We start from the raw sequence: 50,781 nt of genomic DNA, 5'->3' as shown, positions 1-50,781 counted from the left end.
GGGGGGGGGGGGGGGGGGGGGGGGGGGGGGGGGGGCCGGGGCCGGCCGGGGGCGGCGGGGGGGGGGCCCGGGCGGGGGGGGGCCCCCCCCCCCCCCCCCCCCCCCCCCCGCGGCGGTGCTCACGCGACGATCTCCTGCTGACCGGTGCGACCGGCCCGCTGGGTCGCGATCACCTCGCGGACCAGCGCGGTCAGCCGCTTGGTCGCCACCTGCTCGACGGGCCGGCCGAACCGGGCGCCGATCTCCTCGCCGGTGACGCCCAGCGTCTCCAGGCTGGCGAGCACGCCCCGGCGCGCGGCGTTGAGCCGGCGCTCCCGCGGGTCGTCCGGGGTCGGCGAGGCCTCCAGCAGCGGGTTGGTCGCCGGCGGGGCCTCCTGCCCGGCGTCCGGGCGGGCGGCCGCCGCGGCGGCGCGCGCGGCCTCGACCACCGCGGCGGGCGTCTCCGCACCGGCCGGGGCCTTGCGGCGTCCGGCGGGGTGGGCCTTCATCGACGCCTCGAGGAACTCCTCGTGCCGGGCCTGGATCAGCTCGCCGACGGTGTAGGAGCCGCCGGGGGTCGGCACGTCGACCTGGAGCAGCCCGGCGCGGTTGGCCTCGGCCCAGACCTCGCGCAGGTCGTCGTCGTCCGCGGCGTCGCCGATGCGCGCGACCAGGTCGGCGAGGTCCGGCTCGCCCCGCCCGCCGGCACGAGCGCCCGCGCGGCCGGCCGGGGCCTCCTCGGTCCGCTCGTGGTCGAGCAGCCCGCCGCCGTGGAAGGAGACGAGGTCACGCACGTGCGCGGTGCCCGGGTCGCACTTGAGCGCGTCGAAGACCAGCCACTCCAGCAGCCGGCCGGTCGCGGCCGGGTCGGTGACCTCCTTGGCCGGGTCGGTGTTGGGCTTGATCCCGATGTGCACGCTGCGCGCGCCGACCAGCAGGGGCCGCCGGCCGCGGCGCAGCCGCATCCAGACGCTCGCCGCGTACGGGAACTCCCGGTGGGTCTGCACCGACCAGGTCTTCTGCCCCTCGATCGGACGGCCGTTGGCGTCGACCTCGGTGACCTCCTTGCCCCGGGCGGTCACGACGACGATGCCGGGGAAGGTGAGCAGCTCGGTCTGCAGCTTGCGCCAGCGGGAGCCGGCGTCGTTCCACAGGTTCTGGCTGATGGTGACCTCGGCGTTGGGGTCGCGCTTGAGCAGCTCGCGGTTGCGGGCCGACTTCGCCGCGCGGTCACTGGCCCAGTCCTTCAGGCCGTCCCAGATCGCCGAGCCGGTGTCGATGCCGAGGACCACCGGCGGCTCACCGGCGTCGGCGGCCCGACGGGCCTCGGCCTTGACCGCCTGGACGGCGGCCAGCACCGCGGCATAGGAGCCGTCGTGCTGGATGATCTCGTAGTTCGCGCCGGGGATGGCGCCGTACTCGTCGCCGGCGCCCTCGTTGAGGTCGATCCAGTAGAGCGCGCCGATCTTGTCGCTGGTGCTGAACTGGGCCAGCGCCCAGCTCTTGCCCGCCTTCTCCTCGCCCTCGAGGAGGATGCACGGCCACGGGACGCGACCGGTGGGCTGACGGGTCTTGAGGCCGGGAAGGGCCATGGTGAGCTCCTTGTGACACGGGGAAGATGTCGACCCGAACGCTAGAAACGGGTGCTGACACATCTCCCCGGCGATCGCGCAAGCACATCGCGACGTCAACGACGAAATCCCAGGTCAGGCGCTCGACCGGCGTGTCGCTCGTTCGCTGTCGGCGTAAACAGGGGCCCCGCCGCCCTCCGACGGGGCAAGGTCCCGGGAGCGGCCGGGTTCGGGAGCGGCCCGGCCCCGGAGCGGCCGGGCCCCGGCACCGCTCGAGGGCCCGAGGAGCCGCCGCCCGCGGCTCCCGGGCCCGGCCTCGATCGCCGGAGCGCCCGGCACGAACCCCCTGCTCAGGCCCAGGAACTGTCAGACCCGCTCCGTAGGTTCTCCCCATGACGCGGATCAGCGGCCGGCAGTCGGTGGGGACGCTGCTGCTCGACTGGTCGGTCGCGCAGCCGCTGCCCGACCGCCGGCTCCCCGTGGCCCTGCTGAGCCGCGAGCAGAAGGCCGCCGAGCTGCAACGCGTGCAGGCGCAGAAGGCGACGATCGCCGCGTACGAGGCCGAACTGGTCCTCGGCCTGGCCGACGACACCCCCGACACCCTCGACCCGCCGCCGGGCCACCCCGGCGCACGCAGGGGCTCGTGGGCCCCCGACGCCGAGCTGCCCGGGGTGTCGGAGTTCTTCACCGCCGAGCTGGCGGTCGTGCTCAACTGCGGCCGCGGGACCGCCTCCCACATCGCGCAGCGGGCCTGGGCCTACCGGGAGAGCCTGCCGGGCACCTGGGCGGCGCTGGCCGACGGCGCGCTGGACGAGGCGCGGGCCAAGGTCCTCGCCGACGTCCTGGGCCACGCCGGCCCGGCCGTCGCCCGGCAGGTCGAGGCCCGGTTGCTGCCCGAGGCCGGGCAGCTGTCGACCGGGCGGCTGCGCCGTCGGGCCCTGGCTCTGCTGCTCGAGCTCGACGCCGCCGCTGTCGACGCCCGCCGGGAGGACGCGCGACGGCAGGCCGACGTCCGCACGTACCCCTCCCACCTCGAGGGCATGGGCACGCTGACGGTTGACCTGCCCGCGGACGAGGTCGCCGAGGCCTACGACCTGATCAACCAGCTGGCGGAGATGGCCGAGGCCGACGGCGACCCCCGACCGATCAGGCAGATCCGGGCGGAGGTCTTCTCCCTGCTCCTCCGCCGCCCGGCCGACTCCGGACTGCCCATCGTCACCGCGTCGGTGACGATCACCGCGGCCCTGGCTGCCCTGGAAGGCACCATCACGACGCCGGGCGAGGTCAACGGGCTGCCGGTCACCGCCGCTCACGTCCGCGCGCTGTTGGCCCGCATCGGCGCCCTCGGTCTGCGCGCACCCGAGGGCGGGTCGCTGACCTTCGCGGTGACGGACGCCGACGGGCGCCTGCTGGCCACCACCAGCCCGGAGCAGCTCGGCGCGCTGGCCCGGCGCGGCTGCCGTACCCACCCCGACGAGGACTGCGGTTGCGCGGTGCTGGACCGGCCGGCAGCCACCGACGCCTACGCACCCACCGCCGCTCAGGACGCGTTCGTCCACACCCGCGACCGCGGCTGCCGGTTCCCGAACTGCGGCGGTCGGGCGGGCTGGGCCGACCTCGACCACGTCATCCCGCACGCGGTGGGCGGGGCGACCGACTGCGCCAACCTCTGCTGCCTGTGCCGGAGCCACCACCGGCTCGAGACGCTGTCCCCGGGGTTGGCGGTTCGTCATGGACGACGGCACCCTCCACGTGACCACCCCGTCGGGGATCACCCGCACCACCCGGCCTGCGGCTCCCCGCCCCCGAGCCACCGGCGCCCGCCGCGCCGGGGTCACCGGCGACGACCGAGACCCTCCCGCCGGACGACGACCCACCGGACGACGATCCGCCGCCCTTCTGACCGCAGGTGACTCAACGCGGTGGCTCGTCGCCCTGGCGGCGAGCCACCACGGGGCCCGGCTCGGCCGCACGCCGCCGAGCCGGGCCGCGTGCCGCCGAGCGAGAACGCGTGCCGGCAGCGACACCTCGCGATGAGACCTGCAGCGACCCATCGGGACCGAGCCGGCGGTGGTGACGTCCATCGCCGCTCGCCTGGCGACCACCGTCGCGGCCCGACCCGGCCGGAACCCGCCGATGAGTTCCGACGGCTGGGCCGGTCCAGCAGGACGTACGCCATCGAGCCACAGAGTGGAGACCCAGCGTGACCAGTCCCGCACACGCCGGCCGCATGCTGTTCGTGAACATGCCCGTCGCGGACCTCGAGCGGAGCAAGGCGTTCTTCGCGGAGCTCGGGTTCAGCTACAACCCGATGCTCACCGACGAGACCGCCGCGTGCATGCTGGTCGGGGAGCACGCCTTCGTCATGCTGCTCAGTCGGGAGAAGTTCGCGGAGTTCGCCAAGCTGCCGATCGCCGATCCCACCACTCACACGTCGGCGCTGTACAGCTTCAGCGTGTCATCCCGCGACGAGGTCGATGCGGTCAGCGCCGCTGCGCTCACGGCGGGCGGCTCCGAGGCGGATGGCGCCGAGGACTTCGGCTTCATGTACTCACGCAGCTTCTTCGACCTCGACGGCCACGGCTGGCAGGTCATGTGGATGGACCCGGCGGCGGCGGCGGAGCGGGGCCCCGAGGCATCCGCGGCCTCGATGCAGGACGCCGACGCCCCGGCCTGACCCCTCACCACGTCCCGCACGTGCGCCGCCCCTGTCGCTGACCTGGGTGGACGCGGTTGCCTCTGCGGGAGACGACCCCGGAGAGTGCCTGCCGTGGTGACTCGGATCGGCTACGCCGCCTGCGCGCTGTCGGTGGTGGTCGGCTTCGTCGTCATGCTCGGCCTGGGAGTGCCCACGTTCGAGGAGGGGCGTGTGGCCCTCGGGCTCATCGTCATCTCGTGCTCCGGCGTCGCGATCGGGCTCGGGGTTGCCGGCCTGGTCCTGCTCTCGCGCAGCAGCGGCCGATCCGGGTGAGGCAGCAGCCACCCCGCGCTCAGCCTGACCATCCAGGACTGTCCCTGAGTGGGCCGCTACGACACAGGACCGGTGCCGGCCCAGGACACGGCGGATGGGACACGGTCCGGCGAGTCCGGGCGACGCGTGGCACTGGTCGTGCAGGGTGACGTCCATGTCCCAGGACGCAGACGAGCAGCTGCGCATCCGTTCGTAGGGATGAACGAGCCCCGGCGTCCGGCTCCCGACCGCCCGCGAACCCCGCGGGCGTTGCTCATTGCCTCGCTCACCGTCGTGCTCACCCTCGCCACCCTCGGCAGCTTCGGCGCGAGCTTCGGTGTCATGACCCAGTGCACGGACACCTACAGCTGCACCGTCACCAGTTGCCGCCCCTGCCAGACAGCCGGCACCTGGCTGGACGTCGGCTGGATCGCTCAAGGTGTCCTGCTGGTCGTCGGCGTGGTCTCGACCGTCCTCAGCGCACGCCGTGTCCGGGCGCGAGCGGTCCGGCTGGGCGCGCTGCTCCTCGGCGCTGGGAGCCTCGTGCTGTTCGCCGCCACGACCTCGCTGGCCGCCCGGAGCTTCTGAGCGAACCGCGCAGCACCGCGGCACCGAGCCGGCGACTGTCCCCCGGTGGGCCGCCACGGGCACCTGGCCGCCTCGCGTCGAGGGCGGGTCAGCTCGGTGCAGCGACCGAGACGGTGCGTCGTCCGCCGCGGAGGCGGGAGGCCAGGGCGGTGTGCCGGCGGCCGGAGCCGGTGGCCCGCACCGCCTGACCGAGCGCCCGGGTCGAGCCGACGAGCACGACGAGCTGCTTGGCCCGGGTGACGGCGGTGTAGAGCAGGTTGCGCTGCAGCATCATCCAGGCGCTGGTGGTCAGCGGGATGACCACGCACGGGTACTCGCTGCCCTGCGAGCGGTGGACGGTGACGGCGTAGGCGTGCACCAGCTCGTCCAGCTCGCCGAAGTCGTAGTCGATCGCCTCGTCCTCGTCCGTGAGGACCGTGAGGGTCTGCTGGACGGCGTCGATGGCGGTCACGACGCCCTGGGTGCCGTTGAAGACCCCGTTGACGCCCTTGTCGTAGTCGTTGCGGATCTGGGTGACCTTGTCCCCGACGCGGAACACCCGCCCGCCGAAGCGCTTCTCCGCCCGGTCGGCGCGGGCCGGGGTGAGCGCCTCCTGCAGCAGCTCGTTGAGCGCCGCGGCACCGGCCGGCCCGCGGTGCACCGGGGTGAGCACCTGGACGTCGCGCCGGGGGTCGAGGCCGAAGCGGGCGGGGATCCGCCGGGTCACGACCTCCACGGTGAGCCGGGCGGCCTCCTCGGCGTCGTCGGTGCTGAACAGGAAGAAGTCGTCGAGGCCGCGGACCTGGGGCGGGCTGCCGGCGTTGATCCGGTGGGCGTTGGTCACCACCCCCGACCGGGTCGCCTGACGGAACACCTGGGTCAGGCGCACGTGCGGGATCGGGGTGCCGTCGGCGAGCAGGTCGCGCAGCACCTCACCGGCGCCGACGGAGGGCAGCTGGTCGACGTCGCCGACCAGCAGCAGGTGTGCGCCCGGCGGAACGGCCCGCACCAGCTTGTTGGCCAGCAGCAGGTCCAGCATCGAGGACTCGTCGACGACGACCAGGTCGGCCTGCAGCGGCCGGTCGCGGTCGAAGGCGGCGTCCCCGCCCGGGCGCAGCTCCAGCAGCCGGTGCACGGTCACCGCCTCGACCCCGGTCAGCTCGGTCAGCCGCTTCGCCGCCCGGCCGGTCGGCGCCGCCAGCACGACCCTCGCGCCCTTGGCCGCCGCGAGGGTCACGATCGAGCGCACCGTGAAGCTCTTCCCGCAGCCGGGACCACCGGTGAGGACGGCGACCTTCTCGGTCAGCGCCAGGCGCACCGCCTCCTGCTGCCCGGGCGCCAGGTCCGCGCCGGTGCGCCGGTGCAGCCAGGCCAGCGCCGCGTCCCAGTCGACCCCGGCGAAGGCCGGCATCCGGTCGTCGTCCGCGGCGGCCAGCCGCTTGAGTCCCCCGGCGAGGGAGACCTCCGCGCGGTGGAAGGGGACCAGGTAGTACGCCACCGTCGGGGGCTCGCCGTCCCCAGCGGGGAACTCCTCGCGGATCACCCCCTCCTCCGCGACCAGCAGGGCCAGACCGTGGCCCACCAGGCCGGCCGGCACCTGCAGGATCTCGACCGCCCGGGCGACCAGGTCGGCCTCGGGCAGGAAGCAGTGCCCCTGCCCCGTGGCCTCGGAGAGCAGGAACTGCAGCCCCGCCTCGACCCGCTCCAGGCTGTCGTGCGGGATGCCCACGGCGGCGGCGATCGTGTCGGCGGTCCGGAACCCGATGCCCCAGACCTCGGCGGCCAGGCGGTAGGGCTGGGTGCGGACCACGCCGATCGAGGCGTCGCCGTACTGCCGGTAGATGCGCACGGCCAGCGAGGTGGACACCCCGACGCCCTGCAGGAAGACCATCACCTCCTTGATGGCCCGCTGCTCCTCCCAGGCCTCGGTGATCAGCCTCGTCCGCTTGGGCCCGAGGCTGGGCACCTCGGCCAACCGCCCCGGTTCCTCCTCGATCACCCGCAGGGCGTTGGTCCCGAAGTGGTCCACGATCCGCTCGGCCAGCCGCGGGCCGATCCCCTTGACCAGCCCGGAGCCCAGGTACCGGCGGATGCCCTGCACCGTGGCCGGCAGCACCGTGCTGTAGTCCTCGACCTGGAACTGCCGGCCGTACTGGGCGTGCGACCCCCACCGGCCCCGCAGGCGCAGCGTCTCCCCCGGCTGCGCGCCCAGCAGCGACCCCACGACGGTGACCAGGTCGCCACCGCGCCCGGTGTCGACCCGGGCCACGGTGTAGCCGGTCTGGGCGTTGGCGAACGTGATCCGCTCCAGCGTCGCCTCCAGGACCGCCCCGGTCCGCGCCTCCCCCACCGGCCATCCCCTCGCTGACACACCCGCTCCGGCGACCGATGGTCCCACCGCCCGGGGACACTCCGCGGTCACCTCCTCCCTGTGGGAGCCCCGCGGCCGGCCGGGAGTGCGCGTCGGAACAGCGATCCTCGACGCCCACCGGGCGACGGGCCCGGAATCGTCAGTGGGTCCTCGTAGCCTCCGGACGCGCTCACCCGAGCGATGCACCGACACGACACGGAGGACCGGATCATGGCCGGCGACACTGTTCTCACCATCATCGGCAACCTGACCAGCGACCCCGAGCTGCGCTGGACGCCCTCGGGAGCGGCGGTCGCCGACTTCACGATCGCCTCCACCCCGCGCACGCTGGACCGCCAGACGCAGGAGTGGAAGGACGGCGAGGCGCTCTTCCTCCGCTGCAGCTGCTGGCGGCAGATGGCCGAGCACGTGGCCGAATCGCTCACCCGAGGCTCGCGGGTCATGGCCCAGGGACGCCTCAAGCAGCGGTCCTTCGAGACCAAGGAGGGCGAGAAGCGCACCGTCGTCGAACTGGAGGTCGACGAGATCGGCCCGTCGCTGCGCTACGCGACGGCGACGGTCGCCAAGGTCGCCCGGTCCGCGGGCGGTCCCGACGGCGGCAACGGCCCCGGTGACGGTCGCGCCGGGAACGGGCGCGGCGGCTCGCCCGACCCCTGGGCGGCGCCGGTCGGCGGCCCCAGCGAGGAGCCGCCGTTCTGAGCTCCAGCAGCGTGCGGCACCCCGTCCCGTGCGGGGCGGGGTGCCGCCGGCACGCCCACCGCCCAGCGCGCGGGCAGCACCGCGCCCGCGCCCCCGCCCGCCCGATCGTCCGGCCGGTCCTAACCTCGGTCCAGTGAGTGTGGAGCGAACCGCTGCGTCCTCGGGTGTCGGCTTTCGGTCCGAGCGTGGTCCGGTCCTCGTCGGGGTCATGTTGTCCACGGCCCTGGTGGCGATCGACGCGACCATCATCGCCACCGCGGTCCCGTCGATCGTGGCGAGCCTCGGCGGATTCGCCGAGTTCCCGTGGCTGTTCTCCGTCTACCTGCTGACGCAGGCGGTGACCGTCCCGGTCTACGGCAAGCTGGCCGACGTCTTCGGGCGCAAGCCGGTGATGCTCGTCGGCATCGGGCTGTTCCTGGTCGGCTCCGTCCTCTGCGGCGTCGCGTCGAGCATGGGCGCACTCATCGCCTTCCGCGCCGTGCAGGGCCTGGGCGCCGGCGCGGTACAGCCGATGTCGATGACGATCGTCGGGGACCTCTACTCGCTGCAGGAACGCGCGAAGGTGCAGGGCTACATCGCCAGCGTCTGGGCGCTGTCCTCGGTGGTGGGCCCGACGCTGGGCGGGCTCTTCTCCCAGTACGTCAGCTGGCGCTGGATCTTCCTGGTCAACATCCCGCTCTGCCTGGTCGCCGCGGCGGCGATCGCCCTCCGGTTCCACGAGCGGGTCGATCGGCAGCGTCCGCGGATCGACTACGCCGGCGCGGCGACGCTCACCATCGGCCTGACGCTGCTGATCCTCGGCCTGCTCGAGGGCGGCCAGGCCTGGGCCTGGCGGTCCCCGCAGAGCATCGCCGTCCTCGGTGGCGGCGTCTTCCTGCTGGGCGCGTTCGTCCTGGTCGAGCGCCGCGCAGCCGACCCCGTCGTCCCGTTGCAGCTCCTCCGCAACCGCCTGCTCGTCGCGACCAACCTCGTCGCGGCCTGCGTCGGCGCCGTCCTGCTCGGGCTGACCTCGTACGTCCCGACGTTCGTGCAGGACGTGCTGGGAGCCGGCCCGCTGGTGGCCGGGTTCGCGCTGGCCGCGCTCACCTTCGGCTGGCCGATCTCCGCGTCGCTGTCCGGGCGGGTCTACCTCCGGATCGGCATCCGGTCCACAGCCCTCATCGGCTCCGCCGTCGTCGTGCTCGGCTCCGCGCTGCTGCTCTCGCTCGACGAGTCCTCGAGTGTGCTCCAGGTCGGCGCCACCTCGTTCGTGCTGGGCCTGGGCATGGGCTTCACCGCGGCGCCGACCCTCATCGCCGCGCAATCGGCGGTCCGGTGGGAGCAGCGGGGCGTGGTCACCGGCGCCAACATGTTCTTCCGCTCCGCAGGCAGCGCAGTCGGCGTCGCCGTCTTCGGCGCCGTCGTCAACGCGACCCTCGGCGGGTCGGGGGTGGACGGCAGCGGGGTCGCGCCGGGGGCGCTGACCACCGCGGTGCACTCGGTCTTCCTGGGGACGACGATGCTGGCCGTCGCGATGCTGGCCGCCGTGGTCCTCATGCCGCGCGACCGGAGCCGGGGGCAGACGTCGGTGCAGGAGGCTCGCGAGGTCACGGCCGGCTGACCGGGTCCCGGCGCGACCCCCGTCAGCTCAGCCGGCGGGCAGCGGGAGCCGTAGGACGATCTCCCCGTCGTCGACCTCGCCGGCGGGCCGGAAGCCGAACCGCTCGTAGGAGGGCCCCGGTACTCCCTTCCCGGGCTCGTAGCTGGTCAGCAGCTCGGTGCCACCATCGGCCCGCACCAGGTCGACGACCTGCGTCAGCACCGACCGGCCGATCCCGCGCCCCTGGTGCCGCTTGTCGATGAGCAGGCCCCACAGACAGTGGCGACGTCGTCGGCTACGGGCAGCGGCACGAGGTCGGCGAGCCGGACACTGGTGTGCTGCGCGTAGCGGTGCGGCTCGTCCGGCGGATCGGCGATCAGACGCTCGACCGTGACGGTCTCGTCGCCGGCGACCCAGAGGACGGCGCCGTCGCTGCGGACGGCCGAGGGGTTGCTGTGGGTGCCGGCCGTCCGCGCCGACTCCGCGAACCGCAGGGGGGACCCGCCGTTCCACGATCCTGCCGTCCACGCTGGCACGGGGACCGCCGGCGGGACGGTCGTCCACCAGCGCCTCGCCGTCGTCTGCGCGCGCCTCGCCGTCGAGCAGGCGGCGAACGCTCACCCGGCGTCCCGACATGCCGGGCGGGGTCGTTCGGCCCTGACACCGGCCGGGGCGACGGGACCAGGGTGGCTCCCGTCCGTGAAGCGCCGACCGTGCCCCGGGAGCCGGCGCCCGCCGCTCATCGGCCCTCCGGTCCGCGCCGTCTCCGCCGAACGCCCAGAGGGGCAGGCCCCCGGCCATGACCGCAGTCGCACGCGAGACCAGCAACGCCATCCGGCCGTTCCGGGTGGACGTGCCCGACGAGGCCCTCACCGACCTGCGCAGGCGCATCGCCGCGACGGTGTGGCCCGAGCGGGAGACCGTGCCCGACTCGTCCCAGGGGGTGCCGCTCGCCACGATGCAGCAGCTCGCCCGGTACTGGGCCACCGACTACGACTGGCGACCGTGTCAGGAGAGGCTCAACGCCCTGCCGCAGTTCACCACCGAGATCGACGGGCTCGACATCCACTTCCTGCACGTCCGGTCCCGCCACGAGGACGCGCTGCCACTCGTCGTCAACCACGGCTGGCCGGGCTCGGTCATCGAGCAGCTCAAGATCATCGACCCGCTCGTGAACCCCACGGCGCACGGCGGGAGCGCCTCGGACGCCTTCGACGTGGTGATCCCGTCGATGCCGGGTTACGGCTTCTCGGGCAAGCCGACGAGTACGGGCTGGGGTCCTGAGCGCATGGCCCGCGCCTGGGCGGAGCTGGTGCAGCGCCTGGGCTACACCCGTTACGTCGCCCAGGGCGGCGACTGGGGCGCGTTCGTCGTCGACCAGATGGGGCTCCAGGCACCGCCGGGACTGCTCGGGATCCACACCAACATGCCCGCCACCGTGCCCGCCGACGTCAACGCCGCCGCCCTGGCAGGCGACCCGCCGCCTCCCGGTCTCTCGGCCGAGGAGCGACGCGCCTACCAGCAGCTGATCCGGACCTTCGGGCAGGTCGAGTACGCCCGGTACATGGCCGCACGCCCGCAGACCCTGTACGGCATCGCGGACTCCCCGGTGGGGCTCGCGGCCTGGCTGCTCGACCACAACGACGCCGACGGCCAGCCGGCCGCGGCGATCGCCGCCGCGCTCGACCGGACGGCGAGCGCCACGGGAGAACTGACCCGCGACGAGGTCCTCGACAACGTCACCCTGTACTGGCTGACCGGGACCGGGGTCTCGGCGTCCCGCCTGTACTGGGAGTACCGGGGCGGCTTCTTCGACGCCAAGGGCGTCACCCTCCCGGTCGCGGTCAGCGTCTTCCCCGGCGAGCAGTACCAGGCTCCGCGCAGCTGGACCGAACGGGCCTATCCCGGACTGATCCACTACAACCAGCTCGACCGCGGCGGGCACTTCGCGGCCTGGGAACAGCCCCAGCTCTTCGCCGAGGAGGTCCGCGCGGGCTTCCGGTCGCTGCGTGGCCCCCGGGTCCCCGAACCGCGCCGCTGACCCGGCTCCCGCACCCGAGGGGGACGACATGGCCATCGCTGGACTGCTGCGCACGGAGCGCCGGATGCCGTCGCTGGACGGCGCGACCGGATGGCTCAACTCGGCGCCGCTGACGACCGACGGGCTGCGCGGGCGCGTGGTCGTCGTCGACTTCTGCACCTACACCTGCATCAACTGGATCCGCACCCTCCCCCACATCCGCGCCTGGGCCGAGAGGTACCGCGACCACGGGCTGGTGCTCCTCGGCGTCCACACACCGGAGTTCTCCTTCGAGCGGGACGTCGGCAACGTCCGCCGGGCGGTGGAGGCCATGGGCATCACCCACCCCGTCGCGCTCGACAGCGAGTACGCCGTCTGGGAGGCGTTCGGCAACCACTACTGGCCGGCGCTGTACTTCGTCGACGCGACCGGGCGCATCCGCCACCACCGCTTCGGCGAAGGCGACTTCGTGCAGTCGGAGATGGTCATCCAGCGGCTGCTGGCCGAGACCGGCGCCGACCTCGCCGGCACGCCGTTCGGCTCGGTCGTCGGCGAGGGGGTCGAGGCCGAGGCGGACTGGGACCACCTGCAGTCCGGCGAGACCTACCTCGGCTGGGCGCGCACCACCGACTTCGCCTCACCCGCCGGGCTGGCGCCCGACGCCCCGCGCGCGTACACGGTCCCCGACCGGTTGCGGCTCAACTCGTGGGCGCTGTCGGGCACCTGGACCGTGGGCGGCGAGGCCAGCGTGCTGCAGGAGGCCGGCGGGCGGATCGCCCACCGCTTCTCCGCCCGGGACCTGAACCTCGTCCTGGGACCGCCGGCGCGGGGCGCGTCCGTGCCCTTCCGGGTGCTCCTCGACGGGCGGCCGCCGGGGCCTGCCGGCGGCGAGGACGTGGACGACGAGGGCACGGGGGTGCTCGCCGAGCAGCGGCTGTACCAGCTGGTCCGGCAACCGCAGCCGATCGTCGACCGGCAGTTCGAGATCGAGTTCCTCGCGCCGGGCGCGGAGGCCTACGTCCTCACCTTCGGCTGAGAGCCCGACCAGGACCCACGACCCCGACGGCGCCGGGAGGCGGGCTCGATGGCGACCGACCAGCAGACTGCCCCGGACACCGGCCGCCCCCGGCGCGGGCTCCTGGACCGGCTCCGCGGCCGGCCCGAACCCGACCGGCCGCAGCCGTGGCGGGTGGAGGGGGCCCCGGGCGGGAGCGGCGACCGGCCTCCGCAACGGCCGGGCGCCGGCCGGTTCTGGTGGTGGGTGACCGCGGCGCTGGTCGTCAACTGGGTCGTGATGTCGCTGCTGGTCAGCCCGGAGCCGCGGACCGACGTCTCCTACACGTTCTTCGTGGCGCAGGTGGACGCGGACAACGTGCGGGCGATCACCGCGACCGGCAACGCGATCCAGGGGGACCTGCGCGAGGCGGTGTCCTACACCTCGGGTGGGGAGACCGCGACCGACGTCCGGACCGTCGAGACCCAGCGGCCCACGTTCGCCGAGGACGACCTGTTCGCGACGCTGCAGAGCAAGGGCGTGGAGGTCAACGCCGACCCACCGGACGCCCCTCCCCCGCTCATCCAGCAGGTCCTGCTGGGGTTCGGACCCACCCTGCTGCTGGTCGGGCTGCTGCTGTGGTTCGCCCGGCGCAGCGCCTCGGGCCTGTCCGGCCTCGGCGGGTTCGGCCGGTCCCGCGCCACCCGCTACCAGGCCGACGCCGGGCCGCGGACGACGTTCGCCGACGTGGCCGGCATCGACGAGGTCGAGCACGAGGTGCGGGAGATCGTCGACTTCCTCCGCGACCCGCAGCGCTACACCCGCCTCGGGGCGCGGATCCCGCGGGGCGTGCTGCTCTCCGGACCGCCCGGGACGGGTAAGACGCTGCTCGCCCGGGCCGTGGCCGGCGAGGCCGGGGTGCCGTTCTTCTCGATCTCCGCCTCCGAGTTCATCGAAGCGATCGTCGGCGTCGGGGCCAGCCGGGTGCGGGACCTGTTCGACCAGGCCAAGCAGGTGGCGCCGTCGATCATCTTCATCGACGAGCTCGACGCGATCGGGCGGGCGCGCGGCGGCGCCTTCTCCGCCGGTGGGGTCGACGAGCGGGAGCAGACCCTGAACCAGGTCCTCACCGAGATGGACGGGTTCCAGGGCAACGAGGGTGTCGTCGTCCTCGCCGCCACCAACCGCCCGGAGATCCTGGACCCGGCCCTGCTCCGGCCGGGACGCTTCGACCGCCGGGTGAGCGTGAACGCGCCGGACCTGGCCGGGCGGCTGGCGATCCTGCGGGTGCACAGCCGCAGCGTCCCGCTGGCGCCGGAGGTCGACCTCGCCGCCGTGGCCGCCGCGACACCCGGGATGGTGGGCGCGGACCTGGCCAACCTGGTCAACGAGGCGGCGCTGGCGGCGGCCGCGCACGGCCACGAGCGGGTCACCGGCACCGACTTCGGCGAGGCCCTGGAGAAGGTCCTGCTGGGCACCGTGCGCGGCATCATGCTCTCGCCGGAGGAGAAGCTGAGCACCGCCTACCACGAGTCGGGCCACGCCCTGCTCGGCATGCTGACCCCGGGCGCCGACCCGGTGCGCCGGGTGACGATCATCCCGCGCGGCCAGGCGCTCGGCGTGACCGTCCAGACCCCGCAGGACGACCGGTACGGCTACACGGAGCGGTACCTGCGCGGCCGCATCGTCGGGGCGCTGGGGGGCCGCGCCGCCGAGGACGTCGTCTACGGCGAGGTCACGACCGGAGCCGAGAGCGACCTGGACCAGGCGACCCGGCTCGCCCGCCAGATGGTCGGCCGCTGGGGCATGTCCCCGGCCGTCGGTCCCGTCTCGGTCCTGCCGCGCCCCGACCAGGGCTCGCCGTTCGAGGGGGACGGCGTCGCACCGGCCACCCGTGAGCTGGTCGACACCGAGGTCCGCCGGCTCATCGAGGACTGCTACACCGAGGCGGTCGGCACCCTGCGCGACAACCGGGACCAGCTCGACCGGCTCGCGCACGCCTTGCTCGAGCGGGAGACCCTCGACGAGGACGAGGCGTACGCGGCCGCCGGGATCCCCCGACAGGCCGCGCCGGACGCCGTCGCTCGCGGGGAGACCGCCGGGACGAGCCGGGCGCCGGGGCTGCCACCGGAGGCGGCGGTGCACGACGGGTGACCCGGCCGGCCCCCGAGCCGACACCCCGCCCGGTCACCGCGGCTCCGGCTCCTGAGCGCCGCGCGCCGTGCCGAGGTGGTGCGTCGCGGCCGCGCTCAGGGCGGCGACGTCGACGGCGACCGTGACGATGGTCGCTCCCTCGGCGGCGAAGCCGGCGGCCTCCTCCCCGCTGTAGGCGTGCACGCCGACGGGCACGCCTGCGGCGACGGCCCGCGCGACGATGGAGGACAGCACGCCGCGCAGCTCCTCCCGACGCTCCGGGCCGGTCAGCCCCAGCGAGAGGGACAGGTCGCCCGGTCCGACGTACACGCCGTCCAGCCCGTCGACGCTGAGGAGGGCGTCGAGGTCCTCGAGCGCGGTCGCCGCCTCCACCATGACGACCACCAGCGGCCGGTCGGCCCCTCCGGAGAGCCGTCCGATCGACCGCCCCCCGGCCGGTGCGTAGCGGCTGGCGGCGACGACCTCGCGGGCGTGGTCGGCGTCGCGCACGTTGGGCACGATGACGCCGCGGGTGCCCAGGTCGAGCGGGCGCCCGACGTCGGCGAAGGCCGGGCTGCGGGTCCGGACGAGCGGCACCGAGCCCGCCGCGGTGATCGCCGCCGCGACGCCGGGCAGCTCGGCCTCGGCCGTGGCGCCGTGCTGCAGGTCGACGACGACGTAGTCGGCTCCGGTCCGCGCCAGCACCTCGCCGGTCACCGCGCCGGGCAGCAGGCTCCACAAGCCGTGGCAGGCCCGCCCTCGGGACCACCGCTCCCGCAGGTCGGCCTCGCTGGACGCCATCCCGGGCCCACCCCTCACCGTCGTCCGCCTCGCCGCGCAGATCCTGCTCCACGGCTGGACCGCGCGCGACCGAGGCGACCGTCCGCGTCAGCGCGGTCCGGGGCGTCCGGCGGGTCGGGCGCGGACCAGTGCGCACGCCCGGACCGCGGTCACCGCCAGGCCCCCGACCGCGGCGACGGTCAGCAGGACCGCGACCGCGGGCGCGCTGAGCGCCAGCTGCCAGTGGGTGAACGTCCGCCCGAGACCGGCGCGCACCAGCGCCGGGAGGCAGGCCAGCAGCACCGCTGGGAGGACTGCCGGGACCAGGCGGACGGCGGTGACCCATCGGCGCCGGCCGCGTCGACGGGCCGCCCAGGACGGTCCCCGCACCAGGCCCCGTCCCACCGCGACGGCCGTGGCGAGGACGGCGGCGGCCAGCAGACCGGCGGTCCACAGCGTGCTGCGGATGCCCGGTGCCGGCCGGTCGGTGAGCAGCGCCGCCATGCCGTCGGCGACGTGGGCGGTGTCGGCGAGCGCGCTGTTGCCGTTGTAGAGCAGCGCGAACCCCAGGTCGGTGCCCGGCAGCAGCACCTGCTGGGCCGAGGAGGTGGACAGCACGCCGGTGTGCTCCAGCCGCTCCGGACCGGTGCCCGACCGCACCCGCTGCCAGCCCATGGCGTAGCCGCCGGGGACGCCGTCGGGCGGGGTGTGGCTCTCCGCCAGCAGCTCCGGTGAGAGCAGGGCTCCGCCGTCCGTGGTGCGCCCGGTCGTCTGGAACCGCAGCCAGCGCGCCGTGTCCGCCGCCGTCGTCACCACGCCGCTGGACCCGGCGAGGAGACCGTCGAGCTCGTCGCGGGCCACGGGGCAGCCGAAGAGCAGCACCGACCCGCGGGCGAGACGGGGCAGGTGCGCGCCGTCTGCGGTGGTCGTCAGCGACACGGTGTCGGTCATGCCGAGGGGCGCGAAGACCTGCTGGTCGAGGTACCGCGCGAGCGGGATCCCGCTGACCACCTCCACCAGCCGGCCGAGCACCTGGTAGTTCAGGTCGGAGTACCGGAACCGGGTGCCGGGCTCGCCGACCAGCCGTGCGGTGCGCAGCAGGGCGACGCGGGTGCGCAGGTCGGTCGCTCCGTCGTCGACGATCCCGGGGTAGCCGGCGTCGGTGAGCCCGCTGGTCTGGTTGAGCAGGTGGCGGACGGTCACGCGGTCGGCTCCCGCCGCCTCCCGCGGGGCGAACTCGGGGAGGGCGGCGCGGACCGGCGCGTCGAGGTCGAGGCGGCCCTCCTGCACCAGCCGGAGCACGGCCACCGCGGTGAACGACTTGCTCAGCGACGCGACCCGGAAGCGGGTGCGCGGCGTGACCGTGCCGCCGCGCCCGTCGTCCCCGAGGCCGGCGAGGAACGTGCTGCGGTCGCCGTCGACCACCGCCGCGGCCACGCCGGGCAGCCGCGTCCTGGCCAGCGCGGCCTCCAGGAGGCCGGTCAGCCGCGCCGCATGGGGGCCGGGCGCCTGTGCGGCGGCGGGTCCGGCTCCGGTCGTCGCGACGAGCCAGGCGAGCAGCGTGCAGGCGAGCAGCCGGAGGAGCCGGGCGTGCACGGGCGCAGGCGGGGTGGTCAGGCGGCCGTGACCTCCAGCGGCAGCCGGTTGACGGCCACCATCGTCCAGGGGTTGCGCTGCTCGACCGGCTCGTCGGCGGCCACCTCCACGTCGCGGTAGCGCTGCAGCATCAGCCGCAGGGCGACCCGTGCCTCCAGCCGCGCCAGCGGCGCGCCGAGGCAGAAGTGGATGCCGTGCCCGAAGGACAGGTGCGGGTTGGGCGAGCGGTGGACGTCGAACCGGTGCGGCTCGGCGAAGACGCGCTCGTCCCGGTTGGCCGCGGTCAGCCAGGGCAGCACCACCTGCCCGGCCGGGATGCGCACGCCGGCCACCGTGGTGTCGACCGTGGAGATCCGGGCCAGGCGAGGGAAGGGGGTGCGGGTCCGGAGCACCTCCTCGATCGCGGCCGGGAGCAGCGCCGGGTCGGCCCGCACCTCGGCGGCGGCGTCCGGGTTCTCCTGGAAGCAGAGCACGCTGTTGCCCAGCGTGGCGGTGGTGGTGATGTGCCCGGCTATGAGCAGCAGCCCGACGAAGCCGATGATCTCCTCGTCGGCCAGCCGCTCACCGTCGACCTCGGCCTGGACCAGCTGGCTCGTCAGGTCCTCGCCCGGGGACGCCCGCCGGGACCGGATGTGGTCCAGGAAGTAGGCGTTCATCTCGCGCATGGTCGGCGCGACGGCCTCCACGGCCCGCTCGCCGGCCTCGCGCAGTGACTCGTCGGGGTCGATCTCCTGGCTGAACAGCGCGTCGGCCCACGTGCGGAACAGCGCCCGGTCGGCGGTCGGGACGCCGAGCAGTTCGGCGATCACGATCACCGGCAGCGGGTAGGCCAGGGCGTCGACCAGGTCGAACCGCTCGGGGACCTGGTCCAGCAGCTGGGTGGTCAGCTCGGCGATGCGCGGCTCCAGGTCGGCCACGACCCGCGGCGTGAACGCCTGGCTGACCAGGGTGCGCAGCTTGCGGTGCTGCGGCGGGTCCATCCGCACGATGTTCCCGCGCGAGAACAGCGCGAAGTCGTCCTGGTCGGGCTGCAGCGCGGTCAGGTCGGAGGAGAACACGGCCGGGGCGGACAGGACCGCGACGGCCTCGGGATGACCCAGCACCTGCCAGCACTGCTGCCGGTCGTCGAAGTGGACCTGGCCCTGCGCGCGGCCGGCCTCGAGCCACGCGAGCAGGTCCTCGAACGCCGGTCGGGTGGTCGTCATGGCTGCTCCCTCCCCCTCGGAGGCGGTGCCCGCGCCGTCGTCGAGCCGGCGGACGGAGAGCCGGTCCGGCTGCGCGGGAGCCCCTGCAGGAGACGACGATCGTCGCCCGACCTCTCTCCGACAACCGACTTCCGGCCCGGCTCCACCGCCCCTGGAGGAGTCCGCCTCCTGGTGCGTGGCCGGCGCTCGGTTCCACGGCGCGGTCGTCCCGGCCGGCTCGGACGCCCCGGTGCCGACGCCGACGTCCACGACGTCCGCCATGCCCGCCATGCCCGCCATGCCCGCCATGCCCGCCAGCGGACGGTGGACGGCGGTGGCGATCCGCGGGTCGGCCCGGCGCGTGGCCGCGTGGCCGCGGACGATGCGGGCGTAGCGGCGCACGGCCCCACATGGCTCCCGGAGGTCCGGAGGCTCGCGCACGCCGGCGGACGGGTGCCCGTCGGACCCGGAGCCGTGCGCGCACCGACCGCGATCGGGCGCTGACGCCACGAGCACGGCGCGCGCCGACCGCTCCAGACCGGCGGGGCTCGGCCGGGGCGGTGGACGGTGGCCTTGATCCCCGCCCGAGCTCGTGGTCCACAGTGACGCCCACGGGCCGCGGGCTCGCCGACGACCCGCGCCGCCCCTCCCTTGGACCCGCTCGCCTCCCCCGGGGGGCCACCGTGACCCGGACCCACCGAGCTCGAGCCCATGGGACCACCCCGACGCGCCGGACCCCCGAGGAAGAGGACCCATGACCGAGCCGACCCCCGCCCCCGTCGTCGCGGCAGCCGACGACCCGGGCACCGTCCTGGTCGTCGGGGCGGGGCCCGTGGGCCTGACGGCGGCGTGCGAGCTGGTCCGCCAGGGCGCCCGCGTCCGGCTCGTCGACGCCCTGCCCGAGCCGACCGACCAGTCGCGGGCGGTCGTCATCCACGCGCGCACGCAGGAGCACCTGGCGGCGATGGGCGTGCTGGACCGGGTCGCCGCCGAGGGGGTCGCGATCACGGCGATCGAGCTCGCCACCGGGCGGGAGGCCACGCCCCGGGTGCACCTCACCACCGAGGACCTGGACTCCCGGTACCGGCGCGTGCTGGACCTGGCCCAGCCGCGGACGGAGTCGATCCTCACCGCGCGGGCGGCCGAACTGGGCGTCGCCGTCGAACGCGGGATCTCCCTCGCGGACCTGGTCCAGGACGACGACGGGGTGACCGTCACGCTCACCTCCCCGACCGGGACCACGCGGCACCGGTACGGCTGGGTCGTGGGCACCGACGGGGGCCACAGCCGGGTCCGGGCGGCCGTCGGCACCCGGCTCGAAGGCGTGTTCCGGGGACAGCACTTCCTCTTCGCCGACGTGGCCGTGGCCACCGGGATGTCCACGGACACCATCCGCATGTCCGCCCACCCGGACGGACTCGCCGCCGAGTTCCCGATGCCCGGCGGACGCGGCCGGTTCATGTTCCAGGTGGGCGCCCCCGAGGCGGGCGCCGTGCCGACCCTGGGGCAGGCCCGGCAACTGGTCGACGAGCGGCTGGGCGCGCGGTGGCAGATCAGCGACCCGAGGTGGCTCGTCCACTTCGAGGTGCACCACGGTCAGGTCCCGCAGTACCGCCACGGCCGGGTGTTCCTCGCCGGGGACGCCGCGCACGTCCACAGTCCCGCGGGCGGGCAGGGCATGAACACCGGCATCCAGGACGCGGTGAACCTGGCCTGGAAGCTGGCGCTGGCGAGCACCGGCCGGGCCGGGCCCGCCCTGCTCGACAGCTACCACGCCGAGCGGCACCCGGTCGGCGCCGCGGTGGTCCGGACGACGACCCGGATGACCGACGCGATGGCCACGGCGGGAGCCGCGGCCCACCTGCGCGACCTCGCACTCCTCGTGCTGGGGCACGTCCGGGCGCTGGAGGACGAGGTCGCCTCAGGCCTGGCCGAGACGGCCGTCGCCTACCGCAGGAGTCCCGTCGTCAGCGGCTCGGGGGACGGCCTGCGGCACGCCTCCCCCGGGGACCACGCGCCGGACGTCCCCGGGCTCTCCACGGTCTCCGGTGGTCGGGCCTGGATCGGCGACCTGCTCCGCCGGCCCGGGCACCTGCTCCTCAGCACCGACGACGACCCCGGGGTGCTCGAGCGGCTGCGCGCCGCGCTGGGCTCCCTCGGCACGGTGGTGCCCGTGGTCGCGGACGCTGCCGGGGCCCCCGCGGACGCGCTGGTGGACCCGGCGGGGGCGGTGGCCCGGCGCTACGGCATCGGGGACCGCGGGATGGCCCTCATCCGGCCCGACGGCTACCTCGGCCACCTGTCCCGCCGGGCCGACGACGAGGCCCTGAGCGCCCACCTGACCGCGCTCCTGCAGCGGGAGCGGGCGGGGCAGCGGTGACCGGCCCGGCGTGGGTCCTGGACGAGGACGAGGCGCTGGAGCTGCTCGCCTACCTCGTCACGGCCGCGCGGACCCAGGCCGACGAGGCCGCCGAGTACGGCCCGATGCGCCTGCTGACCGCCGCCCGCCGGCTCGCCGAGCGGGTCGCGCCCCGGTCGTCCGACGCGACGGCCGCCTTCCTGGAGGGGCCGTTGTCCCGGGTGCCGGAGCTGGCGGTGCCGCGCGAGGGCCGCGAGGAGTACCTCGCGCGCCTCGACCAGTTGTGCCGGGAGCTCGCGGCGCACCTCACCGCGCGGTTCGCCGACGGGGAGCGCGGGTGACCGGGCCGCACCCGGGCGACGCCGACGCCGTGCTCGCCGCCATCCGGAGCCGCCGCGTGGTGCGCGCGATGACCGACGACCCCGTGCCGAGGGCGACCCTCGAGGCGATCCTCGACGCCGGCCGGTGGGCACCGACCGCCGGCAACCGGCACCTCCAGCGGTTCGTCGTGACCGACGACCGCCCGACCCTGCGGGTCCTGCGGATGGTGTCGCCGGGCATGCTCCCGCGCCCGACCGCGGCGATCGCGATCTGCACCGACCGCCGGCTCGCCGCCGAGTACGGCTTCCCCCCGGACGCCGCCGGCCCGCACAGCGACGTGGGCGCGGCGGCGGCGACCCTGATGCTCGCCGCCTCCGCGCTCGGCATCGGCGCCGGCCCCGTGACCTCGTTCAGCCGCGCGGCGGTCGGGGTGGTGCTGCGGTTGCCCGAGGGCTGGGTCGCCGAGATGCTCCTGTGCCTGGGCCTGCCCGCAGCCGGCGGACCGGCACCGATGGCCGGGCGGCGCCGCCTGACCTGGCGCGACCTGACCACCTGGGTCCCTCCCGAGCAGGCGCTCCCGCCGGGGACACCCGCGTGACGTCCACCCCGGGGCGGCCGTCGCGCGTCCCGCTGCGTCAGGTGGACGGCGCCTCCTCGGCGTCGTCGTCGGGCAGCTCCTGGGGCACGCCCTCGGACGGCTTCCGGTGCCGCTCGGGGTCCAGGTCCTGCGCCAGCCGCTGCTCCACCTCGGGGGGCTGTTCCGCATCCGTCATGCCACGACTGTCCCCCTCCTCCCGGTCCCCGGCACCGCGGCACCGCTCCGCTCGGCACGCCCGCGGACGGCGTACCGTCCTGGCACGGAGCCGCTCAGGTTCCCGATGAGGGAGCACCCATGGCCGACAAGTCCCCTCGACACTCGATGTCGAAGAAGTCCGGCAAGTCGATCAAGGAGAAGCGCGTCGAGCGCAAGGCCAAGGCCGACGCCACGTCGCAGATGGAACGGCTGACACGGGACGGCAAGCGCTGAGCCCGCCGGCTCCCCGACCGTGAGACCCGGCCCGTGAGCACCGAGCCGCAGTCCCCCGACGCCCGCACCGCGAGCGGACGCGCTCCCGGCCAGCTCCCGGAGGGGAGCGCCGAGGAGCGCGCCGACATCGCCGAGGACCGGCGTCGGCAGCGGGAACTCGACGACGCCGAACTGGGCGGGGAGGCCTGAACGTCGCGCCCCCGGTGCCGCCGTCGGGTGACACCACCAGCCGGCGGCACAGGCGCCCCGGCGCGCGGGTCCTGCGCGGCCGCGGGAGTGACCGCGGGGGTAGCGTCGACACGGCTGGAGGAGGCCCCATCGCCACACACCGCGGACGCTGCGCTGACACCCATCTCGGCTGCCCCTGCCGGGGCGACGAGACCATCCACGAGGAGCGCGCCCGCGAACTCGGCGAGGCTCGCACGCGATCGCACGAGTCCGTCGCGTGCCCCGAGTGCGGGTCCGCCACGACGCCGCTGGCCCTCCTGGCGTGGGGGAACTGCCGGGCGTGCCGCACGGCCCAGTCCCGGCTGACCGACCCCCTGCGCTGGTGACCGGCGTCCCGGCCTGAGACCTGCCTCTCGTTCCGGGTGCAGGCCCCCGCACCGGCGAACAGCCCCGTACAGTCGGCGTCGGTCGCTGTCGTGCCTCTGCCTCGTTCCCGAACGTCCGCAGTCGTCTCTGCCTGACGTTCCTCTCGGTCCTGCCGGTCGGTGCGGCGACCCGGGACCGGTGTGTGCCGGTCCTGACACCCCCAGCACGGAGAAGAGAACGACATGGCTCAGGGCACTGTGAAGTGGTTCAACGCGGAGAAGGGCTTCGGCTTCATCGAGCAGGACGGCGGCGGCGCCGACGTCTTCTGCCACTTCTCGGCGATCACCGGGACCGGGTACCGGTCGCTGGACGAGGCGCAGCGCGTCGAGTTCGACATCACCCAGGGCCAGAAGGGCCCGCAGGCGGAGAACGTCCGCGCGATCTGAGCACCGGGAGCGGGGCCACGGCGTCGTCCGCCGTGGCCCCGTTCCTCCGCTGATCGCCTCGTCAGCCGGCCGGGCCCGACTCCGGCAGCGCCCCGTGCAGCTGCCGGCGCGAGCTGGTGTCGAACTCGGCGAACACCTCGCGCGGGTGCCACGACCAGCTCCCGCCGCGCGCGACCAGCCGGTCCGGTGCCGCGCACTCGCGGTCCCGACCGCGGAGCACGGGGCCCGCGCACGCCCGACGGGGCTCCGGTGCGTCGCTCCGGTGGTTGTCCGGGGGATCGCGCCGCTCCTACGATCGCCCGTGCCTCCTCCCCCGGCGGCCCGGGCACCACCGGGGTCCGGAGGACCGAGGACCCGTCAGGTGACGGGGTCCCGACCGGCGCGACGGCGCCGGGGACCGGGCGACACCCGGCCGGGTCCGCACCACCGCCGCACCCGCGCCGGCACGGGAGGTCGACCATGAGGATCGTCGTCATCGGCGGTACCGGGCGCATCGGCTCCTCCGTCGTCGCGAAGCTCGCCGCGCAGGGCCACGAGGCGGTCCCCGCCGCACCCTCCACCGGCGTCGACACGATCACCGGCGAGGGGCTGGCCGACGTGCTCGCCGGCGCCGCGGTGCTCGTCGACGTCTCGAACTCGCCCTCCTTCGAGGACGCCGCCGTCCTGGAGTTCTTCGAGACCTCGACCCGCAACCTCCTCGAGGCCGCGGCCGCGGCCGGCGTCGGTCACCACGTCGCGCTCTCGGTCGTGGGCACCGACCGCCCGAACGACATCGGCTACTTCCGGGCCAAGCGCGCCCAGGAGAAGCTGGTCCAGGGATCGCCGATCCCCTGGTCGATCGTCCACGCGACGCAGTTCTTCGAGTTCCTCGTCCCCATCGCGCAGGCCGCCACCGACGGCGACACGGTGCGCCTGCCACCCGCGCTCGTCCAGCCCATCGCGGCCGACGACGTCGCCACGGCGGTCGCCCGGACCGCGCTGGGCACACCACTCCACGGCGTCGTCGAGGTCGCCGGGCCCGAGGTCTTCCGGCTCGACGAGTTCGTCCGGCACGGCCTGCGCGCCCGGTCCGATCCCCGCACCGTCGTCACCGATCCCTCCGGCCGCTACTACGGCGCCGAGATCGAGGAGCGCACCCTCCTGCCCGGGGAGGGCGCCGTCCTGTTCGACACCCGCTTCGAGGACTGGCTCCGCACCGCGTCCCAGCGGTAGGTCGCGGAGCACCGGACCGGTCCCCGAGACCCCGGAGGGCGATGACCCGTGGACGACCCATCCGACGTCCCCGCGCCACGGACCCGGCACAGCCCGGCGCGAGCGGCCGGCGCGGACCCCGCGGCCCCCGCCGGGGCGAGCACCGCGCGCTCCCCGGGCCTGCCGGTCGTGGGCGAGCTCATGCGGCCGCCGACGACGATCGAGCCGGCGGCGCACCTGGCCGCGGTGGCCTACCTGCTCGCGCACGCGCACGAGTCGGCGCTCGTCGTGACGGCCGACGGCACCTCCGAGCCCCTCGCGGTCGTCACCGACGCCGAGATCACCCGGGCGGTCGCCGACGGTCGGGACCTCGAGACCACGCGCGTCAGCCAGCTGCTCCCCCGGCGGCCCTCGACCGTCAGCACCGGTGTGGACGCCGCCGAGGCCGCCCGGTTGATGCTGTCCACCGGGGTCCGGCACCTGCCGGTCGTCGACGGCCGGCGGCTGGTCGGGACGGTCGACCTCGCCGACGTCTGCCGGGCGCTCCTGGCGTCCGGGCTGGTCCCCGTCGCACCGGAGGCCCCCTGACCACGGCGCGACCGGGCCCGTGGCCTCACTGGTCCCCGGGCCCGGCCGCGTCCGCCGAGGGGTCAGCGCGCCGAGGTGGCCCGTCGGCCGGCGGTGCGTGAGGACTCCAGCACCGTCCTCGCGACCACGGCCGCGCACACCGCCGCGGTGGTCGCCACCACCGCGGTGACGCCGAGGGAGTCGGCCGCCAACGGGAGCAGCAGGACGACCACGGCGGCACCGAGGACCAGGCCCGGCCGGATGACCGGCCGGGCCACGAGCGGCACGTGCACCGCCCACAGCAGGACCAGGAACACGGCCACCGGGACGGTCACCGCGTAGCCGACGCCGACCGCGGATACGTCGAGGTGGTGGCCGGTCTGCTCGACCGCGACCTCGAGCCCGGCGCCGACGGCGGCGAGGGCCGCGAAGATGCCGTAGTGGCCGTAGCCCCACAGGAACGACCGGTCCCGGTGGGCGGCCAGGCCGGGCCCGGCCGGCTGCAGGAAGTACAGCCACCACAGCGCGAAGAGCAGCACCAGCGAGGCGACCCCGACGGTCAGCAGTGACCAGTGCAGGCCCCGCGCCGCGAAGGCCGCCTGCACCCCCGTGGAGGCGGCCAGCACGCTCTCGCCGAGCACGATGATCACGAACAACCCGTACCGCTCGGCGATGTGGTGCGGGTGCCAGCTGGTGCGCCGCGTCCGCTCCGCCCACCGCGGGACGGCCAGCTCCAGGACGACGAGGACGAGGAACACCGGCACCAGGGAGCCCTCCGGGAGCACGCCGGCCTCGGCCAGGACCAGGCGCACCTGCCAGCCGAGCTGCACGAGCGAGGTGCCCGCCGCGTAGCGCAGTGCCGTGCTGCGGCCCTCGGGGTGCTCGGCGGCGGCGCGCAGCCACTGCCCGACCAGGCCGACGCGCATCACCAGGTAGCCGACGGTGACCGCACGGTAGTCCGCCTCCTCGAAGGCCACCGGGACGCCGGCCGCGAGCACCAGCACCCCGGCCATCTGCAGCATGGTCAGCAACCGGTAGGGGACGTCGTCGGTGTCGTAGGACGAGGCGAACCAGGTGGAGTTCATCCACGCCCACCAGATGGCGAAGAACACCTGCAGGAAGGGCGCGACGTCCTCGAGCGCGTGGCCCGCGGCGATCCCGTGCGCCAGCTGCGCGGTGATGCTGGCGATGGCCACGACGAAGGTGAGGTCGAACAGGAGCTCCAGCGGGCTGGCGACCCGGTGCGGCTCGTCGCTCGCCCGCTCCCTCATCGGGACGCGGATCCGGCTCCTCGGGGCTCCGTCCTCACCCGTCACCCGGCCAGCCTAGGGACTGGGGGTGGCGGCGCTCCGGGACCAGTTCGCGTCGTCGTGCCACCGCGGCCGGCCGCCGCGCCTGCCGAGCGCGGCGCCGGGCCCGTTCGGTCAGCGTCTGCGCGCGGCGAGCACCCGTGCCTCGGCGTCCGGCCCCGGACCGACCGATGGCAGGCGCAGCACGAACACCAGCCCGAGCACCCACCACGCGGCCAGGATCACCCACTCGTACGGCCACACCAGCGCCGCCGGCATGCCGGGGAGGAAGAGGACCCCCAGGCCGACGGCGAGCACGGCGGCCAGCACACCGGTCGCCTGGCCACCGGGCGCGCGGAAGGGGCGGCTCATGTCGGGTTCACGACGCCGGAGGACGACGAAGCTCACCGCCACCATGATGTAGGCGACGGTGATGCTCAGCCCACCGGCGTCGACCATCCACACCAGCGTCTGCCGTCCGAAGAGCGGCGCGACGACGGAGAGCCCCCCGATGAAGAGCAGGGCGTTGCCGGGCGTGCGGTACCGGGGGTGGAGCCGCCCGAACCAGGCGGGCACCATCCCCGACTGCGCCAACGCGTAGAGCAGCCGGCTGGCCCCGATGAGGAAGCCGTTCCACGAGGTCAGGATCCCGGCGATGCCACCGATCACCAGGATGTCGCCCATCAGGTCGCTGTCCCACAGCGCCGCCATGCCGTCGGCGGCCGCCAGCTCCGAGGCGGCGAGCTCGCCGACCGGCAGCGACGACCCGACCGTCAGCATGATCAGGACGTACCAGCCGACGGCCATCCCCACCGAGAGCAGCAGCAGCTGACCGATCCGCCGGTGGGACAGGTCGATCTCCTCCGCCGACTGCGGGATGACGTCGAAGCCCACGAAGAGGAACGGCGTCGCCACCAGCACCGTGATCAGGCCGGCCGCGCCACCGGTGAACAGCGGCTGCATGTTCTCGGTGTCCCCGCCGACGAGGCTGCCCACGAGCAGCGCGAGCCCGACCGCGAGGAGGAAGAGGACCGCCACGGTCTGGAACACCGCGGCCGGCCGGACGCCGACGTAGTTGAGCGCGGTCATCACCACGGCCGCGACCACCCCGACCGCCGCCCAGCTGGCGTACACGTCGTAACCGGCGACCGTCCACAGCCGTCCGACCAGCATGTCCGGGAAGAGGTAGAGCATGGTCTGCGGCAGGGCGACCGCCTCGAACGCGACCACGGAGACGTACCCGAGGACCAGCGCCCACGAGGTGACGAACGCCGGCCGGCTGCCCATGGCCCGGAGGGCGTAGTTGTGCTCCCCACCGACGTGCGGCATCGCGGACACCAGTTCGGCGTAGGTCAACCCGACCAGGGCGACCACCACCCCACCGATGACGAAGGCGAGCGCGGCCCCGAAGGTGCCGGCACCCTCCAGGAAGCCGCCGGTGAGGACGATCCAGCCGAAGCCGATCATGGCCCCGAAGGCGACCGCCAGCACGTCCCACCGCCCGAGGGTCCGGACGAACCCGCCGTGCTCGCGCTCAGACATCGCAGCTCCTTCACCGGCCCGGAGGCAGAGGGAGTACCTGTCCGTCGACGGGATCCTCCCGTCCCCGCGCCGTCCCGGCACGGCGAGCCGAGGAGCACGCCGCCGCTGGGCGGAGCGGGCGCGGCCGGCTCGTCCCGCAGGGGTCAGTCGGTGCGGCTCCCGTCCGGGTCGGTCTCGCCGGCGGGCGAGGACGCGGAGTCCCCCGGCGCGCCGGACTCCGCGGTGTCACGGTCTGCGGAGCCGGGGTCCTGCGAGCCGGGGTCCTGCGAGCCGGGGTCTGCCGAGCCGGGGTCCGCCGAGCCGGGGTCCGGGGCGCCGGGCCCGGAGGTGGGCGGGGTCTCCGTGCCCGCGGAGTCGCTGGGTGCGCCGGTTCCGGTGGCGTCGGGCTCGGTGGCGTCGGGCTCGGTGGCGTCGGGCTCGGTGGCGTCGGGCTCGGTGGCGTCGGGCTCGGTGGCGTCGGGCTCGGTGGTCCCTGCCTCCGGTGCGCCCGTCCCGGGGGAGGTCGTCCCCTGGGCGCCGTCCTCCGCAGGTGCGGGGTCCGTCGTGTCGCTGGGCGCGGGAGGGCTCTCCGTGCCCGGCACGGCGGTCCCCGGAGCCGTGCCCGGCGCGGGCACGGTGTCGGTGCCGGCACCGGTCGGCGTCCCCGCGGTCGGGTCGGCACCGGGCGGGGACTCCGGCGCGGTGCGCACCGGGGCCTCCTCGGGAGCGGGCGCCGCGTCGTCCGCCCGGGACGGGGGCCCCGCCTCCGCGGGCCCGGGCGTCCCACCGGTCCCGGCGGGCTCCTCCACCGTGACCTCGGCGGGCGGCGGGGCCGGGGCGACCGCGACGTGGACCTGCACCCGGTCACCGGCGTGGAGCGGCGTGCCGACCGGGTCGACCCGCGTCACGGTGCCCGGGGGCGAGTCGGCGGTGACCTGGTCCAGCCGCTCCACCAGGAGGCCGAGCGCGCTCAGCTCGGCGACGACCTCGTCGACCGGACGCCCCCGGTGCTGATCCGCGTCCAGCACGACGCCGACGTCCGCGGATGCGGATGTGGATGCGGACGGCGAGGGGACCGCACCGGTGGCCCCTCCCCCGTCGGACGGGTCGCGCAGCGCCGCGAGGACGCCGACGACGAGGAGCACGAGCAGCGGGACGAGCGCCAGCGCCAGCACCAGCACCAGTGCCCGGCGACGCCGGGGCCGCGGTGGAGGGCTCTTCGGCGTCCCGGACCCGTGGGGCACCGGCGGGAGGGCAGGCCCGACGGGACGGGTGCGGGCTGCGGTGTCCTGCACCTGACGCCGGATCGTCCCCTCGACCGCACTCAGGAAGGCGCTCCCGTCGGCCAGGCGCGCCTCGGGGTCCTTGGCCAGCGCCGAGTCGATGAGCTCGCGCACCCCGGCGGGCAGGTCGGCGGGCAGCGGCTCCGGTTGTTCCTGGACCTGCTTGAGGGCGAGGGTCACCGGGTTGTCGCCCTCGAACGCGGCGTGCCCGGTGAGTGACTCGTAGCCGACCAGACCCAGGGCGTACACGTCGCTGGCCGGGCCGGCCTGCTGTCCCTGGGCCTGCTCGGGCGACATGTACTGCGGCGTGCCGATCACCTGACCGGTCCGGGTGAGCGGCACGCTGCCCGCCGACCAGGCGATCCCGAAGTCGGTCAGCTTCACGGCACCGTCGTCGCGGACCAGGATGTTCGCCGGCTTCACGTCGCGGTGGACGACGCCGGCGCGGTGCGCCTCGGCCAGCCCGGCCGCGGCCTGCTCGAGGACCGACAGCGCGGTCTGCGTGCTGAGCCGTCCCTCGGCGGCGAGACGCTCGGACAGCGGCGCGCCCTCCACGAGCTCCATGACCAGGTACGCGACGTTCTCCCCGGCCTCCGTCGTCGTCTCCCCGTAGTCCAGGACGGCGGCGATGTTCGGGTGACGCAGGGCCGCCGCGTGCCTGGCCTCGGCGCGGAACCGGGCGGCGAAGGTCGGGTTGTCGGCGTACTGGCTGCGCAGGACCTTGACCGCTACGGGACGGTCGACGTGGTGGTCGTGGCCGCGCCAGACCTCGCCCATCCCACCGGTGGCGATCAGCTGCTCGAGCTCGTAGCGGTCGCCCAGGATCTGCCGGCCCCTCTCGACCGTGGTCACGCCTGCTCCGTCCGTTCCGGTGTGCGAGGTCGCTGCCCGCCCCCTGTGGAGTTCCCCGCATCCGTGGCGCTACACGGCTCCGGGCGCACGCGGCGGGTCCCGGTCGCGACCGTCCCGCCGCGGCCGGGCCGTCGGAGGAGGCTGCACGGCCTCCCGGCAGCGGCACGGCAGCCCTGCGATCGACGGGTGACCGGCGCGGGCGCCGGGTACCTGCTGCACGCCCACCGACGGAACACGGTCCGGAGGTCCGCGGTGCACATGACGCCCCGGGAGCAGGAGCGCCTGTCGATCTTCACCGCCGCCGAGCTCGCCCGGCGGCGGCTGGCGCGCGGCGCCCGCCTGGGAGCGACCGAGGCGATCGCCCTGGTCTGCGACGAGGTCCTGGAGATGGCCTGGGACGGCCTGCCGCTCGGGGAGGTCGTCCGGCGCGCGGGGGACGTCGTGGCCGCCGACCAGGTGCTGCCCGGCGTGGCGACCACCGTGCCCAGCCTGCAGGTCGAGGCGCTCTTCCCGCACGGCACCTCCCTGGTGCACGTGCCCGAGCCGTTCGGCCCGCCGGACCCGGTGGGCCCGGGCGCCGTCCTGTCCCAGGACGGCGAGATCGAGCTCGCTCCGGGCCGCGACCGTCAGGCGGTGGAGGTGACCAACCGCGGCCGGCGGCCGGTGTGGATCTCCTCGCACTTCCCGCTCGAGGAGCTCAACCCGGCGCTGGAGCTCGACCGCGAGGCGGTCCGGGGCTTCCGGCTGGACCTCCCGGCCGGGGTCAGCCTGCAGCTCGCACCGGGCGCCACCCGCGTCGTCCCCGTCGTGGCCCGGGGCGGCCGGCGGTGAGCAGCCTCTCCCGCGACCGCTACGCCGCCCTGTACGGCCCCACGACCGGGGACCTGCTGCGCCTGGCCGACACCGACCTGTGGGTGCGCATCGAGGGGGACGACACCGAGCCCGGCGAGGAACTGCTCGGCGGCTGCGGCAAGACCGCCCGCCACGGGCTGCTCGTCACCGACCGTGCCCCCGGGGACAGCGCCCTGGACATGGTCGTGCTGGGCGTCGTGGTGATCGACCCCCTGCTCGGGGTGCGCAAGACGAGCATCGGCATCAAGGACGGCCGCATCGTGGGCACCGGCCGGGCCGGCAACCCGGACGCGACCGACGGCGTCGAACTGGTCGTCGACTCCCACACGGCGATGATCACCGGTGAGGGCCTGGTCGCCACGCCGGGCATCGTCGACTCGCACGTGCACCTGTCCAGCCCCGAGGTCGTCCCCGCGGCCCTGGCCGCCGGCGTCACCTCGCTGGTGGGCATGGGCATCGGCGGCGTCTGGGACATGGGCGCCAACCCGGCGGCCAACCTGCACACCCTCATCACGGGCTGGCGTGACGTGCCGGTGAACGTGGCCTTCCTCGCCCGGGGCTCGACGTCCTCCACCGACCTGCTCGAGCGGGCCGTGCTGGCCGGGTCGGGCGGGTTCAAGATCCACGAGGACTGGGGAGCGACCCCGCGGATCGTCGACACGTGCCTGGGCGTGGCCGAGGAGGCCGACCTCCCCGTGGCCCTGCACACCGACACCCTCAACGAGTCCGGCGCCCTGGCCGACACGCTGTCGGCCACCCGGGGCCGCACCGTGCACGCCTACCACGTCGAGGGCGGCGGCGGGCACCCCGACCTGTTGCAGGTGGTGACCGAGCCGCACGTCCTGACCTCCTCGACCACGCCGACGCTGCCGCTGACCGGGGCGACCGTCGAGGAGCTGCTGCCGATGACCCTGACCGTCCACCGCGGTCACGCCGGGGTCGACAGCGACGTCGCGATCGCCGGCAGCCGCGTCCGCGAGCACGGCATCGCCGCGGAGAACGCGCTGCACGACCTGGGCGCCATCAGCATCGTCAACTCCGACTCGATGGGCATGGGCCGCATCGCCGAGACCGCCCGGCGCACCTGGCAGGTGGCCCACGTGCAGGCGCACCTGGCCGGGGAGGCCGGGCCCGACCACCCGGCCAACGCGCGGGTGCTGCGGTACCTGGCGAAGATCACGCTGAACCCGGCCATCGCGCACGGCATGGCCCACGAGGTGGGGTCGCTGCGGCCCGGCGCGCTCGCCGACATCGCGCTGTGGCACCCGGCCCGGTTCGGCACCGCGCCCGAGCTCGTCCTCAAGTCCGGCTTCGTCGCGTGGGGCACCTCCGGGTCGGGCTCGGGCTCCACCCGGCTGACCCAGCCCCGCGTGCTGCGGCCCTACTTCGGCGGGCTGGGCGCTGCGCCGCGCCGGCTGTCGCGGGTCTTCGTCTCCGAGCAGTGCCTCGACGACCCCCGCGCCCGCGGGGCGCTGCCCCCGGGTGTGCGCTACGCCGCCGTCCGGGCGAGCCGCGGGCTGACCAGCGCGGACATGGTCCACAACACCGCCACCCCCGCGGTCGCCGTGCCGACCGGACCGGACCCCGTCCTCGTCGACGGCCGCCCGGTGCCCGTGCACCACGCCACCGACCTGCCGCTCACCCGCCTGCACTCCCTGGCCTGAACGGAGCCACCGTGCTCGACCTGCTGCTGCGCGACGTGCACGTGGTCACCGTCGACGACGCGCGCCCCACGGCGTCGGCCATCGGCGTGCTCGGCGGCCGCATCGTGGGGCTCGACGAGGAGGTCGAGTCGCTGCCCGCGCGGGCCGTCGTGGACGGCGAGGGCGCCGTGGTGGTCCCCGGGTTCGGCGACGCGCACAACCACATGGCCTGGTTCGGCCAGTCCCTGGGCGAGGTGGACCTCTCCGCGGCCGGCACCCTCGCCGCGCTCGAGGAGGCCGTGGCGCGGGACGCCGCCGCCCTGCCCCGCGACACCTGGGTGGTGGGCTCCGGCTACGACGACACGGTCATCGGCGCCCACCCCGACCGTCAGCTGCTGGACCGGGCCGGCGAGGGGCGGCCGGTGTGGCTCAAGCACCGCTCCGGCCACATGAGCGTCGTCAGCAGCGAGGTGCTGCGGCGCTGCGGCGTCCTGGACGGCGACGCCGACGCGCCGGCCGGAGGGGTCGTCGTCCGGGACGGCGCGGGGTCGCCCACCGGGCTCCTCCAGGAGCGGGCCCAGGAGCTGGTCGACGCCCTCGTCAAGCCCTATCCGGTGGACGACGTCGCGGCGGCGCTCGGCCGGGCGAGCGCGGTCTACGCCGCGGAGGGCCTGACCCACGTGGTCGAGGCCGGCATCGGCCTGGGCCTGCTGGGCCGCACCCCGGTCGAGGCCGCGGCCTACACCGTCGCCCGGGAGCGGGCGCTGCTGCGCACCCGCGTGGAGCTGATGGTCGCCAGTGACACGCTGCACCCGCTGAGGGCGCACCCCGACGACGACATCGGCGTGGGGCTCGACCTCGGGTTGCGCACCGGCTTCGGGGACGACCGGCTGCGCCTGGGCCCCATGAAGATCTGGCTCGACGGGTCTCTGATCGGCCGCACCGCCGCGCTCTCCTCACCCTTCTGCGACCACGGGACCGCGGTGTACCAGGACGACCCCGACCGGATGCGCCGCCTGGTGGTCGACGCGCACCGCGCCGGGTGGCGCGTGGCCGCCCACGCCATCGGGGACGACGCCGTCGACCTGGCGCTGGACGCCTTCGCCGAGGCCCGGCGGTCCTCGCCGCGCGACGACGTCCGACACCGCATCGAGCACGCCGGTGTCGTCCGCCCCGACCAGCTGGCCCGCTTCGCCGACCTGGGCGTGGTGCCCGTCCCGCAGCCGCGCTTCCTGTACGCGGTCGGCGACACCATGGCCGCCGCGGTCGGCCCGGAGCGGGCGGACTGGCTCTACCGGCACCGCTCCTTCCTCGAGGCGGGGCTGCGGGTGCCCGGCAGCTCCGACCGGCCGGTCGCCCCTGGTGCGCCGCTGCTCGGCATGCAGTCGATGGTCGAGCGGCTGTCCTCCGGCGGGGCCGTGATCGGCGCCGACGAACGCGTCGGCGCCGCCCAGGCGCTGCGGGCCTACACGATCGACGAGGCGTGGGCCAGCCACGACGAGCGCAGCCGCGGCAGCGTCAGCCCCGGCAAGCTCGCCGACCTGGTGGTCTTGACCGACGACCCGCAGCGCGTCGACCCCGACCGGATCGGCGCCATCGGCGTCCTGGCCACGCTGCTCGGGGGGACGCCGGTGCACGACACCGGTGTGTTCGCCGGCCAGGACCTGCCTGCCACACCCGACCAGCACACCCGAGGAGCGCACCCATGAGCGACTCGACCGCCGTCCCGGCCGGAGCCGGGGCGGGTCCCCGCACCGCGACACCGCACGCGACCGTGAGCAGCCGGGACGCCGGTCGCGTGGCCTTCGCCGCCTTCGTCGGCACCGCCCTGGAGTGGTACGACTACTTCCTCTTCGGCACCGCCGCCGCCCTGGTGTTCAACCGGCTGTACTTCAGCACGCTCGACCCCACGGCGGCGACGCTGGCCGCCTTCGCCACCTTCGGCGTCGGCTTCGTCGCCCGGCCGGTGGGCGCGGTCGTCTTCGGCGCGGTCGGGGACCGCATCGGCCGCCGCCCCGCCCTGCTGATCACGGTGGTCCTGATCGGTGCGGCGACCGGGCTGATCGGCCTGCTGCCGGACTTCGCCGCCATCGGCGTCGCCGCACCGGCCCTGCTGGTGCTCCTGCGCCTCGCGCAGGGCGTCGCCGTCGGTGGCGAGTGGGGCGGCGCGGTCACCCTGGCCGTCGAGCACGCCCCGCCGGACAAGCGCAGCCGGTACGCCGCCCTCCCCCAGCTGGGCTCCCCGGTGGGCACGCTGATGTCCTCGGGCGCCTTCGCCCTGGTCCTGCTGCTGCCCGACGCGACCTTCGACTCCTGGGGGTGGCGGCTGCCGTTCCTCGCCGCGTTCCCGCTGCTGGTCGTCGCCTTCTACATCCGCCGCCGCGTAGAGGAGTCGCCGATCTTCGACGAGCTGCTCAGGCACGAGGCCGACCGGCCCAAGATCCCGGCGGGTGAGGTCTTCCGGCACGCCTGGGTGCGGCTGGTCGTCGCCATCGCCGCGGCGTTCCTCGGCGTCGGCGGGTTCTACGTGCTGACCACGTTCGCGATCAGCTACGGCGTCGACTCCCTGGGCCTGTCCCGCGGCCTCATGGTCAACGCCACGCTCGTGGCCGCCGTCGTCGAGATGGTCGTCATCGTCGTGATCGGCCGGCTCGCCGACCGGCTGGGCCCGGGCCGGATGACGTTCTGGGGCGGCGTGGCCAGCGCCGTCCTGGCCTACCCGGTCTTCGCCCTGCTGACGACCCGCTCGCCGGCCGCCGTCGTCCTCGCCATCTCGGCCGGGATCGCCGCCCTCTCGATCGCCTACGCCGTCACCGGCGCGCTGCTCACCGAGCTCTTCCCCGCCCGGTACCGCTACAGCGGGGTCGCGCTGGCGTACAACATCGCCGGCGCCCTCAGCGGGTTCCTGCCCTTCGTGGCCACCGCCATGACCGGCGCCATCGGGGACGACCCGTGGGTGCCCGCGGTCCTGCTGATCGGGGTCTCGCTGGTCACCGTCGTGGGCGGGTTCGTCGGTGAGCGGATGCGCGTGCGCGACGAGGTCGTCGTCACCTGAGCGCCACTCGGTGCGGCACCATCCCCGGCAGCGGAGGGAGGCGACGTGTCCGGATCCAACGGGGTGGTGCTCGGACTGCCGTTCCGCGGCACGTGGCTGGCGCGGAACAGCCCCGCGCGGCGCGTGCCGAGCCACGGCACGCACCGGTTCGCCACGACGTACGCGATCGACTTCATCGCCGTGCGCGGACGGCGGACGGCGGCGACGCGGGACTGGCGCACCGTGCTGGCCACCGAGCCCGCGGACCGGTTCGTCGCCTTCGGGCAGCCGGTCCTCGCCCCCGCGGCCGGCCGGGTGGTGTCGGTCCACGACGGCGAGGCCGACCACGAGGCGCGGCGGTCGCAGCCGGCCCTGCTGCGCTACGCCCTGACCCAGGCGGCGCGGGCCCGCGGGGGTGCCGGCGCGCTCGCCGGCAACCACGTGGTCCTCGAGCTGGCCGACGGCGGCGGCTACGTCGTCCTCGCCCACCTGCGCGCCGGGTCGATCCAGGTGCGGGAGGGTGAGCCGGTGCCCGCCGGCCGGACGGTCGCCGCGTGCGGGAACTCGGGCAACTCGACGCAGCCGCACGTGCACGTCCAGGTCATGGACGCCGCGGACGCGTCCACCGCCCGCGGTCTGCCGATGTCCTTCCGCGACTACCGGGTCTGGCCACGCTCCGGCGGGCCCCCGGTGGTGGTGGACCGGGGCGTCCCGGGCGAGTCGGAGGTCGTCGAGCCGGTGTGACCGGCGTCCGCGGGCGCGCGGGGCCCGGGTGCGGGCCGGCCGGTCGCCGTGCCGGCCCGCACCAGCTCGGCCGCCTCCCGCTCGACCGCACCGGCGAGCCCGTCCAGGTCCCCCACGACCGCGGGGTCGGCGACCAGCCCGAAGCACAGCCGGTCGGCGGCGGAGAGCACCGCCACCCGGAGGGCGTGGTGCTGCGCGACCTCGGCGAGGGCGTGGACGGTCTCGACGCGGGCGCCCAGCACCGACACCTCCCGGTCGGGTCCACGGACGTCGGACACGTTGAGGGCGAAGGCCCGCCCGCTCCGCAGCAGCCGCTGCGACCAGTCGGCCAGGCGGGGTGAGAACCGGGCCGTCCGGGACATCAGCTCGTCGAGCTCCTGCGCGTCGGAGTGCGCCTTGCGCAGGGCGGTCTCCGCCCGGACGGCGGCCAGTCGGGCTGCCAGGTCCGGTTCGTCGATCGGGAGGTCCACCCGGAAGTACGAGTCGCGGTTGCCGACCGAGTCGCCCTCGGCGTGCAGGGTGACCGGCACCTTGACCCGCAGGTCGTGCAGCGGCCCGTGCCGGTGCTCCAGCCAGCGCCGCAGCGCGCCCGCCACGACGGCGAGCACCGCGTCGTTCACGGTCGCGTCGGCCAGCAGCCGGGCGGCGTCGTGCAGCGTGGACAGCGGGGCGTCGGCGAAGGCGACCTCGCGGTCGGGTCCCACCCGCGCGTCGAACGGCGAGCGGCGCAGCCCCGGGAGGACCTCGCCGGTCAGGACGGCGGCGCGGTGGTGGCGCGGCGGGTCGGCGCCGGGCGACCGCGGCGGCACGGCGCCGGGCGCGGGCCGGCCGGCCGCGGGCACCGGCGGCGGGTCCCAGAGCACGGCGGAGGCCAGGCGCATCGCCGTCGTCCCGTCGGCCAGGGCGTGGTGCACCCGCCACACCAGGGCCGCGCCACCCCCGGCGAGCGGGCCGACCAGGTCCATCCGCCACAGCGGCCGGCGGCGGTCCAGGTGCTGCGCGAACAGCCGCGCGACCTCGCCGCGCAGCCCGGCCGGGTCGAGCGGGCCGGCCGCGACGACGGCGCCGACGTGCGCCGTGACGTCGACCGCCTCGTCCGGAGCCCACACCGGCTCCTCGGCGGTCCCCGCCAGGCGCCAGGTCAGCCGCGGCGCGTCCGGGAGCCTCCGGGCCACCGCGTCGCGCAGTTCCTCCAGGGTCGGCGCCCCCGCCGGCAGGCGGACCACCGTGCACGTGTGCCCGACCAGCGACGGGCTCTCGAGGGCCAGGATGACTCGGTCCTCGGCGGTCAGCGGGACCTCCACGGGCGCAGCCTGCCGGTCCGGGGGCGCCTGCGACAACCCGGTGCCCGGAGCAGGGCCACCAGCCGGGTCCCGACGTCGGGCGGCCCGCTCCGCCCGCACCGCCATCCTGTCGGTGGCGACGGCGAGGATCGGGGCATGGCTGCCTTCTTCCTCCCGCGGGCGACCGACGACGAGCAGGCGGAGCGGCTCTACGCCGCCCTGGCCGAGTTCGCCGGGTGCGAGCCGGCCCCCGCCAGCCGGCGCGTGCACTCCATCGCCTTCTCCTCCCCCGACGGAGCCGAGTGGGTCGCCGAGGTCGGGGAGGAGCTGAGCGGACGGCGGACGACGCGGCAGCTCCGCCGCGGCGAGCTCGTCGAGCGCACCGAGCACCTGTCGTCGTCCTCGCGGGTGCTCGCCGTGTACCCGGGCACGCCGTTCGTCGTCGTCACCGACGCCGCGCCGATCACCGGTGCGCCGTCGGAGTGGGCCAACCCGTTCTCCGCCACGCCGGAGGAGGTGACCTGGTTCGACCCGGCCTGAGGCCGGCGCCCGCGCCCGGACGCCCGGCCGGCCGGTGGCCGGTGTTGGATCGGCCGCGTGGACGGGACGACGGGGCTGTACGTGCACCGGGAGGGCAGCGGTCCCGCGCTGGTGCTGCTGCCGGGTCTGGGGAGCACGCTGGCGGAGTTCGGAGCGGTCGTGCCGCGGTTGGCGCAGCGCTACGACGTGCTGGCCCTCGACCTGCCCGGGCAGGGTCGGTCCCCCGCCCTGCCCCGGTCGGTCCGGCCCCGCGTCCCGGCACTGGCCGACGCCGTGGAGCGCGAGCTCGACCGGCAGGGGGTCGGCGCGCCGCACGTGCTGGGCGTGTCGCTCGGCGGTCGCCTCGGTCTCGAGCTGGCCCGGCGGCAGCGGGCACGGTCGGTGGTCGCGATCGCCCCGACCGGTCCGATGACCCCTCCCGAACGCGCCTACCAGGCGGCCGCTCTCGCCGGTGCCCGGCTCGCCTTCGGCGCGCTCGCCCCGGCCGCCGGTCCGCTCCTGCGCCCGGCCGTCCTCCGCACCGCCGTCCTGGGTCTGCTCCGGGCGCGCGGGTGGCGCACGCCCGCCGGCGAGGCGGCGACCCTCGTCCGCGGCTTCGCGGAGGCCGAGGACTTCTGGCGGCTGCTCCGGCACGCCGTCCTGCCCGAGGCCACGATCGACTTCTGGGCCGTCTCGTGCCCGGTCGTCGTGGCGCAGGGGAGCCACGACGTCCTCACGCTCAGCCAGGCCGCGTGGCTGGCGCTGCTCGTCCCCGGCGCGCGCTTCCGCGTCCTGCCGCTCGCCGGGCACAGCGCCGTCGCCGACGTGCCCGCGCGCGTGGTCCGGCTCGTCGACGACGCCGTGGCCGCGGCCGGCTCCTGGACCGCCGCGCGGCCTACCGGACCAACGGCCTGAGGACGAACCCCGCCAGCGCGAGCGCGTCGGCCGCCAGCGGGATCCGCCCCACCAGGGGGTGTCGCTGCAGCGAGGTGTAGAGGCTGCGCGGCCGGGCGCTGCGGTCGAACCCGTCCCGGGCGGTGTCGTAGCGGCCCTCCAGCGGGGCGAACAGGTTGTCCGGGGCGTCGGCCGCCTTGGGCTCCCCGGTGTCGTGGGCCTCGAACCCGAAGCGGGTGAGGAGCGCGTCGAGCAGGCGGGGGGCGACCTTCTCCCCCACGATGAGCGCCTTCGCCGACCCGCCGACCACCAGGTCCCGCACGGGGTGCTGCGCGGCGTACAGGACGGCGTCCACCACGACGTCGGGCTGGTAGATCGGCGGGGGCGCGACCGGCTTGACGCCGATCTTGGTCCGGGCCTGGTCGAACAGCGGCGTGTTGATCGTCGCGGGCATGACGTTGGTGACGCTGACCGGCAGCTGTTCCTTGCGCACCTCCATCCGGAGCGTCTCGAGGAACCCGTCGATGCCGTGCTTGGCGGCGCAGTAGGCGGTCTGCAGAGGCACCCCCCGCTTCGCGCCCATCGACGAGATGGAGACCAGCGCCCCGCCCTCGCGGCGGAGGTGCGGGAGGGCGGCCATCGCGCCGTGCACCTGCCCCATCAGGTTGACGTCGATCACCCGCTGGAACTCCTCAGGCGTCGTCTCCTCGAACGGCGCGACGAGCAGGACCGCGGCGGCGTGCACCCAGGTGTCCAGCCGGCCGTACTCGGTGACCGCTCGTTCGGCCACCCGCCGCACCTGAGCCGGATCGGTGACGTCGGCGACCTCCGCGCAGGCCTGCCCGCCACCGGCCCGGATCTCCTCGACCAGCGACCGGAGCCCGGCCTCCCCCCGGGCTGCGACGACGACCCGCGCCCCCTCCGCGGCGAACCGGGCAGCAGTCGCCCGGCCGATCCCGCTCGACGCGCCCATGACGACGACGACCTGCTCGCGCACTGGCTTCAACTCCGGCTTCGGCATCGGGGTCCCGTACCCCGCCGGGAGCCGGCGAACGGCCCTGGGCCCGGATGTGGCACGAACGACACCGCCCCGCCGTCGCACGTGCACCCGTGCGCTCGTCTACCGTCCGGACGGTAGGGGCGCTACGGTCGGGCCGGCAGACCGGTCGACCGAAGGAGAGGGCAGTGCGCCTGGTTCGGTTCACCACTGCGGAGGGTCCACCCTCCATCGGCGTCCTGTCAGGCGGCACCGTCGTCGCCGTGGCCCCGGCCGACCACGATGGCGACGCGCGGCTGCTCGAGATCGCGATGAGCCGGCAGCGGCCCGACGAGACCGGGCCCGCGTTGCCGGTCGAGGAGGTGACCCTCCTGTCGCCGCTGGCACAGCCGGCCAGCATCCGCGACTTCCTCACCTTCGAGGACCACTACGCGAACTTCCTCCTCGGCCAGACCGGGGCCGCCGACATCCCGGCCGAGTGGTACCGCACACCGGTGTTCTACTTCACCAACCCCGCGGTGGTGCACGGACCGGACTCCGAGATCCCCCGCCCGGAGACCGCGTGCCTCGACTACGAGCTCGAGGTCGCCGTCGTGCTGGGGCGGGGCGGCAGCGACGTGTCGGTCGAGGAGGCGCCCGACCTGATCGCGGGCTACACCCTGTTCAACGACTTCTCGGCCCGAGACGTGCAGCGGGTCGAGATGGCCCTGGGGCTGGGGCCGAGCAAGTGCAAGGACTTCGCGCACGCCCTCGGCCCCTGCCTGGCCACGCCGGACGAGTTCGGGGGCGTACCGGGCGCGCCCCGCGGCCGGGTGCGGGCCCGCGTGAACGGCCGCGAGTACGGCGGGGACGACCTCGGGAACATGCAGCACTCCTTCGCCCGGTTGATCGCGCACGCCTCGACGGCGTCCCGACTGCGGCCGGGTGACGTCCTGGGCTCCGGGACGGCGGCCACCGGTTGCATCATGGAGCTGGCCGGCCTGCACGGCGGCGAGGCCTTCCCCTGGCTGCAGCCCGGCGACGTCGTGGAACTGGAGGCCGAGGGCATCGGCGTCCTGCGCAACACGATCGGCGCGCGCCGTGGCTGAGGCCGCGGAGGGAACGGCCGGCGGCGACGCCGATGAGGTCCTGCTGCGGGCGATGATCGACCGACTGAGCAACTGGGGCCGCTGGGGGCCCGACGACCAGCGAGGCACGCTCAACCACATCGGTCCCCAGGAGGTCCTCGCCGCCCGGGAGTGCATCCGCACCGGCGAGGTGGTGTCGATGACCCTCCCCTACGACTCCGCGGGCCCCCAGATCGGCGGGATCGGACGCAACAACCCGCAGCTGTTCCCGCTGGCCACGGGGACCGACTACCTGGCCGGGCGACAGGACCCCCTGCCCGGGTCCTGGGGGCCGGCCCGCGGCATGGGCTACGCCGACGACTACCTGGTCACCCCGACGCAGGTCGGCACGCAGTGGGACTCCCTGGCCCACGTCTTCTTCGACGGGCACATGTACAACGGCCGCTCGGCAGCCGAGGTGGACAGCCACGGGGCCCGGCACAACGGCATCGAGAACTACCACGGCCGGCTGGTCACCCGCGGCGTCCTGCTGGACATCCCGCGCCTGCTGGGGGTCGACCACCTCGCGGAGGGCACCCCGATCACCGTCGAGCACCTGGAGGCCGCCTGCGCGCGCCAGCGGGTGGAGGTGCGCACCGGCGACGCGCTCGTGGTCCGCAGCGGCTTCCTGGAGCACCGCCGCAAGGACTGGGGCGACTACGGCCGGGGTGGGGACGCCCCCGGGCTGTCGCTGCACACCCTGCCCTGGCTGCACGAGCGGGAGGTCGCCGCCGTGGCCACCGACACCTGGGGGGTCGAGGTCCGGCCGAACGAGATCGGCTTCTTCCAGCCCTTCCACATCGTCGGCCTGACCCACATGGGGCTGGCGATCGGCGAGATCTTCGATCTGGAGGCGATCGCACGGGCCTGCGCGCGCGACGGTCACTCCGACTTCTTCTTCTGCGCCGACCCGCTGCCGCTCACCGGCGGCATCGGCTCCCCCGTGAGCGCCCTGGCCGTCCGCTGACGCCTCCGTGCCGACGGCTCTCCCCCGTGGCGCGCGGCCGGACTACCGACCGGGCACGGTCGAGGGCGCACGGATCCCCTGGAGCACGAGCGTCAGGAACCGGTCGGCCACCTGACGGGCACTCAGCGCACCGCCCGGTCGCAGCCACTGGTAGGTCCAGTTGCACATCCCGAGGATCGCCAGCGCGGCGACCTCGACGTCCTCGATGACGAAGCTCCCGTCGGCGACGCCGTCCCGCAGGGTCGCCAGGAGCAGCCCCTGGTACTCGTCCCGCTTCACCGTGATCCCGCGACGCTGCTCCGCGGGCAGCTCTCGGTAGTGCTCGAAGAAGATCCGCAGCCGGCCGGGGTAGAGCTCCATCAGGCTGACCAGGTCGAAGACGATGCCGTCGAGCCGCTCCACCGGCGAACCGGCCCGCTCCCGGGCCCGGACCAGCAGGTGGTCGATCATCTCCTCGTGGATCTCCACGAGGATGAGGTCCTTGTTGGAGAAGTAGTAGTACAGCGACGCCTTCCGGATGCCCACCTCCTGGGCGAGCACCTCCATGCTGGTCTCGTGGTAGCCGCGCTGCTCGAAGAGCCGGGCGGCCACGTCGATGATCTGCGCTCGACGCGAGACCCCGTCGGTCCGGTCGGCCATGTCAGGTCCCCGCTCCTTGCCGGTGCGCGCTGCGACGGCGGTCGCCGTCAGCGGCCGAACCTACCAACCGGCCGGTAGCCAGGCGTCCCCTCCGCGGGTGGGCTCAGGCCTCCTTGACAGGGCGTGAGGCGCACCACAACACTCACCTACCGGCCGGAAGGTAGAACCCTCGCTGGCACATCGGCGTGCCGGGAAGGACCAGCCCGTGACCCAGTCGCCCCCTCGTCCCCGCCCCCATGACGACGGCGAGGTCACCACGCCGCCACCCTTCGCCGTCACGCCGGAGGCCGACGCCGACCACGCCGTCGACCGCGAGCCCTCCCCCGGCCGGGCCCACCCCCTGCGCCGGGACGGCGACCTGCTGCTGACCGGTCGGGCGGAGTTCCTCGACGACATCGCACTGCCCGGCCTGCTGCACGCGGCCGTGCTGCGCAGCCCGCACCCCCATGCCCGGGTCCTGCGCGTGGACGCGACCGCGGCCCAGCAGGCCCGCGGCGTGCGGGCCGTGCTCACCCCCGCGGACGCCAACGCCCAGGCCGCTCCCCTGCCGGCCTTCTTCGAGCCGTCGATCGTGGGCGGCAAGACCAGCACGTTCCGGGTGCTGGCCGGCGAGAAGGTGACCTACGTCGGCGAGGCGGTCGCCGCCGTGGCAGCAGAGACGCTCGCCGACGCCGAAGCCGCCCTGGCGCTCATCGACGTCGAGTACGAGGTCCTGCCTGCCGTCGTCGACGCCGAGGACGCGATGGCCCCAGGCGCGCCGCTGGTCTTCGAGGAGTGGGGCGACAACGTCCTCGCGGTCTTCCCGTTCGCGGAGGGGGACGCGGCGGCGGCCATCGCGGCCGCCCCTCACCGGCTCTCCGGCGAACTGCAGACCCAGCGCCACCACACCGCCCCCATGGAGACCCGCGGCTACATCGCCAGCTGGGACCGGGCCGGCAAGTTGACCTTCTGGGGGTCGACGCAGAACCCGTACCCCCTGCGCACGAACCTCTCCACCGTCCTGGGGCTGCCGGAGGACCGCATCCGGGTGATCGCCACCCGCCTGGGCGGCGGCTTCGGCCACAAGTTCAACGGCTACCCGGAGGAGCCCCTGGTCTGCCTGCTGGCACGCGCCGCCGGTGGCCCGGTCAAGTGGGTCGAGACCCGCGCGGACGCCCTGCTCGTGGGGGCGCGCGAGTTCTCGCACCGGTTCACCGTCGGCTACGACGACACCGGACGGATCCTCGGGATCCAGGACCGCGTCGTCGGCAACATCGGCGCCCTGGGCACCTGGGGCGGCTGGAGCATGACGTTCCCGGCCGGGATGACCTTCCCGGGGCCGTACAAGGTCGCCGACTACGACATCCGGTCGCACGCGGTCGTCACCAACAAGGCCCCCTGGAACGGAGCCCGGGGCTACGGCAAGGAGACCGCCTGCCTCGCGCTGGAGCGCATGGTCGACCTGATCGCCGCCGAGCGGGGACTCGACCCGGCGCGGGTGCGGCGGGTCAACTTCATCCCCGAGGACGAGTTCCCCTTCTGGACCGCCGCGAAGCACCTCGACAGCGGCAACTACGCCGGCGCCCTGGACAAGGTGCTGGCGCTGTCCGACTACCCGGGCCTGCGCGCTCGTCAGGAGCAGGCGCGTGCCGGAGGTCGGCTGTTCGGCATCGGCCTGGCCTTCGAGCTCACACCCGAGGGCGGCGACTTCGCGGGGAGCTTCGTCCGCGGGTTCGACACCTCGACGGTCCGGGTGTACCCCAGTGGCGCGGTCACCGTCCTGACCGGCGTGACGAGCCCCGGGACCGGCAACGAGACGAGCATCGCGCACCTGGTGGCCGCGGAGCTCGGCATCCCCAGCGAACAGGTGAGCGTCGTCCAGGGCGACACCGACACCTGCCCGTACGGGTTCGGCAACTTCACCAGCCGAAGCCTGGCCACGGGCGGCGCTGCCGCCGTCCTGGCCGCCAGGGAGATCCGCAGCCGGATGGCCGACGCCGCGGCCGCCCTCCTCGACCGTCCCGCCGACGACCTGCGCTTCGCCGACGGCAGGGTCACCTCCGCGAGCGATCGGACGGCGGACCTGGCCTTCGCGGAGGTGGCCGAGACGGTGTACCGCCGGGGCCTCGCCGCGCCGGGCCTGGACCAGCCGCTGCTCGAGGTCACCCGCGTGGACCTGCCACACAACTTCCACCACGCACCCGACGACCAGGGACGGTTCAGCGCGTACCCGAGCTTCCCCTACTCCGCGCACGTGGCCGTCGTGGACGTCGATCCCGAGACCGGCGTCGTGGACCTGCTCGAGTTCCACGCCGTGGACGACTGCGGCAACGTCGTCAGTCCGCGCTTCGTCGAGGGCCAGCTCTACGGGGCCATCAGCATGGGCATCGGCGGGGCCCTCTGGGAGCACCAGCCCTACACCGACGACGGGCAGCCGGTCGCCACCCAGTTCAAGCACTACCTGACCCCCCGCGCCGGCGACCTGCCCACGTTTCGGCTGGACTCCCAGCACACGCCGAGCCCCTTCACCCTGCTCGGCACGAAGGGCGCCGGCGAGAGCGGCGTCGGCGGCGGCCTGGCCGCCTGCGTCAACGCCGTCAACGACGCGCTGCGCCCGCTGGGGGCGACGGCCCACCGACTGCCGCTGAACCCCCCTCACGTCCTCGCCGCCCTCGACGCGGCCAGCACCCGCGGAGGCGCCCGGTGATCCGGACAGCACTGCGCTACCACCGGTCCACCACGCCGGAGGAGGTCAGCGCCCTGCTGGTGGCGCACGCCGGAGACGTCGCCGTGCTGGGCGGCGGCACCCAGCTGCTGCCCCAGATGAACCGCGACCAGGTGCACGTCGGCCACGTGGTCGACCTCCGCGGGCTCGGCTTGCGCCGCATCGAGGTGACCGACGAGCAGGTCGTCCTCGAGGCACTCGTAACCTACGCCGACGTCCTCCGGTCCGCCGACCTCGATCAGGCCGCTCCCCACCTGCGGCGGGTCGCACGCGGCGTGACCGGTGGTCGGCAGATCCGCAACACCGGCACCCTGGCGGGCTCCGCCTGCTTCGCGATGCCGGGGTCGGACGCTCCGGCCGCACTGGTCGGGGTCGACGCCACGTTCCGGTTGTGCGGGCCGGACGGTGAACGAGAGGTCCGGGCGTCGGACTTCTACGTCGACGCGTTCACCACCACCCTGGGCACCGGTGAGTTCCTGCGGGCCATCACCGTCCCGCGCACGGCCGCCGCGACCGGCTACGCCAAGGTGAAGCACAGCTCCGGCAGCTGGCCGATCGCGACCGCGACCGCCCGCCGGTCCGACGGCTCGATGACCGTGACCCTCGGCAGCGTGCAAGCGACCCCTCTGCACGTGGACGTGTCCGAGCTGGTCACCGACGGCCCCGTGGACCGGGCGGCGCTGGCCGACCGCGTCCGCGGCGCGGTCACCTCACCGTGGACCGACGTCCTCGCACCCGGTGACTACCGGGCCCGCATCGCGAGCGCCGTCGCCGCCCGTGCCGTCTCCGAACTCGAGGGAGTGCCCGCATGACCGTCGACCAGACCCCGTCCCCCCTCCCCGAGGACGTCGAGGACGTCCCCGGCCGCACGATCTCCCTGACCGTCAACGGACGGCGCAGGCGGGTACGGATCGACGACCGCCAGCTCCTCGTCGAGGTTGTCCGCGGCCAGCTCGGCCTGATCGGCACGAAGATCGGCTGCTACAACGGCGACTGCGGCGCCTGCACGCTGCAGGTCGACGGCGAGATCACGAAGTCGTGCCTGGTGCTGGCCGCCTCGGCCGACGGAGCCGAGCTCACAACGATCGAAGGCGTCGGCGGACCCGACGGCGGGCTGGACGAGATCCAGCAGGCCTTCTGGGACAACGACGCCTTCCAGTGCGGCTTCTGCCTCCCCGGTCACCTGTTCGCCACGCGGGACCTGCTCGACGCCGAGGACGACCCGAGCGAGCAGGACGTCCGTGATGCCCTGGTCGGCAACCTGTGCCGCTGCACCGGCTACGTCAACCTGGTCAAGGCCGCGCTCGACGCCGCGCAGCGCCGTCGGGCCCACGGCACGGCCGGCCGACCCGCCGCGCAGTCCGCTGGACCGCGACCGGCCGACGCCTGCACGCTGCACCACTGACGTCCGCGGCCGGCTCCCGCCCCGACGCCTGAGAGGACACCGCATGGCCGACCTGGCCGACCCCCGGACGGCGGCCGACCCGACCGCCGCCTGGACCACGCTCATCAGCCGTTACTACGACGGCTGCAGCGACGGCGACGTCGACCTGATCCTGGGGACCCTCCACCCCCGCGTCGTCCACTGGTTCCTCGCGCCCAACACCGGGTCGACGGCCGTGGAGGGGGCCGAGCACCTGGCCCGCTACTGGCGCCGGGTCACCGGGATGCTGGAGGCGCGGTGGGTGGTCGACAGCATCTGCGCGACCCCGGATCAGGCGGTCATCGAGTGGACGATGTGGTGGTCACCCGAGGGGGCACCCGAGCGGGTGGCCACCCGGGGGGCCGAGTGGTTCACGTGCGAGGACGGGCTGATCCGCGAGATCCGCTCCTACTACCAGCTGCGGCCGGAGACCACCGAGCTCGACGGCTTCCCCTATCCGGAGCGGGGTTACTCGGTGCCCGGTGCCGAGCGCAGCACCGTCCACCCCGACGCCGCGACCCACGGTCCGGGCGGCACCCGGTGAGCGCCGTCGAGGTCACCCAGGACGGCACGGTCGCGACGATCACCCTCAACCGCCCCGACCGGCTCAACGCGCTGGCGCGTGACACGCGCTGGGACTTGGTCGGCGCCCTCCGGGACGTCGCGGCGGACGCCGGCGTGCGCGCCGTGGTGCTCACCGGTGCCGGACGGGCCTTCTGCGTCGGCCAAGACCTCGCCGCGGTCGAGGAGCTCGAGCACGCCGACGAGACGGTGGCCGGCTCCTACAACCCGATCGCGCAGACCATCGCGGACATGGCCCAGCCGGTGGTCGCCGCGGTCAACGGCCCGGCCGTCGGCGCGGGCCTCGGCCTCGCCCTCGCCTGCGACCTGCGGCTGGCGGCCGTGACGGCCTCGTTCTCGTGTGCCTTCGCGAAGGTGGGGTTGGTCCCCGACACCGCCGCCTCGTGGTACCTGGTGCGCGAACTCGGCTACACCCGGGCGTTCCGGTTGGCCGCGACCGGCCGCGCGGTCCTCGCGGCCGAGGCCCTCGAACTCGGCCTGATCGACGAGGTCGTCCCCGCCGACCGGCTCGCCGAGCGGGCCCAAGACCTGGGCCGGGAGCTCGCCTCCGGTCCGGCGCGGGCCCTGGCGCTCACCAAGCGGCAGTTCCGCGCGGTCGGCGAGCTCTCCTTCGCGGCGGCCCTGGCGATGGAGGCCCGCCACCAGGGCGACGCCGCGGCACACCCCGACCACGTCGAGGGCCGCACGGCCTTCGCCGAGAAGCGCCCGCCCCGCTGGGGGTGACGGCGCCGGTGCCACCGCGACGACCCCTGCGGCCCGGCGGTCACCGGACGCAGTACCCCTCCTCGGCCAGCCCGTCGAGGATCAGCGGGAGGGCCTCGGCGGTGTTCGCGCCGGAGCCGTCGTGCAGGAGCACGATGCCGTCGGGCCGCACGGCCTGCAGCACGCGGTCCCGGATCGTCGTCGCGGGGGGGTCGGACCAGTCGATCGGGTCCACGGTCCACAGCACCATCGAGGTCAGACCGACGTCCCGGGCCGTGGCGGCGACGGCGGCGTTCGTGGCCCCGTAGGGCGGGCGCCACTGCGTGGGAGGGACCCCGGTCGCCTCCTCGATCGCGTCGTCGGTCCGCCGGAACTGCGTCTCCACCTGCTCCTGGTCCAGCGTCGTGAGGTCGGGGTGGCTCCAGGAGTGGTTGCCGATCTGGTGGCCCTCGTCGCTGGCGCGGCGCACGATGCCGGGGCTGGCCGCGGCCATCGCACCGACGACGAAGAACGTCGCCGTCACACCACGGGCCGCGAGGGTGTCCAGGATGAGCGGGGTGGCGCTGCGGCTGGGCCCGTCGTCGAAGGTCAGGCGGACCTCCCCGGCCGCACACGCCTGCTCCGCCGCCGCTGCCGGCGCAGCGGGCAGCACCAGCAGCACGGGACCGACGAGGGACACCAGCCAGCGCCTCATGCGGCACTGTGGCACACCGGCGTCGGCGACCCGCCCGGAGACGTCGGGGCGCGGCGACCGTTGTCGCGCCGGCGGTCGGCCGAGCAGGATGGCCCCATGTCTGCCTCCTTCACCGGTGTCGGCGTCGCGCTGGTCACCCTCTTCGACGACGCGGGCGACCTGGACGCCCCGGCGACCGCCGACCTGGCCGCCCGGCTGGTCGACGCCGGCGTCCGGGCCGTCCTGGTGGCCGGGACCACCGGCGAGGCGTCCACGCTCACCCCCGACGAGCGCAGCACCCTCGTCGGCGCCGTGCGCGCGGCGGTGCCCGCGGACGTGCCGGTGATCGCCGGCACCGGAGCGCCGACCGGGGCCCGCGCCGCCGCGCTGACCGAGCAGGCCTTCGACGCGGGTGCCGACGCCGCGCTGGCGCTGTCTCCCCCGGGGGTGGCCGACCCGCGCGCGTACTTCGAGCGGATCGCGAAGACCGCGGCGGGACGGCCGCTGCTGGCCTACCACTTCCCGCTCGCGTCCAGCCCCGGGGTACCGGTGCACCTGCTGCCCGACCTGCCGGTCTCCGGTCTCAAGGACTCCTCCGGCGACGCAGAGCGGTTGCTGGAGGAGGTCGAGGTCTTCGACGGCGACCTCTACACCGGCTCCGCCGCGCTGCTGACCATGTGCGGGGCGATCGGCGTCGCGGGCGCGCTGCTGGCGCTGGCCAACGCCGCGCCCGAACCGTGCGTCGCCGCGTTCGCGGGGGACGGCGGCGCCCAGGTCCAACTCACCGCCGCGCACCGCGCCGCGACGGCCGACTTCCCGGCCGGGATCAAGCGGATGGTGGCCGAGCGCTTCGGGGTCTCCCCGGTGACCCGCGTCGGCACCTGAGCACCGTCGGCACCTGAGCCCCGACGGCACCTGAGCCCCGCCGGGTCCGTCCCCGGGCCCAAGGGCCGTGGAGGCCGGGGCGCCTCCGCCCGACCATGGGCGTAACGGGGCCGGACCGAGGGGGCACGCATGCTGACGAGGGCGTACTGGCCTGCCGAGCGCACCGAGGCGGTGCAGGAGCAGACGGTCGGCGACCTGCTGCGGAGCGCCGCCGAGCGGGCACCGGACACCACGGCGCTGGTCGAGGGGGTGACCGGTCCGGATCGCCGCCGGTGGTCCTACGGCGAGCTCCTCGCCGGCTCCGAACGGGCGGCGCGTGCGCTGCTGGGCCGCTTCACCCCGGGCGAGCGGGTCGCGGTCTGGGCCAACAACGTCCCCGAGTGGGTCGTCCTGGAGATGGCCGCGGCCCTGGCCGGCCTGACCCTGGTGACGGTGAACCCCGCGCTGCGCGCCGACGAGGTGCGCCACGTGCTGCGCCAGTCCCGCACCTCCGGCGTCTTCTCGCTCCGCGAGTTCCGCGGCAACCCGATGGCCGACACCCTCGAGGCGCTGCGGCCGGACCTGCCCGAGCTGCGGGAGAGCGTCCTGTTCGACGACTGGGACCGGTTCTGCGCGTCCGGGACGCCGACCGAGACGCTGCCGGCCGTGTCCCCGGACGCACCGGCGCAGATCCAGTACACCTCCGGCACCACCGGACTGCCCAAGGGTGCGGTGCTGCACCACCGCGGCATCACCAACAACGCGCGGCTGGCCTACGTCGAGGTGCTGGGCCTGCGGCCCGGCGAGGCGGCGGTCAACGCCATGCCGCTGTTCCACACCGCGGGGTGTGTGCTGGCCACGCTCTCGTCGATCGCGAGCCTGGGCACGCAGGTGCTGCTGCCGTCCTTCGACCCCGGCCTGCACCTGCAGCTGGTCGAGCAGGAGCGCAGCGTCGGCTTCGCCGGCGTCCCCACGATGCTCCTCGCGTTGCTGGCGCACCCGGACTTCCCCCGCACCGACACCACGTCGGTGCGCTGGGCCCTCTCCGGCGGGGCGCCCGTGCCCCCACCGCTGGTCCGCCGCGTCGAGCAGGCCCTCGGAGTGCCGATGCACATCATCTACGCGCAGACCGAGGCCTCCCCCGGCATCACGATGACGCGGGCCGACGACGACCCCGCCGACCGGGCGGAGACCCTGGGGCGCCCGCTGCCGGCGACCGAGGTGGCGATCGTCGACCCGGCGGACGGCACCACCGTCGCCCCGGGCACGGTCGGCGAGCTGTGCACCCGTGGCTACTCCGTGATGACCGGCTACTTCGACGCGCCCGAGCAGACCGCGGCGA

At 75.1% G+C, this 50,781-nt stretch carries 48 protein-coding genes and 1 pseudogene (1 of these 49 cut by a window edge); 33 read left to right on the top strand and 16 right to left on the bottom strand.

Annotated features, from left to right (window positions below):
* Positions 1-119: 119 nt before the first annotated feature.
* Positions 120-1,571, bottom strand: a complete 1,452-nt coding sequence (locus ACI79C_RS17125; RefSeq protein ID WP_456946873.1) for a hypothetical protein — start codon at positions 1,569-1,571, stop codon at positions 120-122.
* 371 nt (positions 1,572-1,942) lie between these two features.
* Here ACI79C_RS17125 and ACI79C_RS17120 point away from each other — a divergent pair, with 371 nt between their 5' ends.
* From ACI79C_RS17120 to ACI79C_RS17105, 4 genes are all read left to right on the top strand, one after another.
* Complete coding sequence (locus ACI79C_RS17120) at positions 1,943-3,463, top strand: DUF222 domain-containing protein (RefSeq protein WP_456946872.1); 1,521 nt, start codon at positions 1,943-1,945, stop codon at positions 3,461-3,463.
* Positions 3,464-3,753: 290 nt separating this feature from the next.
* Complete coding sequence (locus ACI79C_RS17115; RefSeq protein WP_456946871.1) at positions 3,754-4,227, top strand: VOC family protein; 474 nt, start codon at positions 3,754-3,756, stop codon at positions 4,225-4,227.
* A gap of 93 nt (positions 4,228-4,320) precedes the next feature.
* On the top strand, positions 4,321-4,521 hold the full coding sequence (locus tag ACI79C_RS17110; RefSeq protein ID WP_456946870.1) for a hypothetical protein: 201 nt from the start codon (positions 4,321-4,323) through the stop codon (positions 4,519-4,521).
* A gap of 198 nt (positions 4,522-4,719) precedes the next feature.
* Positions 4,720-5,088 carry a hypothetical protein gene (locus ACI79C_RS17105; protein ID WP_456946869.1) on the top strand — a complete coding sequence of 123 codons (369 nt, stop codon included), beginning with the start codon at positions 4,720-4,722 and terminating at the stop codon, positions 5,086-5,088.
* 88 nt (positions 5,089-5,176) lie between these two features.
* Here the strand turns inward: ACI79C_RS17105 and recD2 are convergent, their stop codons facing one another.
* Positions 5,177-7,417 (bottom strand): SF1B family DNA helicase RecD2, encoded by a 2,241-nt coding sequence (recD2, locus tag ACI79C_RS17100; protein WP_456946868.1) that lies wholly within the window; start codon positions 7,415-7,417, stop codon positions 5,177-5,179.
* Positions 7,418-7,648: 231 nt separating this feature from the next.
* Between recD2 and ACI79C_RS17095 the strand changes: the two genes are divergently transcribed.
* Together ACI79C_RS17095 and ACI79C_RS17090 are read left to right on the top strand one after the other, a co-directional pair.
* Positions 7,649-8,137: a single-stranded DNA-binding protein gene (locus tag ACI79C_RS17095; RefSeq protein ID WP_456946867.1), complete on the top strand. Its 489-nt coding sequence runs from the start codon at positions 7,649-7,651 to the stop codon at positions 8,135-8,137.
* 208 nt (positions 8,138-8,345) lie between these two features.
* Entirely contained in the window at positions 8,346-9,737 is a 1,392-nt protein-coding gene (locus tag ACI79C_RS17090) for an MDR family MFS transporter (protein WP_456946866.1), read from the top strand.
* A gap of 27 nt (positions 9,738-9,764) precedes the next feature.
* Here ACI79C_RS17090 and ACI79C_RS17085 read toward each other — a convergent pair whose 3' ends face one another.
* Together ACI79C_RS17085 and ACI79C_RS17080 are read right to left on the bottom strand one after the other, a co-directional pair.
* Positions 9,765-9,938, bottom strand: coding sequence for a hypothetical protein (locus ACI79C_RS17085; protein ID WP_456946874.1), 174 nt, complete (start codon positions 9,936-9,938; stop codon positions 9,765-9,767).
* 77 nt (positions 9,939-10,015) lie between these two features.
* A pseudogene (locus tag ACI79C_RS17080) lies at positions 10,016-10,252 on the bottom strand (DUF3616 domain-containing protein); the annotation flags it as partial.
* Between the two features lie 263 nt (positions 10,253-10,515).
* On the opposite strand from ACI79C_RS17080, the gene ACI79C_RS17075 reads away from it, so the two are divergent.
* The 3 genes from ACI79C_RS17075 to ftsH are packed head-to-tail and all read left to right on the top strand — an operon-like array spanning position 10,516 to position 14,884.
* The gene (locus tag ACI79C_RS17075; protein ID WP_456946865.1) at positions 10,516-11,757 is read left to right on the top strand and encodes an epoxide hydrolase family protein; all 1,242 of its coding nucleotides are present in this window, start codon (positions 10,516-10,518) and stop codon (positions 11,755-11,757) included.
* Positions 11,758-11,785: 28 nt separating this feature from the next.
* Entirely contained in the window at positions 11,786-12,772 is a 987-nt protein-coding gene (locus ACI79C_RS17070) for a thioredoxin family protein (protein WP_456946864.1), read from the top strand.
* A gap of 48 nt (positions 12,773-12,820) precedes the next feature.
* On the top strand, positions 12,821-14,884 hold the full coding sequence (ftsH, locus tag ACI79C_RS17065) for an ATP-dependent zinc metalloprotease FtsH (protein ID WP_456946863.1): 2,064 nt from the start codon (positions 12,821-12,823) through the stop codon (positions 14,882-14,884).
* 33 nt (positions 14,885-14,917) lie between these two features.
* Here the strand turns inward: ftsH and ACI79C_RS17060 are convergent, their stop codons facing one another.
* From ACI79C_RS17060 to ACI79C_RS17050, 3 genes are all read right to left on the bottom strand, one after another.
* Positions 14,918-15,664, bottom strand: a complete 747-nt coding sequence (locus ACI79C_RS17060; RefSeq protein WP_456946862.1) for an HpcH/HpaI aldolase family protein — start codon at positions 15,662-15,664, stop codon at positions 14,918-14,920.
* 87 nt (positions 15,665-15,751) lie between these two features.
* Positions 15,752-17,239 (bottom strand): serine hydrolase domain-containing protein, encoded by a 1,488-nt coding sequence (locus ACI79C_RS17055; protein ID WP_456946861.1) that lies wholly within the window; start codon positions 17,237-17,239, stop codon positions 15,752-15,754.
* 17 nt (positions 17,240-17,256) lie between these two features.
* Positions 17,257-18,444: a cytochrome P450 gene (locus ACI79C_RS17050; protein ID WP_456946860.1), complete on the bottom strand. Its 1,188-nt coding sequence runs from the start codon at positions 18,442-18,444 to the stop codon at positions 17,257-17,259.
* A gap of 175 nt (positions 18,445-18,619) precedes the next feature.
* Between ACI79C_RS17050 and ACI79C_RS17045 the strand changes: the two genes are divergently transcribed.
* The 4 genes from ACI79C_RS17045 to ACI79C_RS17030 all read left to right on the top strand — a co-directional run bounded on the left by ACI79C_RS17045 (position 18,620) and on the right by ACI79C_RS17030 (position 21,701).
* Positions 18,620-18,817 carry a hypothetical protein gene (locus ACI79C_RS17045; protein WP_456946859.1) on the top strand — a complete coding sequence of 66 codons (198 nt, stop codon included), beginning with the start codon at positions 18,620-18,622 and terminating at the stop codon, positions 18,815-18,817.
* 360 nt (positions 18,818-19,177) lie between these two features.
* On the top strand, positions 19,178-20,803 hold the full coding sequence (locus tag ACI79C_RS17040) for an FAD-dependent monooxygenase (RefSeq protein WP_456946858.1): 1,626 nt from the start codon (positions 19,178-19,180) through the stop codon (positions 20,801-20,803).
* Positions 20,800-21,123, top strand: a complete 324-nt coding sequence (locus ACI79C_RS17035) for a DUF6092 family protein (protein ID WP_456946857.1) — start codon at positions 20,800-20,802, stop codon at positions 21,121-21,123. Before ACI79C_RS17040 ends, ACI79C_RS17035 begins: the two co-directional genes overlap by 4 nt.
* Positions 21,120-21,701, top strand: a complete 582-nt coding sequence (locus ACI79C_RS17030) for a nitroreductase family protein (protein WP_456946856.1) — start codon at positions 21,120-21,122, stop codon at positions 21,699-21,701. Before ACI79C_RS17035 ends, ACI79C_RS17030 begins: the two co-directional genes overlap by 4 nt.
* 37 nt (positions 21,702-21,738) lie before the next feature.
* On the opposite strand, the gene ACI79C_RS17025 is transcribed toward ACI79C_RS17030, so the two are convergent.
* The gene (locus ACI79C_RS17025; RefSeq protein ID WP_456946855.1) at positions 21,739-21,876 is read right to left on the bottom strand and encodes a hypothetical protein; all 138 of its coding nucleotides are present in this window, start codon (positions 21,874-21,876) and stop codon (positions 21,739-21,741) included.
* Positions 21,877-22,163: 287 nt separating this feature from the next.
* Between ACI79C_RS17025 and ACI79C_RS17020 the strand changes: the two genes are divergently transcribed.
* Both ACI79C_RS17020 and ACI79C_RS17015 read left to right on the top strand, forming a co-directional pair.
* Complete coding sequence (locus ACI79C_RS17020) at positions 22,164-22,319, top strand: hypothetical protein (RefSeq protein WP_456946854.1); 156 nt, start codon at positions 22,164-22,166, stop codon at positions 22,317-22,319.
* A gap of 587 nt (positions 22,320-22,906) precedes the next feature.
* Entirely contained in the window at positions 22,907-23,110 is a 204-nt protein-coding gene (locus tag ACI79C_RS17015) for a cold-shock protein (RefSeq protein ID WP_456946853.1), read from the top strand.
* Positions 23,111-23,171: 61 nt separating this feature from the next.
* On the opposite strand, the gene ACI79C_RS17010 is transcribed toward ACI79C_RS17015, so the two are convergent.
* A complete protein-coding gene (locus tag ACI79C_RS17010; protein ID WP_456946852.1) occupies positions 23,172-23,330 on the bottom strand; it encodes a hypothetical protein in 159 nt (52 codons plus the stop codon).
* Between the two features lie 239 nt (positions 23,331-23,569).
* On the opposite strand from ACI79C_RS17010, the gene ACI79C_RS17005 reads away from it, so the two are divergent.
* Together ACI79C_RS17005 and ACI79C_RS17000 are read left to right on the top strand one after the other, a co-directional pair.
* Positions 23,570-24,322, top strand: coding sequence for an SDR family oxidoreductase (locus tag ACI79C_RS17005; protein WP_456946851.1), 753 nt, complete (start codon positions 23,570-23,572; stop codon positions 24,320-24,322).
* A gap of 48 nt (positions 24,323-24,370) precedes the next feature.
* A complete protein-coding gene (locus tag ACI79C_RS17000; RefSeq protein WP_456946850.1) occupies positions 24,371-24,889 on the top strand; it encodes a CBS domain-containing protein in 519 nt (172 codons plus the stop codon).
* Positions 24,890-24,951: 62 nt separating this feature from the next.
* On the opposite strand, the gene ACI79C_RS16995 is transcribed toward ACI79C_RS17000, so the two are convergent.
* From ACI79C_RS16995 to ACI79C_RS16985, 3 genes are all read right to left on the bottom strand, one after another.
* The gene (locus ACI79C_RS16995; RefSeq protein WP_456946849.1) at positions 24,952-26,139 is read right to left on the bottom strand and encodes a low temperature requirement protein A; all 1,188 of its coding nucleotides are present in this window, start codon (positions 26,137-26,139) and stop codon (positions 24,952-24,954) included.
* Between the two features lie 153 nt (positions 26,140-26,292).
* Positions 26,293-27,699 carry an APC family permease gene (locus ACI79C_RS16990; RefSeq protein WP_456946848.1) on the bottom strand — a complete coding sequence of 469 codons (1,407 nt, stop codon included), beginning with the start codon at positions 27,697-27,699 and terminating at the stop codon, positions 26,293-26,295.
* Between the two features lie 143 nt (positions 27,700-27,842).
* The gene (locus tag ACI79C_RS16985) at positions 27,843-29,813 is read right to left on the bottom strand and encodes a protein kinase domain-containing protein (RefSeq protein WP_456946847.1); all 1,971 of its coding nucleotides are present in this window, start codon (positions 29,811-29,813) and stop codon (positions 27,843-27,845) included.
* 186 nt (positions 29,814-29,999) lie between these two features.
* Here ACI79C_RS16985 and ACI79C_RS16980 point away from each other — a divergent pair, with 186 nt between their 5' ends.
* Genes ACI79C_RS16980 through ACI79C_RS16960 form a run of 5 tightly spaced genes read left to right on the top strand, consistent with a single transcriptional unit; the run spans position 30,000 to position 36,086 of the window.
* Positions 30,000-30,644, top strand: a complete 645-nt coding sequence (locus tag ACI79C_RS16980) for an urease subunit gamma (RefSeq protein WP_456946846.1) — start codon at positions 30,000-30,002, stop codon at positions 30,642-30,644.
* Positions 30,641-32,329 (top strand): urease subunit alpha, encoded by a 1,689-nt coding sequence (locus ACI79C_RS16975; RefSeq protein WP_456946845.1) that lies wholly within the window; start codon positions 30,641-30,643, stop codon positions 32,327-32,329. The genes ACI79C_RS16980 and ACI79C_RS16975 overlap by 4 nt, the downstream gene beginning before the upstream one ends.
* An 11-nt stretch (positions 32,330-32,340) precedes the next feature.
* Complete coding sequence (locus ACI79C_RS16970; protein ID WP_456946844.1) at positions 32,341-34,017, top strand: amidohydrolase; 1,677 nt, start codon at positions 32,341-32,343, stop codon at positions 34,015-34,017.
* Positions 34,014-35,363, top strand: a complete 1,350-nt coding sequence (locus ACI79C_RS16965) for an MFS transporter (protein WP_456946843.1) — start codon at positions 34,014-34,016, stop codon at positions 35,361-35,363. The genes ACI79C_RS16970 and ACI79C_RS16965 overlap by 4 nt, the downstream gene beginning before the upstream one ends.
* A 45-nt stretch (positions 35,364-35,408) precedes the next feature.
* Positions 35,409-36,086, top strand: coding sequence for a M23 family metallopeptidase (locus ACI79C_RS16960; RefSeq protein WP_456946842.1), 678 nt, complete (start codon positions 35,409-35,411; stop codon positions 36,084-36,086).
* Here ACI79C_RS16960 and ACI79C_RS16955 read toward each other — a convergent pair.
* The gene (locus ACI79C_RS16955) at positions 35,999-37,390 is read right to left on the bottom strand and encodes a wax ester/triacylglycerol synthase domain-containing protein (RefSeq protein WP_456946841.1); all 1,392 of its coding nucleotides are present in this window, start codon (positions 37,388-37,390) and stop codon (positions 35,999-36,001) included. The two genes, ACI79C_RS16960 and ACI79C_RS16955, sit on opposite strands and share 88 nt — an antisense overlap.
* 135 nt (positions 37,391-37,525) lie before the next feature.
* On the opposite strand from ACI79C_RS16955, the gene ACI79C_RS16950 reads away from it, so the two are divergent.
* The gene (locus ACI79C_RS16950; protein ID WP_456946840.1) at positions 37,526-37,909 is read left to right on the top strand and encodes a hypothetical protein; all 384 of its coding nucleotides are present in this window, start codon (positions 37,526-37,528) and stop codon (positions 37,907-37,909) included.
* A 57-nt stretch (positions 37,910-37,966) separates the two neighbouring features.
* Positions 37,967-38,803 (top strand): alpha/beta fold hydrolase, encoded by an 837-nt coding sequence (locus ACI79C_RS16945; protein ID WP_456946839.1) that lies wholly within the window; start codon positions 37,967-37,969, stop codon positions 38,801-38,803.
* Here the strand turns inward: ACI79C_RS16945 and ACI79C_RS16940 are convergent.
* Positions 38,784-39,803 (bottom strand): SDR family oxidoreductase, encoded by a 1,020-nt coding sequence (locus ACI79C_RS16940; protein WP_456946838.1) that lies wholly within the window; start codon positions 39,801-39,803, stop codon positions 38,784-38,786. The genes ACI79C_RS16945 and ACI79C_RS16940 overlap by 20 nt on opposite strands.
* A gap of 164 nt (positions 39,804-39,967) precedes the next feature.
* Here ACI79C_RS16940 and ACI79C_RS16935 point away from each other — a divergent pair, with 164 nt between their 5' ends.
* Together ACI79C_RS16935 and ACI79C_RS16930 are read left to right on the top strand one after the other, a co-directional pair.
* Complete coding sequence (locus ACI79C_RS16935; protein WP_456946837.1) at positions 39,968-40,867, top strand: fumarylacetoacetate hydrolase family protein; 900 nt, start codon at positions 39,968-39,970, stop codon at positions 40,865-40,867.
* Positions 40,860-41,852, top strand: coding sequence for a cyclase family protein (locus ACI79C_RS16930; protein WP_456946836.1), 993 nt, complete (start codon positions 40,860-40,862; stop codon positions 41,850-41,852). Before ACI79C_RS16935 ends, ACI79C_RS16930 begins: the two co-directional genes overlap by 8 nt.
* 42 nt (positions 41,853-41,894) lie before the next feature.
* Here the strand turns inward: ACI79C_RS16930 and ACI79C_RS16925 are convergent, their stop codons facing one another.
* Positions 41,895-42,491: a TetR/AcrR family transcriptional regulator gene (locus ACI79C_RS16925; RefSeq protein WP_456946835.1), complete on the bottom strand. Its 597-nt coding sequence runs from the start codon at positions 42,489-42,491 to the stop codon at positions 41,895-41,897.
* Between the two features lie 205 nt (positions 42,492-42,696).
* Between ACI79C_RS16925 and ACI79C_RS16920 the strand changes: the two genes are divergently transcribed.
* Genes ACI79C_RS16920 through ACI79C_RS16900 form a run of 5 tightly spaced genes read left to right on the top strand, consistent with a single transcriptional unit; the run spans position 42,697 to position 47,923 of the window.
* Positions 42,697-45,177 (top strand): xanthine dehydrogenase family protein molybdopterin-binding subunit, encoded by a 2,481-nt coding sequence (locus tag ACI79C_RS16920; protein ID WP_456946834.1) that lies wholly within the window; start codon positions 42,697-42,699, stop codon positions 45,175-45,177.
* The gene (locus tag ACI79C_RS16915) at positions 45,174-46,007 is read left to right on the top strand and encodes an FAD binding domain-containing protein (RefSeq protein WP_456946833.1); all 834 of its coding nucleotides are present in this window, start codon (positions 45,174-45,176) and stop codon (positions 46,005-46,007) included. Before ACI79C_RS16920 ends, ACI79C_RS16915 begins: the two co-directional genes overlap by 4 nt.
* Positions 46,004-46,600, top strand: coding sequence for a (2Fe-2S)-binding protein (locus ACI79C_RS16910; RefSeq protein WP_456946832.1), 597 nt, complete (start codon positions 46,004-46,006; stop codon positions 46,598-46,600). Before ACI79C_RS16915 ends, ACI79C_RS16910 begins: the two co-directional genes overlap by 4 nt.
* 43 nt (positions 46,601-46,643) lie before the next feature.
* Positions 46,644-47,162, top strand: coding sequence for a nuclear transport factor 2 family protein (locus ACI79C_RS16905; RefSeq protein ID WP_456946831.1), 519 nt, complete (start codon positions 46,644-46,646; stop codon positions 47,160-47,162).
* A complete protein-coding gene (locus ACI79C_RS16900) occupies positions 47,159-47,923 on the top strand; it encodes an enoyl-CoA hydratase/isomerase family protein (RefSeq protein WP_456946830.1) in 765 nt (254 codons plus the stop codon). Before ACI79C_RS16905 ends, ACI79C_RS16900 begins: the two co-directional genes overlap by 4 nt.
* Positions 47,924-47,963: 40 nt before the next feature.
* Here ACI79C_RS16900 and ACI79C_RS16895 read toward each other — a convergent pair whose 3' ends face one another.
* Complete coding sequence (locus ACI79C_RS16895; protein WP_456946829.1) at positions 47,964-48,596, bottom strand: polysaccharide deacetylase family protein; 633 nt, start codon at positions 48,594-48,596, stop codon at positions 47,964-47,966.
* A 96-nt stretch (positions 48,597-48,692) separates the two neighbouring features.
* On the opposite strand from ACI79C_RS16895, the gene ACI79C_RS16890 reads away from it, so the two are divergent.
* Both ACI79C_RS16890 and ACI79C_RS16885 read left to right on the top strand, forming a co-directional pair.
* On the top strand, positions 48,693-49,460 hold the full coding sequence (locus tag ACI79C_RS16890) for a dihydrodipicolinate synthase family protein (RefSeq protein WP_456946828.1): 768 nt from the start codon (positions 48,693-48,695) through the stop codon (positions 49,458-49,460).
* A 129-nt stretch (positions 49,461-49,589) separates the two neighbouring features.
* A protein-coding gene (locus tag ACI79C_RS16885) for an AMP-binding protein (RefSeq protein WP_456946827.1) crosses the window boundary here: on the top strand, positions 49,590-50,781 show its 5' portion. The gene runs 413 nt beyond the window's last position; the window shows 1,192 of its 1,605 coding nt (coding positions 1-1,192); its start codon is at positions 49,590-49,592; its stop codon lies off the right edge, out of view.

The organism is Geodermatophilus sp. SYSU D00697, assembly GCF_054050175.1.
This window is presented reverse-complemented; position numbering and strand designations above follow the sequence as displayed.

Bases quoted from the DNA above. Each gene is read 5' to 3' on its own strand.
- ACI79C_RS16990 (WP_456946848.1), bottom strand. From the start codon at position 27,699: ATGTCTGAGCGCGAGCACGGCGGGTTCGTCCGGACCCTCGGGCGGTGG.
- ACI79C_RS16910 (WP_456946832.1), top strand. From the start codon at position 46,004: ATGACCGTCGACCAGACCCCGTCCCCCCTCCCCGAGGACGTCGAGGAC.
- ACI79C_RS16895 (WP_456946829.1), bottom strand. From the start codon at position 48,596: ATGAGGCGCTGGCTGGTGTCCCTCGTCGGTCCCGTGCTGCTGGTGCTG.
- ACI79C_RS16905 (WP_456946831.1), top strand. From the start codon at position 46,644: ATGGCCGACCTGGCCGACCCCCGGACGGCGGCCGACCCGACCGCCGCC.
- ACI79C_RS17040 (WP_456946858.1), top strand. From the start codon at position 19,178: ATGACCGAGCCGACCCCCGCCCCCGTCGTCGCGGCAGCCGACGACCCG.
- ACI79C_RS17125 (WP_456946873.1), bottom strand. From the start codon at position 1,571: ATGGCCCTTCCCGGCCTCAAGACCCGTCAGCCCACCGGTCGCGTCCCG.
- ACI79C_RS16950 (WP_456946840.1), top strand. From the start codon at position 37,526: ATGGCTGCCTTCTTCCTCCCGCGGGCGACCGACGACGAGCAGGCGGAG.
- ACI79C_RS17095 (WP_456946867.1), top strand. From the start codon at position 7,649: ATGGCCGGCGACACTGTTCTCACCATCATCGGCAACCTGACCAGCGAC.
- ACI79C_RS17060 (WP_456946862.1), bottom strand. From the start codon at position 15,664: ATGGCGTCCAGCGAGGCCGACCTGCGGGAGCGGTGGTCCCGAGGGCGG.
- ACI79C_RS17120 (WP_456946872.1), top strand. From the start codon at position 1,943: ATGACGCGGATCAGCGGCCGGCAGTCGGTGGGGACGCTGCTGCTCGAC.
- ACI79C_RS17015 (WP_456946853.1), top strand. From the start codon at position 22,907: ATGGCTCAGGGCACTGTGAAGTGGTTCAACGCGGAGAAGGGCTTCGGC.
- ACI79C_RS17005 (WP_456946851.1), top strand. From the start codon at position 23,570: ATGAGGATCGTCGTCATCGGCGGTACCGGGCGCATCGGCTCCTCCGTC.
- ACI79C_RS17090 (WP_456946866.1), top strand. From the start codon at position 8,346: ATGTTGTCCACGGCCCTGGTGGCGATCGACGCGACCATCATCGCCACC.
- ACI79C_RS16965 (WP_456946843.1), top strand. From the start codon at position 34,014: ATGAGCGACTCGACCGCCGTCCCGGCCGGAGCCGGGGCGGGTCCCCGC.
- ACI79C_RS16995 (WP_456946849.1), bottom strand. From the start codon at position 26,139: ATGAGGGAGCGGGCGAGCGACGAGCCGCACCGGGTCGCCAGCCCGCTG.
- ACI79C_RS17105 (WP_456946869.1), top strand. From the start codon at position 4,720: ATGAACGAGCCCCGGCGTCCGGCTCCCGACCGCCCGCGAACCCCGCGG.
- ACI79C_RS17025 (WP_456946855.1), bottom strand. From the start codon at position 21,876: ATGACGGATGCGGAACAGCCCCCCGAGGTGGAGCAGCGGCTGGCGCAG.
- ACI79C_RS17075 (WP_456946865.1), top strand. From the start codon at position 10,516: ATGACCGCAGTCGCACGCGAGACCAGCAACGCCATCCGGCCGTTCCGG.
- ftsH (WP_456946863.1), top strand. From the start codon at position 12,821: ATGGCGACCGACCAGCAGACTGCCCCGGACACCGGCCGCCCCCGGCGC.
- ACI79C_RS17050 (WP_456946860.1), bottom strand. From the start codon at position 18,444: ATGACGACCACCCGACCGGCGTTCGAGGACCTGCTCGCGTGGCTCGAG.
- ACI79C_RS16940 (WP_456946838.1), bottom strand. From the start codon at position 39,803: ATGCCGAAGCCGGAGTTGAAGCCAGTGCGCGAGCAGGTCGTCGTCGTC.
- ACI79C_RS16925 (WP_456946835.1), bottom strand. From the start codon at position 42,491: ATGGCCGACCGGACCGACGGGGTCTCGCGTCGAGCGCAGATCATCGAC.
- ACI79C_RS17070 (WP_456946864.1), top strand. From the start codon at position 11,786: ATGGCCATCGCTGGACTGCTGCGCACGGAGCGCCGGATGCCGTCGCTG.
- ACI79C_RS16890 (WP_456946828.1), top strand. From the start codon at position 48,693: ATGTCTGCCTCCTTCACCGGTGTCGGCGTCGCGCTGGTCACCCTCTTC.